The organism is Pseudomonas sp. SLBN-26 (assembly GCF_006715895.1).
Lineage (GTDB): Bacteria > Pseudomonadota > Gammaproteobacteria > Pseudomonadales > Pseudomonadaceae > Metapseudomonas > Metapseudomonas otitidis.
Genome location: NZ_VFOB01000001.1, coordinates 836,327 through 893,997 on the forward strand (window position 1 = coordinate 836,327; position 57,671 = coordinate 893,997).

Below are 57,671 nucleotides of genomic sequence, written 5' to 3' on the forward strand. Positions count from 1 at the left end.
GGCAAGACCGTCACCGCCGGCAACGCCTCGGGCGTCAACGACGGCGCGGTGGCGCTGATCCTGGCCTCCGCCGAGGCGGTGAAGAAGCACGGCCTCACCCCGCGCGCCAAGGTGCTCGGCATGGCCAGCGCCGGCGTTGCGCCACGGGTCATGGGCATCGGCCCGGTGCCGGCGGTGCGCAAGCTGCTGGAGCGCCTCAACCTGGGCATCGACCAGTTCGATGTCATCGAACTCAACGAAGCCTTCGCCGCCCAGGGGCTGGCCGTGATGCGCGAGCTGGGCCTCCCCGACGACAGCGAGAAGGTCAACCCCAACGGCGGCGCCATCGCCCTCGGCCACCCCCTGGGTGCCAGCGGCGCGCGCCTGGTACAGACCGCCTTGCACCAGCTGGAGAGGTCCGGCGGCAAGCGCGGCCTGGCCACCATGTGCGTGGGGGTAGGGCAGGGCCTGGCCCTGGCCATCGAGCGCGTCCAGCAGTCGAAGTGACGCATGGTGGGCTTCAGCCCACCATGCCCCATCTGATGAAGCGGTTAGATCGCTACGCCTGATGTGCCAGGCGTAGCGCGCAAAGGCTGGTCGTGACCGGCTGGCTGCTATACAACGACTCACCTTCCTGATTTCCGGAGCACTGGCTTGAACAGCCCGAGCAACCAACTCTTCGACGCCTACTTCACCGCCCCGGCCATGCGCGCGATCTTCTGCGACCAGGGCCGGGTGCAGGGCATGCTCGACTTCGAGGCCGCCCTGGCCCGTGCCGAGGCCCGCGTGGGGCTGATCCCCCGAGAGGCCGTCGCGCCCATCGAAGCCGCCTGCCGCGCCGATTTCTACGACTTCTCCGCCCTGGCCCAGGCCATCGCCACTGCCGGCAACTCCGCCATCCCCCTGGTCAAGGCCCTGGGCAAGCGCATCGCAGCGGCCAGCCCGGAGGCCGAGCGCTACGTGCACCTGGGCGCCACCAGCCAGGACGCCATGGACAGCGGCCTGGTGCTGCAACTGCGTGCTGCCATCGGCCTGATCGAAGCCGACCTCGCGGCCCTGGGCGACGCCCTTGCCGAGCAGGCCGAGCGCCACGCCGACACCCCGCTGGCCGGCCGCACCTGGCTGCAGCAGGCCACCCCGGTGACCCTCGGCATGAAGTTCGCCGGCCTGCTGGGCGCCGTCACCCGCCATCGCCAGCGCCTGGCGGAACTCAAGCCGCGCCTGCTGTGCCTGCAGTTCGGTGGCGCCTCCGGCAGCCTCGCCGCCCTCGGCGAACAGGCCTGGCCGGTGGCCGAAGCGCTGGCCGTCGAGCTGTCGCTGAACCTGCCGGACCAGCCCTGGCACACCCAGCGTGACCGCCTGGTGGAGTTCGCCAGCCTGCTGGGCCTGGTCGCCGGCACCCTGGGCAAGCTGGGGCGCGACCTCAGTCTGCTGATGCAGACCGAGGCCGGCGAACTCTTCGAGCCCGCCGCACCTGGCAAGGGCGGCTCGTCCACCATGCCCCACAAGCGCAACCCGGTGAGCGCCGCCGTGCTCATCGGCGCCGCCACCCGTGCACCGGGCCTGGTGGCCACCCTGTTCGCCGCCATGCCCCAGGAGCACGAGCGCAGCCTCGGCCTCTGGCACGCCGAATGGGAAAGCCTGCCGGAGCTCTGCTGCCTGGTGTCCGGTGCCCTGCAGCACGCGCTGCTGGTGGTGCCCGGCCTGGAGGTGGACGCCGCGCGCATGCGCCGCAACCTCGACCTGACCCAGGGCCTGGTGCTGGCCGAGGCGGTGAGCATCGCCCTGGCCCAACGCATCGGCCGCGATGCCGCCCACCATCGGGTGGAGCAGTGCTGCCGCCAGGCGGTGAAGGAGGGCGCCCACCTGCGCGCCGTGCTCGGTGCCTGCGCCGAGGTCACCGCCGAGCTGTCCGCCGCCGAGCTGGACCGCCTGCTCGACCCCGCCCATTACCTGGGGCAGGCCCGCCGCTGGGTGGAGCGTGCCCTCGCTGAACACACCACTTTCCCGCGCTAGGAGTTTTCCATGCCTGCCGTACGTCTCGCCGATGGCGACCTGAACTACCTCCTCGAAGGCCCGGCCGGAGCGCCGGTGCTGGTGCTGTCCAACTCCCTGGGCACCGACCTGCACATGTGGGACGCCCAGGTCCCGGCCTTTACCCGGCACTTCCGGGTGCTGCGCTACGACACCCGAGGCCATGGCCAGTCCCTGGTCAGCGAAGGCCCCTATCGCATCGAACAGCTCGGCCGCGACGTGCTGGCCCTGCTGGATGCCCTGGACATTCCCAAGGCGCATTTCTGCGGCCTGTCCATGGGCGGGCTGATCGGCCAGTGGCTGGCCATCAACGCCCCCGAGCGCATCCAGCGCCTGGTGCTGTGCAACACCGCCGCCAAGATCGGTACCCCCGAGGTGTGGAACCCGCGCATCGACGCCGTGCTGGCGGGCGGGGCCCAGGCCATGGCCGACCTGCGCGACGCCTCCATTTCCCGCTGGTTCACCCCGGACTTCGCCGAGGCGCAGCCGGAGAAGGTCGAGGCCATCGTCAGCATGCTGGCGCGCACCTCGCCCCAGGGCTACGCCGCCAACTGCGCCGCTGTGCGCGACGCGGACTTCCGCGAGCAGCTCGCTGTCATTCAGGCCCCGACCCTGGTGGTCTGCGGCAGCGGCGACCCGGTCACCACCCCCGAGCACGGCTGCTTCATGCAGGCGCGCATCGCCGGCGCCGAACTCGTCGAGTTCCCGGCCGCCCACCTGTCCAACGTGCAGGCCGGTGAGGCCTTCAGCCAGCGCGTACTGACCTTCCTCAGCGCCTGATTGCGCGCCGGATCACCCCGGGCTGAAGCCCGGGCTACCGCTTTCCCGACGCGGATGCCGCGTCGCCGTTCCACGACCCTGTTCGAGGCCCTCATCGATGGACGAAAAAGAACGCTACGAAGCCGGCATGCAGGTCCGCCGCGCCGTACTGGGCGACGCCCACGTCGACCGCAGCCTGCAGAACCTCACGCCCTTCAACGAAGAGTTCCAGGAAATGATCACCCGCCACGCCTGGGGCGACATCTGGACCCGCCCGGGCCTGCCGCGCCACACCCGTAGCCTGGTGACCATCGCCATGCTCATCGGCATGAACCGCGAGGGCGAGCTGAAGCTGCACCTGCGCGCCGCGAAGAACAACGGCGTCACCCGCGACGAGATCAAGGAAGTGATCATGCAGAGCGCCATCTACTGCGGCATCCCCGCCGCCAACGCCACCTTCCACCTGGCCGAAGCCGTGTGGGATGAACTGGGGGTCGAGTCGCTGCACCCCTGATCGCCGAGCGACTCCCGGCCCAGGCTCCAGAGCCTGCGGCCGGGCAGGCTCGGGTTCACGCCGCTGTCATGTCCTGCCCGCCAGCCCCCGCCCCGAGCGGTCTCCCATTCGCCCTCCTGCAACACCACCTCGCCGCAGCGCCCTGTCATGTCAGGCAGGTTGCACGCACCCCCGAACATTCCTGTCCTTGAGCGCCTCGTGCTCCCGAGGTTTTTTCCTTTGCCTGTCACCCGTGGCTGCGACTGTCAGTGCCATGGCCGAGCCGCACCGGGCTTCTGGAATGCGCCCGACCGGCCATGACCCGCTCGACAGCGAACCATCCACGTCCAGACACGATGAAAGGAGCTTCCTCATGTTCAAGCGCAACGTTCTCGCTGTTTCCCTGGCCGTCGCCGGCCTGTGTTCCGCCCAGGCCATGGCGGCCGTCGTCGGTGGCGGTGCCACCCTGCCGCAGGGCCTGTACAACACCGCCACAGTGCTGCCGTCCGGCTTCAACGCCTACATCGGCGTGGGCAGCGGCGCCGGCAAGGCTGCCGTGCTGAACAACGACGCCACCAAGCTCAACCTGCCCAGCGGCACCACCGTCGACTACGCCGGCAGTGACTCCGTATTGAGTGCCGCCGAGATTTCGGCCTACAAGAATGCCCACCAGTCCCCGACCGTGCCCGTCACCGATGCCAACAACTGGGGCCCGCTGGTACAGATCCCCTCGGCGGCCACCTCGGTCACCATTCCCTACAAGAAAGCCGGCGTCACCTCGCTGAACCTGACCAGCACCCAGTTGTGCGGCATCTTCTCCGGCAGCATCACTGACTGGAACCAGATCAGCAGCGGCTCCGGCCCGATCACCGTGGTCTACCGTGGCACCAGCAGCGGCACCTCCGAGATCTTCACCCGCCACCTGAACAGCCAGTGTTCAGGCCAGTTCGGCGTCAGCAGCACCTTCACCAGCGCCGCCCTTGGCGGTGTGCCGGTCGGTGCCGTGGCCGTGAGCAGCAGCGCCCAGATGGCCAGCACCGTGGCCGCCACCGATGGCGCCATCGGCTACGTCGGCCCGGAAGACGTGGACGCCACCAATCCCGCCGTGGTCGCCAAGGTCAATGGCAACCTGCCCACCGTGGGCAACGTCACCATCGCCCTGAGCAACGCCCTTCCGCCGTCCACCGCAGCTGACCGCGCCGATCCCGCCAAGTGGGTCCCGGTCCTGGCCAACCCCGCCACCGGCTACAGCATCGTCGGCTACACCAACCTGGTGTTCAGCCAGTGCTACAAGGACAGCGCCGACACCATCGCCATCCGCACCTTCCTCAACCGTCACTACGGTCTGAACGCCAGCAGCAACAACGATGACGAGATCGTCGCCAACAAACTGATCCCGCTCACCGCCGCCTGGAAAGACGCCATCCGCACCACCTTCGCGCTGCCGGGCAGTTCCCTGGCCATCGGCAACACCAGCGCCTGCAACGGCATCGGCCGTCCGCTCTAAGCCCCTCGCGGGTTCGCCCCAGGAACCGGCAATGGCCTCGCGCTATTGCCGGTTTTGCATGTCAGGCGCCGGTAGGCCCCGTGAACTTTGCGTGACAAAAGTTCGGTCGCCCGCTGCGCCGACGGCCTTGGGGGTAACAGCCATGGCGCGCCCTTCGGGGCGCTGCGCCTCCACCCGAACAAGGACCCGTCGTGATGCGTTCCCAGCCCAAGCCGTCCGTCACCTGCACCGCCCGCCGCGAACACCCCCTCCTGCTCAAGCCACTGGCCCAGGCCATCGCCCTGATGCTTCTGGCTGGCGGTGCCCAGGCCGCGCCGGCCTTCAGTGCCGGCTGGTTCGCCGAGAAGGGCGCCGCCCAGGCCGCCGGAGCCGCCCGGCCGGGGACCGTGCAGCCGGGTTCGCCACCGCCGCTGGCGCAGCAGCAGCAGGTGCAGCAGCGCCTGGGCCGCTCCTTCGCCAACCTCAACAACACCGTGGCCGCCATCGCCGCGGCCCAGGCAGCCCAGGCCGCCGGGCGCGCGGCCGCCAGCGGCGCCCCGCAGACCCTGCACAACGGTCTCGGAGGCAACGGCCTCAACGTGGTGGTGGGGCCCGATGGCAAGCCGCTGTTCATCAACGCCGAGGCGCCGGTGCAGACCGACGCCAACGGCAAGGTGCTGGTGTCCATCAAGCAGACCGCCGACAAGGCCATCCTCAACTGGGAGACCTTCAACGTCGGCCGTGACACCACCCTGGCCTTCCAGCAGGAGGCCAGCTGGGCATTGCTGAACAAGGTGGGCAACAGCACCGCGCCCAGCCAGATCCAGGGCCAGATCAAGGCCGACGGCACGGTGATGATCCTCAACAGCAACGGGGTGGTGTTCAGCGGCACCAGCCAGGTCAACGTGCGCAACCTGGTGGCTGCCGCTACCGGCTTCAGCGACGAGCAGTTCCGCAGCGGTGGCCTCTACAACGGCAGCAACCCGAGCTTCACCAACGCCCAGGGCAATATCCGCGTGGAGCAGGGGGCGCAACTGAGCACGGCGGCGCCCAGCACCTCCACCTCTGGGGGCGGCTATGTGCTGCTGCTGGGCAAGGAGGTGGACAACGCCGGCAGCATCAGCACGCCCAAGGGCCAGGTGCTGATGGCGGCTGGTGACAGCTTCGTGATCCGCAAGGGCTATGGCAGCGACGGCAGCCCCACCTCCACCACCCGTGGCAACGAAGTGAGCGCCAGCGGCAACGGCCGGGTGCTCAACCGGGGCGTGCTGCTGGCCGCCAGCGGCGATGTCAGCCTGGTGGGCAACCAGGTGCAGCAGAGCGGCGTGGCCCTGGCCAGCACCTCCGCAGACGCCCGTGGCACCGTGCACCTCACCGCCAGCGGCGCCAATGGCCAGGTGACCCTGGGCGAGGGCAGCACCACCGCGACCCTCCTCGATGCCAGCGCCACTGCCCTCGACAGCCAGCGCGATGCCCTGCTGGCACCGGCCCTCAAGCAGGACGGCGACGTGGTGAACGGCGACGCCTTCCGCCGCGACCTGTCCCTGGTGCAGATCGACAGCAGTGGCAGCGTGGACTTCCAGAAGGGCTCCATCACCCTGGCCACCGGTGGCCAGGTGGCGACCCAGGCTGCCCAGCGCAGCCTGGTGCGCGACGGCGCGGTGATCGACGTCTCCGGCGTCACCGGCGTGCAGGTGGCCATGTCGGCCAACAGCGTCAAGGTCAACCTGCAGGGCAACGAGCAGCGCGACGCCTCGGTCAACCGCGACAAGGGCGCGCTGAACAACAGCGACGTCTGGGTGGATGTGCGCGAGCTGGTACGGGTGCCGGCCGGGACCAACGGCTACGCCACCGACCGCTGGTACACCGCCGGCGGCCTGCTGGAGGTCAGCGGCTACCTCGGCACCCAGGGCCACAGCGTGGCCGAATGGATGGCCCTGGGCGGCACCGTCAGCTTCACCGGCGGCGAGGTGGTGACCCAGTCCGGTTCGCAGATCAACCTTTCCGGCGGCACCCTCGACGTCCAGGGCGGCAGCGTCCGGCAGACCTGGCTGAAGGGCGCCGACGGGCGCCTGTACGAACTCTCCAGCGCCCCGGGCGACATCCTCTACACCGGCATCTACCGGGGCTACGAGGACCACAGCCAGCGCTGGGGCCGCACCGACTACTACTACGACCCGCTGATCGCCCCGCGCGAGCGCCAGGAGGCCGGCTACACCGTGGGCCGCGACGCCGGCAGCCTGGTCATCGGCACCCGCAACGCGGTGCTTGAGGGCACCCTGGTCAGCGACACCTACCAGGGCGCCCGGCAGACCCAGGCGGCCCAGGCCGGCCTCGACGGCTACCGCCAGTCGCAGAAGGCGGCGGCGCGCGGTGGCCAACTGGTGGTGGGCACCTACGCCCCCCTGTACGTGAAGAGCAGCGGCACCCTGGAGCCCGTACTGGGTGCCAGTGCCAACACCCTGAAGCAGGTGGTGTTCGGCCAGGGCGCCGAACGCATCGCCGACGGGCTCGACCTGACCACCGCCCTGCCGGCGGGACGCCAGGGCACCCTGTACCTGGACAGCGCCCAGCTCAACGGCTTCAACCTCGGGGCCATCAAGGTGGCGGCCAGCGAGGGCATCCGGGTCGACAGCGCGCTGCAGGTGGCGCCGGCCGGCAACGTGACCCTCTACGGCCCGCAGGTGGAGGTGAACGCCGACATCACCGCCCGTGGCGGCAGCCTCCAGCTGGGCAACGTGCTCAACCAGATGACCGCCCTGGGGCGCGCCGATACCGTGCTCACCCCCACCAGCGGCAGTGCCTCGGTACGCGTGGGGGCGGGCGTGCGCCTCGATGCCAGCGGGTTGTGGAGCAACCTGCTGCGCGAGCCCGACGACACCCGCGCGCTGCCCTACCTCAATGGCGGCAGTGTGTCCCTGCGCAGCAGCGGCAACACCCTGCTGGAAGCCGGCAGCACGGTGGATGTCAGCTCCGGCGCGGCGCTGCTCGCCAACGGCAGGCTTCAGGGCGGCAAGGGCGGCAACGTCACCCTGGCGGCCAGTGCCGGCAACCGGGGTGACAGTGGCGTGCTGAGCCTGGGCGGCGCCCTGCGGGGCGAAGGCGTCAAGGGGGGTGGCACCCTCAGCCTGCAGGCCGCTCGGGTGCTGATCGCCGACAACGCCCCGTCGGCGCCGGCCGGCACCCTGGTGCTGCGTGGGGATTTCTTCGACAAGGGTTTCTCCGCCTACGAGGTGAGGGGCAACCGGGGCCTGGAGGTGGCCGAGGGCACACGCGTCGAGGTGACCCAGCCGCTCTACCGCCAGGCCAGCGGCGCGGGCAACCTGGCCACCGGCGGTGCCCTGTCCGAGGCCCTGGAGCGCTGGTTGCCACCCCTTTACCAGGAGGATGCTGGCCAGGGTGTGCTGACCCAGCGCCAGGGGGCGAGCCTCTCGCTGCAGGCTGGCAGCCCGGAGACCGCCGCCGCCGACATCGCCAGCACGGCGCTGGTGGTGAAGCAGGGGGCTCTGCTGCATGTCGACCCTGGCCAGGCCATCCGCCTGGCCGGGATCGGCCAGGTCACGGTGGACGGCACCCTGGAGGCCTGGGGCGGGCGCATCAGCGTCCTCGGCCTGGGGAGCAACGGTGAGGTCCAGTCCGCGCGGCCGCTGGAAACCTACCGTTCCCTCTGGATCGGCGATCACGCCCGGTTGGACGCAGCCTCCCGCGCCGTCAGCGCGGTGGACGCCCGAGGCAACCGCTACGGCCAGGTGCGCCAGGGGGGCAGCATCGTCATCGGCGGGGAAATCGACGCCAACCGGGGTGACCTGACGGCCAGCGATGCCTTCGTGGTGGTGCGCCAGGGCGCGCGCCTCGATGCCTCCGGCAGCCAGGCGTGGCTCGACCTGCCCGGCCAGGGCCCGCTGCGGGTGGCCAGCCAGGGCGGCAGCATTGCCCTGGCATCCACCAGCGGTTTGTACCTGGATGGGCAGCTCCGCGCTGCCGCGGGCGGCGAGGGGGTGGCAGGGGGCAGCCTCTCCGTGGCTCTGGGTGCGACCAAATACAGGTTCGAAGACCCCCGGGCCACTGACGCCGTGCGCCAGGCCCGGGAACTGGTGGTGGCCCAGCAGCAGGCGGCACCCCTGGCCGAGGGGGCTGGCCCCGAGCAGGGGGCGTCGTTGCTGCGCTATGGCCAGGGCCGGCTGGCGGTGAGCCAGGTGGAGCAGGGCGGGTTCGACAACCTGGCGCTGCTCAGCACCGGGCTGCTGAGCTTCGATGGCAACGTGCGTCTGAACCTGGCCAATGCCCTCAGCCTGTATGCCGGGGCCTATGGCCTGGCCGAGTCCGCCGCGGCGGATAGCCGGGTCGAGTTGAGCAGCCACTACCTGCGGCTGGCCGGGACCAAGCCGGTTGACGCGAACAGTGGGGAGACCAGCACGGGGATTGACATTGGCACCTCGATACGCCCTGCCACTGGCCAGTGGCGGCTCAGCGCCCGTGGCCTGCTGGACGTGCGCGACAAGGTGAACCTGGGGGCGCGCGGCAGCATCCGCCTGCTGCAGGGGCGCGAGCAGGTGGTGGACCGCCGTGCCTTCGCCCAGGTGCAACTGGACAGCCAGGGTGACCTGCGGCTGTTGGCGAGCCCGAGCAGCATAGCCAACGCCATGAGCCTGACGCTGCCCGGCGACCTGCGCATCACAGCAGCCCAGGTCTACCCCGGTACCGGGGTCAAGGCCTTGGTGCAGGCCACGCGCATCGACATCGGCCGCCCGGTTGGCGCGATCCCGGCGCAGCCCCTGTCGGCCTTTGGCGAGTTGAGGCTGGAGGCCGACGTGATCAACCAGGGGGGCGTCCTGCGGGCGCCATTGGGCAGCCTGGTGATCGGTAACACCAGCAACGGCCCTCGGCCTGCCAGCCGGGTGAACCTGCTGCCCGGTAGCCTGACCTCGGTGAGCGGCGCGGGCCTGGTGATTCCCTATGGCGGCACCGTGGACGGCAAGACCTGGCTCTACGACGGCGTGCCCCTCTCCACCACCCTGCTTAAGGAGGGGCAGAACAACATGCCCGGCAAGGTGGACCTGATCGGGCAGGCCATCGACGTGGCCGAGGGCGCCGTGGTGGATGTGTCCGGCGGCGGGGTGGTGCTCGGTGCCGGGTTCGTCGCCGGTCGCGGCGGCTCCACCGATGCCCGTTTCAACCCGCTGGTGCAATACGGCCCGGACGGCTTCCTGCTGCCGGCCCTGAGCAGCAACCCGGTGTACGCCATCGTGCCCGGCGTCCAGCCGGGTTTCGCCCCCGGCAATGGCGAGGCCGGGGCCGTGGCACCACTGGTGGGCCAGCAGATCACCGTCGGCGCTGGCGTGCCGGGGCTACCGGCGGGCACCTACACCCTGCTGCCATCCACCTACGCCTTGCTGCCGGGGGCCTTCCGCGTGGAGGTCAATGGCCTGGCGGGGCAGGGCGGTGCCCTCGTCACCCAGGCCATGCGCAACGGCTCCTGGTCCACCGCCGGCACCCTGGGCCTGGCCAGCGGCGCCCGCGACAGCCTGGCCAGCCAGGTGATCCTCACCCCGGCCGACGTGCTGCGCCGCTACTCCCAGTACAACGAGACCACCCTCAGCCAGTACCTGCTGGCCGATGCCGCGCGGCTGGGCATCCCCGCCGCGCTGATGCCGCGGGACGCCAAGGCCTTCAATCTGAACTTCTCGCGCAGCGACGGCAGCCAGCCCAGCTTCCGCTTCGCCGGAACCCTGCTGAAGGGCCGTGAGGAGGGAGGACGGGGCAGCATCACCGCCATCGACGCGACATTCGGCAGCCACCTGGAAATCGTCAAGGCCGGCACCGGGGCCAGCGCCGGCTTTACCGGCATTTCCCTGAACGATGCCGACCTCAACGCCATCGGTGCCGGCAGCCTCTTCATCGGTGGTCATGGCCGTACGGTCTACGGCCAGGGTGGCAACTTCATCCAGTTGGGTACCGCCAATGGCGCGGCGGCCAACGTGCACAGCGTGACCCTGCGCAGCGGCGCGACCCTGCGGGCGCCGGAGGTCATGCTGATCAGCTCCGGCCCGACGGGGGGCATCACCGTGGAGCAGGGCGCCAGTATCAACACCCTGGGCCTGGGGGCTGCCCCGCGGGACTCCCGCGACGGTTACCTGTACAAGCCGGGGCGCAACAGCGTGCTGGCGGTTTCTAACGGCTACCTCAGCCTGCTGGCCCCGGATGTGCCCAACCCCCAGTTACCGAATGCGGCGCCTGGGCCCATCCGCATCGGTGTCTGCGACGGCACATGCAGCGGCACCACCGGGCTCTATTCCGACGGCACCATCGCCACGGCCACCGACAACCGCTTCGAGTTGAGCGATGCGGTGCGCTACGGCACCCGCAACCTGACCCTGGCAGTAGGCGGTATCAACGTCGGCAGCGCCGAGGTGCTGGCCGACCTGGCCAGCCGCAACCGCCTGCCCAACGGGCTGACCCTCAACCAGGCGGTGCTGGACCGCCTGCTGCGTGGCGATGCCCAGGTCGGCGCGCCCGCGCTGGAGACCCTGGTGCTGGGCGCGCGGGATTCGCTGAACTTCTTCGGCGACGCCAGCCTGGACACCTACGGTGCCGACGGTCGCTCGCGGCTCAAGGAGCTGGTGCTGACCACCCCGGCCATCTACGGCCAGGGCGAGGCGGGTGCGCGTGCACAGATCCGCACCGCCAACCTGGTGTGGAACGGTGCCCACAACGAGGCCGGTGCCATCATCGCCGGCGGTGCCGGCAGCGGCGTGGGCAGCCTGCTGATCGACGCCGAGCGCATCGAGTTCGGCTACCTGCCGGACAGCCAGCCCAGTGCCAGCCCGATCCGCGACCGGCTGGCCGTGGGCTTCGCCAACGTCGAGCTGAACGCCCGCGAGCGCATCACCGCCAACCACAAGGGCGGCCTGGCGGTGTACCAGCGGCAGGACGGCTACACCCCGGGCCAGGGCTTCCAGTACAGCGGCGGGCAGCTGACCCTGCGCACCCCGGTGCTGACCGGCGGGGCCGGCTCGGTGAACCGCCTCAGCGCGGGTGGCGACATCCGCATCAGCGCCCCGGCCGGTTCCACGGTGCCGACCATCGGGGGCGATGCCCTGGGGGCGGAGCTGTCCCTTCGCGGGCGCAACCTGTACCTGGAGGGTGCGGTGGTGCTGCCCAGCGGCAAGCTGACCCTGGCGGCCGAGGAGCAGCTGAGCCTCGGCGATGGTGCCCGCATCGACCTGGCCGGGCGTAAGGTCACCTTCAACGAGGTGAACAAGTACAGCTGGGGCGGCGACCTGATCCTGGAGAGCCGCCACGGCGACATCCACCAGGCGGCCGGTGCGCTGATCGACCTGTCCGCAGTCAACAACCAGGCCGGCAGCCTCAAGGCCACCGCCCTGGCGGCCGGCGCCGGCACGGTGGCCCTGGAAGGGCGCATCCTCGGTGGCAGCAGCGGGGAATACGACGCTGGCGGCACCTGGATGCCGTACAAGGCCGGCAGCCTGGAGATACACGCCCAGCGGCTCGGCGCGGGCAACCTCAGCGACGATTTCGCCGCGCTCAACCAGCGCCTCAACCAGGGCCAGGTGTTCGGCGCCCGCAGCTTCCAGCTCAAGCAGGGCGACCTGGTGATCGGCGATGGCCTCAAGGCCGGAGAGATCAGCGTGTCGCTGGACGGCGGGCACCTCACGGTGAACGGCACCGTGGACGCCAGCGGCGAGCGGGTGGGGGCCATCCGCCTGGCCGGCAAGCAGGGGCTCACCCTCGGCAGCGGCGCGCGGCTGGACGCCCATGGCAACCGCCTGCGGGTGGACAGCTACGGCGGGATCATTGATGCGCCCAACCGGGCCACGGTGGAACTGAGCGCCGTCGATGGCCAACTGACCCTGGCCAGCGGCGCCCGCATCGACCTGCGCCACGGCACCGCCGCCAGCAGCGGCCGCGATGGCCGAGCACGGGGCACCCTGGAGCTGAATGCTCCCCGGCTCGGCGGTGCCAGCGCTGGTGACATCGCCATCGATGCCAGCGGCCCCCTGGACATCCAGGGCGCCAGCCTGATCGCCGTGAACGGCGTGCAGCGCTACGACGATGCCCGCGACGGCAGCGACCCGGCCGCCAGCGGCCGGCCCTACCAGGTCATCGACCAGGCCTATCTGGACCAGAAGCACGCCGAGAGCCTGGCCTTCATCGACCACGCCCTGGCCAACGGCGCGCTGCTCAACGGCAAGCTGGCCGGCCTGAACAACGCCGCCTATGCCGATGCCTTCCACCTGCGGCCCGGGGTGGAGCTGGTCAGCCGGACGCCCGGTGGCGACCTGGTGGTGCAGGGCGACCTGGACCTGTCCGGCTACCGCTACGCCAGCCTCAATCCGCACACCCCCAGGACCGCTGCTGCGGGCTCGGGGGAGGTGGGGCACCTGGTGATCCGCGCTGGGGGCGACCTGAGCGTGCTGGGCAGCATCAACGACGGCTTCCTCGCACCGCCGGCCACCCAGGACGACGACGGCTGGGTGCTGCTGCCCGGCAAGCAGCCGTTCAACGGGGATGTGGTGGTGCCCCGTGGCGGCATCGAACTGCAGGATGGCACCGCCTTCCCCGCCGGCACGGTGCTCAACTACGACCTGCCGATCAAGGCCATGACCCTGGCTGCCGGTACCCGCCTGCCGGCGGACGCGTGGTTGAACGGCCCGCTGCTACTGGCGGCCGGTACGGTGCTGGCGGCGGAGGTGCGCAACGCCGACGGCAGCCTGGCCTACGCGGCCGGCACCCGCCTGGCCGAGGCCGTCACCCTGGCCCAGGGCATGGTCCTGGGGGCGGGGACCTGGCTGCCGGGAGACACCCCGGTAACGGCCATGACCTGGCCGAAGGGCGTGCCGCTGCCGAGCAACGCGCCCAGCACTATCGTCGGTGCGCCGGACAGGGTGGTACAGGCGGGGAACCTGGTGCTGGCCCTGGGTGCGCTGATCCCGGCGGGCACCGATGTGAAGCTCGCCGCCGGGGTGGAGAAGATCAACCTGCGAGGCGGTGACGGCAAGGGACGCAACTGGGCCGTGGCGCAGATGCTGCCCGAGGGCTCGCAGTCCTGGTCGCTGCGGGCCGTGGCCGGTGCCGACCTGAAGGCCGCCGACAGCCGCCTGGTCGACCCCTATGCCGAGCACGGCGAACTGCGCCTGGCCGACACTCACTATGGCTACCTGGCGACGCTCAAGCCGGTGCCATCGATCCGCCTCCTCACGGCGGAGGGTGCACTGGCGTGGTATGGCGATGAGAGCCTCGCCGGCAAGCCGGTAGCCGAGGTCATGGCTGAGTTCGGCTCGGACGAAGCGAGTGTTTGCTATGAGGCCAGTCTATGTGCTCTACCGCCAGGCCCCAGGGTACTAAGCGATGAAGCTTCGCTGCTTTACTGGGGTGACCTGAGCTTTTCCGGGCGTCCAGTCGCAGAATTGGCATCCCTATGGGGTATGACCGACGACGAGTTCTGCGCGCAAGGGGCAACGCTCTGTATCGTCGAGGGGACACCTGAACCCTTGCCCGAATACAACTACGCCCTGGGTAGCAGCCGCTTCAGCGTGTTGCGCACCGGCACCGGGGACCTGGACCTGGTGAGCGCCGGGGACTTCAATCTGCACTCCCTGTACGGCCTCTATACGGCCGGTACCTCTTCGCTGGGGCTGTCGCAGTCCGCGGCCTACAACCAGGCACGCGGTTTGGCCGTTAATCCAGGCAATGGAGCGCTGGTCGATACCGTGCTTGGCAAAAACGGAGGTGTCTACGAGACCCTGGTGGACGGCGGGGTCAGCAGTCTCTACCGCGCCTGGTACCCGGAGCGGGGCGGCAACCTGTCGCTGACGGTGGGCGGCGACCTGACCGGCGATCTGATCGGACGGCCGGAGAGCGGAGGCGGGGACACTCAGCAGCCGGAAGGCAGCGCAGTCCGCAACTGGCTGTGGCGCCAGGGCGGCGGGCTGGACGCGGCATCCACCGTGCCCAGCGCCTGGTGGATCAACTTCGGCACTTATGTGCCGTTCAACAGTGGTAAGGACGTCGCCCTGGCCGGCTTCACCGGCTTCGGCACCCTGGGCGGCGGCAACCTCGACGTACGCGTGGCCGGGGATGCCGGCCTGCAGGCGCCCCGAGGAACCATGAAGAGCGACCTCGCCAGTCGCAGCCAGGGCCTGGTGCTGGCCGTGGGCTCCACCGGGCGCCTGGTGGACGGCCACCTGGTCACCACCGGCGGTGGCGACCTGAACCTGGTGGTGGGCGGTGCGCTCAACCCCGACCTGGAGGCCCGAGGGTTCCAGGACGATGCCAAGCTGCCCATCAAGCAGCGGCATGATCTCAATGGCAGCCTGGTCAACCTGCGGGGAAGCCTGCGCGCCAGTGCCGCTTCCTATGGCGGCATCGACACGATCACCGGGCCGGCAGCGCTCAACCATGACGCTCGGGAAAGCCGCGCCTACGACCCCTTCACCGCCACCAAGGCCTCCGCTAACGGCGGGCTGGTGCTGGTACCGGGGGACGCCACGGTGAGCCTCAATGCCCGGGGCGACCTGGTGCTGGGGGGGGTGAGCGACGCCGGGCGCAGCCAGGCCCTGGGCGGCCAGGCCGTGGATCTGGCCGGCACCCGCAGCAGCGGCTTCGCCTGGTTCAGCCTGTGGACAGACCATACCGCCATCGACCTGTTCGCCGCCGGTGGCAATCTGACACCCTCGACCCAACTGGGGGAAACGGGCTCCTACACCGGTGGTCTCAGTTTGCGTTCCGGTATGGATTACTCCGCTACTGACGGGCGCTTCGTCTACCCCTCGGTCCTGCGGGCGGTGGCTCCGGCTGGCAGCCTCTACTACGGGCCATCGGCGCAGGGCACGGCTCGCATGGACGCTCAGGTGGTCGTCAACTCCCTGCTACTGGCCCCGGGGCGCCAGGCCCAGTTGGAGTTGCTGGCCGGAAACTCCATCTACGCTGGGGGTTATGCCCTTTCGCCGAGCAACGCTCCCCAGGACCACCTGGCCACGCCCTTCAAACCGGGCTTCTACTACCTCGATGCGTCAGGCGCCAGCCATGGCGACCTGGGCTGGAGCGGCAACCCCGGGCGCAGCCTGTTCGCCTTCGGTGGCACCGGGGTCGAAGGCGCCTACCGTGGTGCCGATCAGCCGACGCGCATCTACGCCCTGCGGGGTGACATCGTCGGGGTGCGCACGGGCGAGATCCTGAGGTTCTCGAGCTATCCCCGGGCCGGTGAAACCTGGTACGAGGGCGCACGCCCGACCCGCCTCATGGCCGGGCGCGACATCGTCAACAGCGGGCAGATGGTCGGTCTGCCAGGCCCGAGCAATATCGAAGGTACTGCGCAGACCACCGGCAACCTGTTCGTCCACGACGCCCCCACCGACGTCTCGGTGGTGTCCGCCGGGCGCGACATCCTCTTCAGCAGCTTCAACGTTGCCGGGCCCGGCACCCTGGAGATCACTGCCGGTCGCCAGCTGCGCCTGGAAGACCAGGCCACGCTGAACAGCCTGGGAGCCATCGTGCCCGGCGACAAGCGCCCGGGCGCCGACATCGCCCTGCAAGCCGGTGCCGGCAGCGGCCCGGACTACCTGGCCTTCGCCCTGCGTTACCTGGACCCGACCAATCGCCTCGCCCCCGGCGCCAGCCTGGGTGCGGGTGGCGTCGCGCAGACCTACGAAGCCGAGCTGGCGGCCTGGCTGGCCGAGCGCTTCGGCTTCAGCGGCAGCCGCGAGCAGGCGCTGGCCTACTTCACCGCACTGGCGCCGGAGCAGCAGCGGATCTTCGCCCGCCAGCTGTACTTCGCCGAGCTGCGCGCAGGCGGGCGCGAATACAACGATGCCGGCAGCCCGCGTTTCGGCAGCTACCTGCGCGGCCGCAATGCCATCGCCGCGCTGTTCCCCAGCCACGACGTGGCCGGCAACCCGATCCGCTACGAGGGCGACATCACCCTCTATGGCGGTGCCGGTGTGCGCACCCTGTTCGGGGGCGGCATCCAGATGCTCACGCCAGGTGGGCAGCAGGTGTTCGGCATCGAGGGCGAGGCGCCGCCGGCCTCGGCCGGTGTCATCACCCAGGGTGCCGGGGACATCCAGCTGTTCGCCGAGGGCAGCGTGCTGCTGGGCCAGAGCCGCATCATGACCACCTTCGGTGGCGACATCCTGGCCTGGTCCGCCCGGGGCGACATCAACGCCGGACGCGGCTCCAAGACCACCCTGGTGTACACGCCACCCCGTCGCGTCTACGACGCCTGGGGCAACGTCACCCTGTCGCCCAGCGTGCCCAGCACCGGTGCCGGCATCGCCACCCTGGCGCCCATCCCCGAGGTACCGCCGGGCGACATGGACCTGCTGGCGCCGCTGGGCACCATCGACGCGGGGGAGGCCGGCATTCGCGTCTCCGGCAACGTCAACATCGCCGCGCTGCAGGTGATCAACGCCGCCAACATCCAGGTGCAGGGCAAATCCAGCGGGATACCGCTGGTGGCCTCGGTCAACACCGGAGCCCTGGCCTCGGCCAGCTCGGCGGCCAGCTCCGCCAGCGGTGCCGCCGAAGAGGCCGCGCGGGGCCAGCAGCGCGCCGCCCGCGAACGCCAGCCGTCCATCGTCACGGTGCAGGTGCTGGGCTTCGGCAACGAACGCCTGCAAGGCGGCGAAGAAGCCCGCGCCCCGGCCCCGACCGGCTACGACGCCAACCGCAGCGTGCAGGTGCTCGGCGCCGGCCCGCTGGACGAACAGGCCCGCAGCCGCCTGACCGAGGAGGAACAGCGCAACCTCACGCTTTGACCCCATCCCCGGCCGCCCTTCGGGGCGGCACTTCTTTCCCGAGGGCGGCAGGTGACTGCCGCTCTTTATTTCTGCGTTTCGGAAATTTCCCTACGTTCAGGGAACATCAGCGCTGCTTTTCTGGTTTGCCTCTTTGACTAGAATCCGCCGCTCTTACCGGACCTACCAAACTGACGAGTGATTCGCATTTGGTCGGGAAAGGGCTTGAGCAAAGTCGCTGGCGCCATAAAAATATCGCCCCGATGTCGAGATGCCACTATCCAAGGAAGGTCGTCATGCGCATGCAGCCGTTTGCAGTCGGCTTTTGCCTGCTGTTGTTTCCTGTTTTCCAAGTCTTTGCCGCCGATCCCGTGGTGCCGTCCCCTGGCGACCGCGACCTGATCCGCGACCGCCAGGAGCGGCTGCTGGAAGAGCAGCGCAAGCGCCTGCAGGAACTGCAGCAACTGCCCGGCCGTGCCGAGCCGGTTGCCCCCAGCCAGCCCCAGGCACAGGGCCCGTGCTTCGACATCCAGCGCATCCGCCTGCAGGGCGTGCACCTGATCAGCGAGGTGCGCCAGCGCGAACTGCTCAAGCCCTTCGAGCACCAGTGCCTGGACAGCGGGCGCCTCAACGACCTGCTCAAGGCCATCACCCAGCACTACATCGACCGCGGCTACGTCACCTCCCGCGCCTACCTGCCGCAGCAGGACCTGGCCGACGGCGAACTGGACGTCATCGTCGTCGAAGGCCGCCTGGAGGGCGTGGAAGGCTCGGCGATCGCCAGCGACCGCGAACTGGCCCTGGCCTCCCCGGCGCAGACCGGCGAGCCGCTGAACCTGCGGGAGCTGGAGCAACTGGTGGAACAGATCAACCGCCTGCCCTCGCGCCCCGCCGAACTGGAACTGGTGCCCGGCAGCGAAGTGGGCGGCAGCCGCGTCCAGCTCAAGGGCGAGCCCGGCAAGCCCTGGCGGGTCGGCTTCAACCGCCACAACGACGGCCAGCGCAGCACCGGCGAACAGCAGTGGGGCGCCAGCCTGGAATGGGACAGCCCCCTGGGCCTGGCCGACCAGCTCAGCCTGCGCGCCGGCGGCGACGCCGTCAGCGACCGCTGGCGCCACTCCGCCAACCAGAGCTTCTCCTACAGCCTGCCGTACGGCTGGTGGAGCTTCAGCTACGCCTACAGCCAGAGCTACTACCGCATGCGCACCCAAGGGCAGGGCTTCCCCTTCGTCTCCGACGGCGAAAGCAAGACCCACCAACTGCGCGCCGACCGCGTCCTGCACCGCGACAGCGTCAGCAAGACCGGCCTCAGCCTCGGCCTCGCCCACCTGGAAACCCGCAACTACATCGAGAACGCCCTGCTGGACAGCTCCAGCCCGCGCATCACCGAAACCCAGCTGGGCTTCAACCACGGCCGCCGGCTCGGCAGCGCCTTCGTCAACTTCGACCTCGGCTGGCAACAGGGCATCGGCGCCCTGGACGCCAAGAACAGCCGCATCGACGGCAAGAGCGGCACCAACGCCCGCTACGACAAATACAGCCTCACCGCCAGCTACCTGCAGCCCTTCCAGCTGCTCGGGGAAAACCTCAGCTTCGACAGCCTCATCAACTACCAGCGCAGCGAAGACGAACTCAACAGCCCCCAGCGCATCAGCATCGGCGGCCTCAGCTCGGTGCGCGGCTTCAAGGACCAATCGCTGTCCGGCAACAGCGGCGGCTACTGGCGCAACCAACTGCGCTGGACCCGCCCCGTGGGCTGGGCCCCCTTGCAGCCCTTCGTGCGCCAGTACGGCCTCGCCTTCGCCTACGACCTGGGCCAGATCCAGGGCGACCGCAACAACGCCCGCAGCCATGGCCGCCTGAGCGGCAACGCCCTCGAATTCAGCGCCCGCGGCCCGAACCTGGCCGTCTCGCTCACCTTCGCGCGGTCCCTGGAGCGCCCTGACGTCATCGAACGCCAGGAGCACCCGATCTACGCCCGCATCGACCTGTTCTACTGATTTCGCGTCACCCGGAGCCCCACCTCATGGACGTTCGCAGCCCCTTCTTCCAGAACATCGCCACCGTGCTCATCGGCGTCATGTTCCTCAACCCCATCGTCAGCACCGCCGCCGACCTCGCCGTGGACGCCGCCGCCGGCGGCAACACCAGCCTCGGCGCCGCCGCCAACGGCGTACCCGTGGTCAACATCGCCACGCCCAACGGCAACGGCCTGTCGCACAACAAATTCAGCGACTACAACGTCGGCGAACAGGGGCTCATCCTCAACAACGCCACCAACAAACTGCAAAGCACCCAGCTGGGCGGCTACATCCTCGGCAACCCAAACCTCAACGGGCGCGCCGCTGGCGTCATCCTCAACGAAGTCACCGGCACCAACCCCAGCCAGCTCAAGGGCTACACCGAAGTGGCCGGGCAGGGCGCCCACGTCATCGTCGCCAACCCCCACGGCATCACCTGCGACGGCTGCGGCTTCATCAACACCCCCCGCGCCACCCTCAGCACCGGCGCCCCCGTGGTCGAGAACGGCGCCCTCAAGCGCTACGACGTCGACGGCGGACAGATCCGCATCGAAGGGCAGGGGCTCAACGCCAGCAACGTCGACCAGTTCGAACTGATCACCCGCAGCGCCCAGATCAACGCCGAACTGCATGCCCGGCAACTGGCAATGGTCACCGGCCGCAACGACGTCGACGCCACCACCCTCGCCGCCACCGCCAAGGCCGACGACGGCACCGACAAACCCCAACTGGCCATCGACAGCAGCGCCCTGGGCGGCATGTACGCCGGCGCCATCCGCCTCGTCGGCACCGAACAGGGCGTCGGCGTCAAACTGGCCGGCGACATGGCCGCCAGCGGCGGCGACATCCAGATCGACGCCAATGGCAAACTCACCCTCTCCCAGGCCGCCGCCAGCCGGGATATCGCCCTCAAGGCGCAATCGATCGAACTGGGCAACAAGACCTACGCCGGCCGTAACGTCAAAGCCGAAGCGGCCCAGAGCCTGACGCTGGAAAAAGACCGGAGCCTGGCGGCCGGTGCGCAGATCGACCTGAAGGCCGAGCAGCTCGGCAACCAGGGCGTGATCGAGGCGGGGGTCAATCGCGACAACAGCCGCAACACCACGGGTGATGTGAAGCTCAGTGGCGGCTCCCTGCGTAACCAGGGCACCGTTGTGGCCAGCCGAGACCTCGAGGCCGCGCTCACCGACACGCTGGATAACCGCGCAGGTGCCATCAGCGGCAAGGCCAACACCCGGGTGGCGGCCAAGGCGCTGGACAACCGCGACGACGGCCTGCTGCTGTCCAAGGGCAGCGTCACGGTGGATGCCGAATCACTGGACAACCGCAAGGGCGCGATTGCCGCCGACCAGTCCCTGAACATCAAGGTCGCCCAGCGCCTGGACAACCAGGAAGGTGAGCTCTCCAGCCGAGCAGCGGTCACCATTGACGCCGGACAGCTGGACAACCGGGGTGGCCAGCTCAGCGCAGACCGCACCCTGACCGTCAGCGCCGACGCGCTGGACAACAGTGCAAAAGGCACCTTGAGCAGCCGCGGCAGCCTGGTGGTGCAGAAGGCGGCCCTGAATAACCAGGGCGGTACCGTCGTTGCCGATCAGCGCGTGGACATTACCGGCCAGCGCCTCGACAACCGGGGTGGCGTGGTCAGCAGCAAGGGCGATGCGAGCATTGCGGTAGAGGGCGTTCTGGACAACGCCGGGCCGGGCCGTGTCGTGGCCGAGGGTGCGCTTCAGGTCACTGCCCGCGAGCTGCGCAACAGCGCCGCCGGCCAGGTGGGGGCAAAGGGTGACGTCGAGATCAAGGTCGACACCCTTGCCCAGCAGGGCGGCGAGTTGCTCAGTCAGGGCCATTTGAGCCTCGAAGCACGGCAGCTGGACAACCTCAGCGGTGGCCTGATCGCGGCTCGCCAAGGCATCGATGTGCGCGTCAGCGAGCGCTTGCGCAACAGCGGCGGAGAAATCTCCACCCAAGGCCAGGCCGACATCCGCGCCCAGGCCATAGCCGGACAAGCCCCCGCGGTACTGGACAACAGCCAGGCCGGCCTTATCTCGGCCGACCAGGGTCTGACCTTGACCGTCCAGCGCCTGCTCAACCACACCAAGGGCGTCCTGACCGCACGTGATCGGCTGGTGGTCCGGGGTGAAAGCCTGGACAACAGCGCCGGCGGCGTGATCAACAGCCAGGGCAGCCTGGATCTCAGTCTCCAGGGCGGGCTGGTCAACCAGCAAGGCCTGATCACCAGCACCGCCGGCCTGCACCTCGAGGCAGCCAGCCTGGACTCCAGCCAGGGAGGCGAAGTGTCCTCCAAGGGCGACCTGCGCCTGAGCGTGGCTCGCCTGATCCAGCAGCAGGGGCGCCTGATCGGCGAAGCCGCTGTACACCTGGACCTGCAAGACGGCGACCTGGACAACCGTGGCGGCCTGCTCAGTGCCAAGGGGCCGCTCACCCTCGAACGCCTTGCCAAACTGGACAACCGGGGAGGCGAGCTATCCAGCCGCCAGGGTTACAACCTGACGGCGCAGGCCATCGACAACGGCGACCAGGGCAAGCTGATCAGCACGGGCCAGCTCGACATCGACCTGGGGCAAGGCGCGCTGCGCAATGCCGGAACCGGGCTGGTCTCCGGCTGGAAGGGGCTGACGGTCAAGGCCGGCAGCCTCGACAACCGCGGCCAGGGCACCCTGTCCAGCCGTGATGGCGACCTGCAGATCACCCTGAGCGACGCGCTGGACAACCGCGATGGCGGTGCCCTGGTCGGCAAGGGCACGGTCTCGGTCGACGCACAGAGCCTGGACAACCGCACAGGGGGCGTCGTCTCCAGCGTGGGCGACCTGAACCTCACGCTCGCCGATACCCTCGACAACCGCACCGGCCAGATCAGCAGCCAACAGTCGGCCAGCATCCACGCCAACCGCCTGGACAACAGCGTGGGTGAGCTGACCAGCAAGGCCGCGATGACCCTCACCCTGACCGGGCAGTTGCTCAACGCGCAAAAGGCCCGCCTGGCTAGTGGCGGCCCGCTGGTGCTCCAGGCTGCCGCCCTCGATAACCGCGGGGGCAGCCTGATCAGCCAGCAGCTGATGAAGCTGACCACCGGCGATCTGAACAACGCCGGTGGCACCCTGGCAGCTCGCAATGGCCTGGAACTGCTGCTGAGCGGCGTGCTGGACAACAGCGCCGATGGCCTGGTGCACAGCCAGGAAGGTCTCATCGACCTGCAGGCGCAACGCCTCGACAACCAGGGCGGCAGCCTCAGTGGCCAGCAGGGTGTCGTCGCCAGGCTGGAGGGTGCGCTCAACAACCGCAGTGGCCGCATCGAAACCGCACAAGGCGACCTGGACCTTCGCAGCGCGGGCGACCTGGTCAACCACGGTGGCGTTCTCAACAGCCTGCAGGGCGGGCTGACCGTCACCAGTGGCGGAGCGTTCGACAACGCCTCGGGCACGGCCCAGGCGCAAGCCGTGACCGTCACCGCCAAGGCCCTGGACAACCAGGGTGGGCATCTCTCCGCACTCAGCGGCGAAACCCGCATCGCCCTGGGCACTGGCACCCTCCAGAACCAGGGGGGCGGCCTCTACGCCCACCAACTGCTGAGCGTGATCGCCGGCGATTTCGACAACCGGGCCGACAGCCGAGGCCTGGGCGGCAAGGTGGCCGCCGAGCGCATCGACTTCACCCTGTCCGGTGCCCTGCGCAACGGCAATGGCCTGCTCGAAAGCAGCAGCACCCTGCGCCTGGCCGCCGCTCGCATCGACAACCAGCACGGCCGCCTGCGGGCACTGGGCCAGGCAGGGAGCACCCGGATCCTCGGCAGCGCGCTGGACAACCGCAACGGCACCCTGGAAACCGCCAACGCCGAACTGGCGCTGGACGTCGATGACCTCTACGGCACCGGCGGCAGCATCGTCCACACCGGTGCCGGGCGTTTCGGCCTCAGCACCGCCCAGGTCATGGGCGGCGGGGGCAACCTCAGCACCCAGGGCAGGCTGAACCTCAGCGCCAGCAACTGGACCAACAGCGGCGTGCTGGAAGCGGACCAACTGGTCCTCGACATCGGCACCTTCACCCAGACCGCCAGCGGCAAGCTGGTTGCACGACAGTCCTTCAGCGGCAGCGGGGAGAACTGGATCAACCACGGCGTGCTCGCCAGTGACGGCAGCTTCACGCTCAACCTGAGCGGCGCCTACACCGGCCAGGGACAGCTCTCCAGCCTGGGCGAACTGACCCTGAACACGGGCAGCCTCGATATCGCCAGCAGCGCCCGGATCGCAGGGGGCGCGGCCAGCACCCTCACCGTCAGCGGACTGCTGGCCAACCAGGGACGTATCACCTCTGCCGGCAGCCTGACGGCCCGCGCCGGCACCCTCGACAACTACGGCACCCTCGGCAGCGCCGGCCTGTTGCGCCTCGAGACGCCATCGCTGCTCAACGAAAAAGGCCTGATCTTCAGCGGCGACGACATGGCGTTGCGGGTCAAGCGCTTCACCAACCGCTATGCCGACGTGTACAGCCTGGGGACCTTGAGCATCGCCAGCAATGACCAATTGGCACGCAGCGACTTGCTCGAGAACCTGTCCGCTACGCTGGAAAGCGCCAAGGATATGCGCCTGGCTGCAACCACACTGCTGAACGCCAAGGACGAGTTCGCCATGGAGGGCAAGCTGCTTTCGGCCCAGGCGTACCTGATCTGCGTTCAGCACTGCAAGAAGAGCTGGGGCGACAAGCGTGGCCAACTGACCCTCAATGAAGAGTGGGGAGCTGTCATCTCCAAGGACTCGCCTGCGGGCCAGATCCTGGCAGGCGCCAACCTGCAGATCGAAGGTGACCAGGTCACCAATCGCTACAGCACCCTGTCCGCCCGCAACGACATTGCCATCAAGGCCGGTGACTTGAAGAGCATCGGCGCCCAGGCCATGTCCGGGAGCGTGCAGAAAGTCATCACCGCCAACCCCAAGGAATCCAACGGGGTGTATTACGGCCATCAGGCGCGTGTACAGAACTTCATGGCCCAGCACGGCACGGCTGCCACCTTCAGCGAGGCCGCCTACCTGGCCATGAAGGCGGGCTTCAGCCCGGCGTACTACCTGGGGATCGATGCGCCCGTTTCCGTATCCGGAAGCGGGCAGATACTCGCACCCGCAGTGATCCAGGCTGGCGGCAACGTCACCCTCCAGGCCAGCAATAACCTGGACAACCTGCAAACCTACCCGAACACCGCCATCAACCATGGCCAGGCTCGCGGGGCGGATGTCTCGCTGAACCGAGCCGCCCAGCCCGTGGTCGTGCTGAACGCCCAATTGCCGCCCGACCTGCAGCAACGGCAGGTCAACCCGCTCACCCTGCCTGGCTTCGTCCTGCCGCAAGGTGATAACGGGTTGTTCCGCCTGAACACCCAGGCAGCCAATGACGACGGTGCCAGCCAGGCGCAAAGCCTGGCCAACAGCGGCGGCTGGCAGGTGCAGGGCAGTCAGGCTGCAGGCAGCAACCCGGTGGATACCGGCACACGAGTCCCCTCGGGGGTTGGCCAGGTCTCCCTGGGCGAGGTGCCCGTCAAGGGCCACAAGTATCTGATCGAAACCAACCCGGCTTTCGCCGATCTGGCGCGCTTCCTCAGCTCCGACTACATGCTGGGCAAGCTGGGCTATGACCCGGACCAGGCCCAGAGGCGCCTGGGCGATGGCCTGTTCGAGCAGCGGTTGATCCGCGAAGCGGTGGTGGCTCGCACCGGCCAGCGTTACCTCGCTGGCCTGACCAGCGACGAAGCCATGTTCCGCTACCTGATGGACAACGCCATCGCCAGCAAGCAGGCCCTCAACCTCGCCCTGGGCGTGAGCCTGAGTGCCGAGCAGGTCGCGGCCCTGACCCACGACATCGTGTGGATGGAAGAGCACGAAGTACAGGGCGAGAAGGTCCTCGTGCCGGTGCTCTACCTGGCCCAGGCACAAGGCCGCGTGGCTCCTAACGGGGCCCTTATCCAGGGCCGTGATGTCACCCTCATCAGCGGCGGCAGCCTGAACAACCAGGGCACCCTGAAGGCCAGCCAGAACCTCAGCGCCAGTGCCGTCAACCTTACCAACAGCGGATCTATGCAGGCCGGCGAGCGCCTGAGCCTGTTGGCCACCGAGAGCATCCGCAATGCCCAGGGCGGGATCATTGCCGGGCGGGATGTTTCGGTGAAAGCCCTCAGCGGCGACATCATCAACGAGCGCAGCGTCACCACCTTCGAGTCCGGTGGAAGCAACTACACCTACCGCAAGGACTACGTCGACGGTGCCGCGCGTATCGAAGCCCTCAACGACCTGGACTTGGGGGCAGGACGCGACGTGCAGAACGTCGGTGGCGGCCTCAGCGCGGGGCGAGACCTGCGGATCGATGCCGGGCGGGACCTGCTCATCGTCTCGGCCGAGCAGCACGATCTGAGCAGCCAGAAGGACCGCAAGGGCAACAGCCGCCGCGAGCAGATCACGCAATACGGCTCCGATGTCAGCGCTGGGCGTGACCTGACACTCTCCAGCGATCGCGACCTGGCCGTGGTAGCCAGCCGCGTGAAAGCCGGCGATGACCTGACCGTAAAAGCCGACGGCAACGTCCTGATCGGTTCAGCCGCCAATGAGAGCCACTACGAATCCCACCGCAAGAGCCGCGGCAAGAAGGAGGACATCGAGCAGAGCCGGGTGACCAAGCAGGGCGCTGAACTCATCGCTGGCGGTGACCTGTCTGTGAAGGCCGGCGAAGACCTGAACGTCGTCGCCAGCCAGCTCAAGGCTGGTGACGAGGCCTATCTCTACGCCGGTAAAGATATCCAGCTGCTGGCCGCACAGGACAGTGAATACAGCCTCTACGACAAGAAGAAGAAAGGCAGCTTCGGCGCCAAGGAAACCCGCCGCGACGAAGTAACCGACGTACGTAACGTCGGCACCCAGATCACCAGCGGGGGCGACCTGACCCTTGCCAGCGAAGGCGACCAGCTCTACCAGCGCGCCCGCCTCGAGAGCGGCGGTAACCTGACCCTGGACAGCGGCGGCGAAATCGCCTTTGAAGCGGTGAAGGACCTGCACCAGGAGAGTCACGAGAAGAGCAAGAGCGACCTTGCCTGGAACTCCATGAAGGGGAAGGGCAGCACGGACGAAACGTTGTTGCAAAGCCAACTCATTGCCCAAGGTGAAATCGTCATCAAAGCCGCTGATGGCTTGAAGATCGACATCAAGCAGATCGATCAGAAGACCGTTAGCCAGACCATTGACGCCATGGTGGCTGCTGACCCACAGCTCGCATGGATAAAAGCCGCTGAACAGCGTGGTGATGTCGACTGGCGGCAGGTCAAGGAAATCCACGACGCGTTCAAGTACAGCAACTCAGGTCTTGGGGCTGGGGCTCAGCTAGTTATCGCGATTGTCATGGCTGCGGTGGTTGGGCCTGCTGCGGCTGGCGCGCTCGGCACAGTTGGAGGTGCCGCGGCTACAAGCTTAGCTACTACCGGTACAATCAGTACTATTAATAACAAGGGCAATCTTGGCGCCGCTCTTAAAGAAACTTTTAGCAAGGACAGTCTCAAGAGTGCAGCTGTCGCTGGGGTTACTGCCGGGCTGACAAGCAGTTATTTGGATGATGCTTTCGGCGTAAAGCCTGAGAACGTTAACCACGTTACTAAAGGCTTTGATATTGGAACTCTGAATGGATTTGGTAACTACGGCGGTTATCTCGCTGCTCAAGGTGGCGTCCAGGCGGTTACAAAAACTGCCATTCAAGGTGGGAGTTTCGAAGAGAACCTGAAAGTGGCTTTGACTTCCCAAGGGCAACAGCTGCTTCAGGCTGGGGTTTTCAATTGGGTTGGCGGCGTCTCTAAAGAAATGAAGTGGAGTGACGGCTCCCCACAGAAGGTTGCTTTCCATGCTTTGATGGGGGGCCTGTTAAGCAAGGCGACAGGAGGTGATTTCGCTACGGGAGCTGCTGCGGCCGGAGCTAGCGAAGCCTTGATAGAAAGACTTTCCGGCTTGACTCAAGGGAATCAGAATCTTGAGCAGATGTCGGCTCAGATCATTGGTGTGCTGGCTGCTGCAGCAGTAAATGGAGATATAAACAAAGGGGCAGAGATCGCAAAAAGCTCCACTACGTATAATCGCCAGTTGCATCCGGATGAAATTAAATTTGCTACCGATGATGAGCGCGTCAAGCGCTATGCTAAACAAGTTGGAATATCTGAAGATGATGCTCGCCGTGAGTTGCTGCGCACAGCAGCCGCTATGGTGGATAGGGGGTGGAGTGATTCGCTCGGCGAGTTAGATGGAAATACCCAGCAGGCGGCGGGCTTCCTGAGGACAGAGTTGTCAAAAAGTCAGTCAGGACTCTTTCGGGTTACTTTGGCAGAATATAATAATGAACGACTGGGGCTGAAGGAGCTGTTTAATAACAGAGATGCCCTAAATGTTTTCGTAAAGGAAGTTGCTCTGGTTGATCCGTTAGCTTACAGAACGGATCCAAAGTACTTCCAGGAAGTCCTAAATGCCAAAGGGATTGGCAGTCAAGAAGGATTTGGTAATGCAGTTGAAGGGAGCGTATCAGGCCCTTCCAAAGCTGCGATCTGGTTGATGGGGGCTGCTAATTGCCCTTCGTGTGCTTGGTCGGACCTCCAGAGCTCTTGGGATGCCGTGAGTAAACTCCCGGAAGAACTGAGCTATAAAGCCTATCTAGATAACCTGTATATCATGCAGGGCAAGGGGGCTGGGGTTCTTCAGCAGAATGCTGCATCTTCGACTCAACTTGGTGTTGAGGTTGGTCTTGCGGTTTCAGCTGGGGCGGGTGGTGTTGCTGCTAAAGTCCCGACGGGCGGAACGATACTTAGTTCAAATAAGCTGGGTCTTTCAGACTTAGGGCCCCTGTTGGGGCGGGGTGGAAATAAAGATGTGTTCGCCTATGGGGATTTGCAGGCTGTTGGAGTTTTGCGTGTTGGCAAAAAAACTTCGATTCTTGATGAAGAACTTAGGTTGTTGCGACAGCTTGATGAGGTAGGCATACCTACCGTAAACGCCCGTGGTCCTGTTCTTGTTGGCGATCGGCCCGCATTGATATTTGATAGATATGCTCAGGGGTCGAAAGACGTAGTTAAACTAACAGACGGCAAGGTTCGAATTGTTGGCGAGTCAGAGCTTTTGAATCAGAGGAGTGTTGAAGATTTGCAGGAAATTCGTCGGATTATGGTTGAGAATAATGTTCGCGTCAAAGATTTGCAGTTCCTAATTGGAAAGGACGGTCGTGTAGTCGTTTCGGATCCGCTTGATGTCGATGTAGATAAGGGGCCACCTTCCCGAAATAATTTGCGAATGATTGATCTTTTGATCCAGCAGGCCCAGAAGGGTAGGCGGTAATTATGGTTAATGAAGCTGTCTTTGATGGTGGCGGTGTTATTCCTTCAGATCTCTTGGTGCCTCTGCGTTTGCTCGTTGGGTGCAGGATTGTAGATGTAATAAGATTTAGTTGGTGGGCGCCAGAGGAGGCGCAGCAAGAGTGCGGTCTTACTAGCGAGGAAGTTTTTTCATTAACGGCTGGTCCGGTTGCTATCACTTTCGATTCTGGAGTCGTAATGGGCGTTTCAAGCAACCCTTCAACGAATTCAGTGTCTGTATGGATGGAGCGAGACAAGTCTGGAAGCTTGGTGCGAAGTGACTCACTCATGTCTGATGAAGAGTTACATCCTATATCTGCAAAAGATCAAAAATTTTCCTGCCAATTCTGGTATCAAGTAGTCGGGGCTAGAGTAGATGCTGTTTCTATTCTTGTTCGAAGGCCAGCAACTGCGCGATTAGAGGAATTGCCGAACGAAGTTGGTTTGTGCTTCTTGCTGGATTCAGGTGAGAAATTTGTTGCGGCTCATGGGCTTCATGACGACTCTGATGATTTCGTGATAATTCCAGAGGGGCTTATTTGGGATGTGCTGCATACTGAGTTGGAGGAGATCCGTGTGTGAGTGGGTTTAGTTAGGTTGGGGTGCACTATTTTATAAAAATATAGCGCCATCTAATGAGGGGCGACTGCAAAAAGCTGAGTGCAGCACATGACCATTTCCGTACGGTGTTGCTCCCATGTCTTATTTCGAAATAAAATTCATCTGGTCTGTGATGCCAACGAGATATCTCTTCGCTTCCTACTCTCACCGGGACAAGCCAGCGACATTACCCATGCACAGCCCCTTCTGAATCAGGTTCGTATCCCCGGAAAGTCTGGGCGGCCTCGCTGCTGCCGCTGGTTATTGGCAGACAAAGATTACGATGCCGATCATCTGCTCCAGTGTTGCGGCCGCTACCGTATGAAGCCGGTGACTCCGCTGCGCACCATGAAGCGCAGCCTCAAACTGGGGGCTACCTCGACTTTTTGATCGACCGAGATATCGCCAGCACAACATCATCGAGCGGATGTTCGGCTGGCTAAAAGAGATCCGAAGAATCGGTACTCGTTACGACAAGCTCGCCAAGAGTTTTACCGCAATGGTCACGCTGGCTTGCACCCTGTGATACTTACGCCGGGACGGGGCATCTCCTAATAAAGTTCCAGTGGAGCAGTAAATGATTGCCAAAGATATTGTTTTGATGAATGAGATTTTTTCGATTTTAGATTCCGGAATAATTGATGGCTATGATTTTTTTTGTTTTGAAGTGGAGGTGGGTGATGGCTATATTGATACAAAACTTACAGTTGAAAGAGATGGGTCCGTAGTCGCTGATGTCGGTACAGATATCAATGATGCAGAGCTTTATGGCTTGGTGAAGAATCTAAAGCTAAATGCTAGTCAACGTGGGGATTCTTGGAAATCATTTGCTATGTGTTATAGACGTGGTGGGCAAGTTAAAACGAATTTTAAATACGACTAGGCGAACTCCGAAAAAATCAGCGACGGGCATTTTATTGGCGGCCGAATCGCTTTTCAGTCCGGTCTTCGGGATGGTCCGAAGTAGTTCGGTATTTTGCCGAATTCAGCGCCTGCTTTTTTGAAAGCAGGGGGGCGATCAAAAAGCGACCAGGTTATCCGCTTACTTCTGTGTTTTTAGCCGCCGTGGACACCTCCCGGCGGCCATGCCCTGCATTACGGGCAGACTTCTCCCGTGTTCGTCAGCGTTGGCCGCTGTGCCTACCACGCTATGTACCAAACCGGATGTCGCGCTTGCCGTCCTTGTTCTTCGTCGGACTGGGAGCATGGATCAGCGTGGCGTCGACGCTGGTGCCCTGGCGCAGCAACACCAGATTCGGGAAGTCTTCTTCAGGATTTTCCTAAAACCCCCGCTCACTTCTGTGTTTTTAGCCGCCGCGGGTACCTCTCGGCGGCCATGCCCTGGAGGGTGTGCAGAAAATTTGTGTAACCTGGGTTGGGGTTGCTGCTTACATCCGGGAGTTCGTAGCGCCTTGCCATGTGGGCCTCCAGCCAATCATGGTGGCGATTCTACCTGTACCGACTTTTCGTACAGAACCTAAGTAATGAATTGGCCTGGGTTGAGGCTCAGCATAGTAAAGGGCTTTTTGATTATTCTGCTTGTGATGGCACGAAGGATTTCATGAATACAGATGGAATTCCTCTCGGCAAGTACACTACCCAAATAGTAGGGGGTGTGAGCGTTTATGGTGGCGCTACTTTGTGTACTGGAACAGTAGGTTTGGGGTGTGCGCTTGGTGGTGGTTCTCTGGTGGTCTTCGGTGCAGGTAATGTTACAGAGGGATCAACGGGATTTTATACGAATTTTTCTGGCGAAGGCAGTGCGTTTAATCCAGTAAAGACGGCTTTCAATAACATTCCGGGAGGGTATGGGCCAGTTCTATATAGTGGGGTGGATTTAGCAACATCGGTAGGGATGGGCTTTGTAAAAGTTCCCTTGGCTATGGGTAAGGAAGACGGGTTGAATCGGCCAAATTCAATATTTGGAGTTATGGTTTCTCGTATGGATAATAATTACTTTTTGCCTTTGACATATAAATCTACTCCGTATGGTACTGCTGGTGCTATTTATTTGCTTGGTGTTGGCGGTAAAGGGTACGATTTTGGGGGTAAAATTATTAATGGTCAAGAGAATGAAAATTAATTTAAATCTAACGAGAGCTGTTTTGTGGTTTACCACAGTAGTGGTGGTGCTTTTTGTTTGGTTGTTTATTGTGTTTTGTGTTTGTGGGATTTTAATGTCGATTTTTCAGGTGAAAGATAGTTTGGTTGTAATGGTTCATGCTTTTTTTTCTGCTCCTATTTCTGTTGTGTGTGCTGTGTTTTTTGTTGTTAAAAAGCGTGAAATGTTTTCGGCTATAATAGATGCTAATGTTGGTCGGTAATGTGTTTTTTGTAAAGGAAAGGAGGCAGACTCCGAGGGGGTTTCGTAAATTTACTTTAGTGCCTGAGCTTGTCTATGAGTATCGTCATGTCACAATAGTTTCTTCTTTGCAAGTGCCGACTATTAAAGCTCCTGAAGAACGCCATCGGTCGGCAAAAAAGCCTGCGTAGCCCAGCGCACAAAAGAAACAACGTAAAAAATATAAGGGTGGTCTGAAGTAGCCCCGTATTTCCGGTCGACTTCAGTCATCGGTTTTTGAAATGAGCAAACTATTCAAAATAAGCTGCCGGACGGAATAATTAGAGTTCAGTCGCCTTCGACAAAATTAGCACCAAAAATAGCCAGGGTGGACGGAGTTCCATGATGAAAATTAATGCGCTTAATGAGTTTTTTGGTTTGTCCCGCTACGAGTTATGGAAGTCTGGTTGGGATAATAAGAGTCAGGTTGATGAATATTCATATATAAGTGATAAATGTAATCCAGAGGATGTGTTGCTGTCTTGTAGGATTTTTTTCCCCGATTTCGTTGTTGTGGAGAATGGTGTTTTTCTAGAGAGGAATTATAACAGCGATGCGTTTTTATCTTGGCTTGAGATATTTGGTGGCGACCTGCATGCCGTTGAAAGGATGATCAATCATACTCATTTATATGATTTGTTCGATGGATGCGTGGAGGAGGTGGATGATAGAGTTTTTGAACAGCTAGCTGAGGTTCTTGTGTTTTCGTGGAAATTAATTTTGGAAAATAAATTTCCTGATAGAAGGTTTGATGTGAAAATATCAAATTCGGAACAGGAGTATGGGCCGGTGGTTACATTTTGTCAGGCGAATTTCTAGTTTGCTTCATCCTTCATCAGCACAAGCAAGCGACATTACCCATGCACAGCCCTTCTGTTGGATGTTATATGAAGGATATGGCGGAAATTAATAAGAAAGTTCGTGAGGGTCTGGGAAGTGGTGATGCTGTGCTTCTGCTTCACGGGCTAGGCTTTACAATCACTGAAAGCATAAAATTCTTGGTTGAAGAATATGGTTGCACTCTTGCTGATGCAAAGCGATTTGTATCGGAGAGCCCTGTTTGGAAGCCGGTTGTGGATGCATCAATACCTTTGCACAGAGAAATAGTTGAGCGCCTCGGCAAGGGGAAAGTTTAGAAAGCTCTGGGTCAAGTCAGTGCAGCCAGCTGATTGGATACTGAGCTTCTTCTTTAGTCCGACCTTTGCTGCAGAAATGTGGCTTTTGACCGGGTCTCTGCGTTTAAGGCACATCTCTCCTGTTAGCGAGCAACTCTCCATAGGCTATCCCAAGATTTGGCAGGGATGGTGCATGATAAGTGGTATGGGTAATGGTGCAATTTTTTTGATCTGGCTCAATATTTTGTAGTGGCTATTGATTTTGTGCTGTTTTGGGTTTTGTGGCTTCTGTTTTTGAGTAGTGCTCGGCTTTTGAGACTCCTTGTCCGGTGAGTCGGGGGGCGATTTCTGTGATTAAGACTTTTGATTAGAATTCACCTGGTGGTTCGGTGAGTGATGGGAGTGGTTGAGTTGTGTCTGGATGCTCTTGAAATAAGAAATTGGATTTCTGAGAAGCTTATGCTTATTTGTTCGGATATCAGTAAAGAGGCTTTTTCCGATATTTCACATTATATGACGCATGGCGAGTATGAGATGGCCTTTGATTATTTGTTGTTGGAGATCATGGATTCGAAGTTGTATGAGAAATTTATTGGTGGTGAGGTCATGGAGGTAGCGGTTTGTTTGGGGTTGGATCGCGACTACCACTATGATGAAAATTTCTGGCAGCGGCTGAACTCAATTTAGAGGCGGACTCTGTATAAGGTTGCAGGGTCCTGATGAAGTGTTCTGATGTTGTCGGCTTTTATGAAGTAAAGCGCCCGATATCGTGAGGTGTGAAATTTAAAAGATTATAGAGATTCGGATTGTTATGGAAGTGCGTCAATTTGTGGGGGTTAGATTTTTTAGTTTGGTATGTGTTGGGGCTGTGACAAATATGGGAAGTAATGTGATCTGTGATTTATATCTTAAGCAGCCTGTGCATTCCGAATACCTTGGGTTTTTGAGTGTGTTCGATAAAGGTTTTTCCAGTGAGGCCAGGATTTATGGCTCTGGCTATCTGGGTGTGAATGTGGAACGCATCAGGCTGGTTACCTTTGTGGTCGAGTTGAGGCGTAACGGGTTTGAGGCTATGAACGTCCCTGTCGCTTATAGAGATAATCCGAATATCAGCAGGGAAGAGGCCTTCTGTTTAGCCAAGGATTACGCCGCTCTAATGGGGCGGAGTGTGGCGTTTGAAGGGGGGCGAGTTGTCGATGATTCGCCGTTGTTCTGGGCCTTCTCAATGGTGGGAGGTTCAGAGGAAAGGGCGGGGGGAGTTGTTTATATAGATAAGTTGGATGGTCATGTCTGGGGTGTCACTGAGTGTGATGAATATATGCATGACTATTGCGGCTTGCTTGTCTGAGTTCTGATTGGGGCTGGCGCTCATCGGGTTTTTATTATGTTGTCGGTGGTTCTGGGTAGGAGTTGATCCATCTTGGCTGAAATGGGAAGAGTGATGGCGGCCTGATTGGGGGTCGATGATTCAGCTATATCGGCCCTCATGATCGATTGGTAATTTGTTGGAGATTTAAAGGTTCGAGGTTGGGTATTTTGCTTGGCTTTTTAAATATGGGTTGCTGTTAGATTCGGGGGGCGCCTATGGTGCTGTCGAGAGTCTTTGCTGGAGGTTTTAAAGCGTGGAAATTGTTTTGGATGAAGACTTTGGTGAGCTGAGGTTTGATGGGGTCTGGACGGGTTCATGTGAGGTGGTGATCTTCCAAGAGCGCTCCGAGGTGGAGTTGGTTGTTCAGACGTTTGATGATAATCCGATTTCCGAGACTCAGCGGCTTTCGTACAGGGAGTTTCTTCTTGATTCGGCCTTCATCTGCTCCTCTGTTGAAGAGGCCGTTTTCAATTACTACAACGACAGGTTGAGCGAGTTCAGGGAGTGCCTTGATGCGTGTGAGGTAAATGAGAAAGCACCTCAAGTGAGTTCGGTTGGGGATATGGGGAAGCTGGTTACCCTGATAGGCATCAAGGTCATGTATCCCTTTGATCCCGGCGTGCGTCAGATCGGCTTCATATTTGATGCAGTTTTTGACTCTCAACTGGGCGTAGGGGTATTGGTGACCAACGGCTCTGTAGAGGCCGTAGAAGTGCAAGATTTTTTGTTGAGTTAATGGCGGCTGTGAGCGGGATACCTCCGGGTGTGTCGGGTCCCGGAAGTCCCGGTCGGCCAACCTGCGTACAGCCGTCACCTATGTCTCTTGTTTGGCCGCTAAGGCATTCCTGATGAAGTTTTCTTGTGTTGTTGAGTACGTTTGAAAGATATTTTTCAGGTGAGTTTTTTGTTCTTCGGAGTGCTTTGGAATGAAATTAAATATTAGTTTTCCCGAAAATATGTATACTGAACAGTTGCTCAAGCAGGAGCGAATTCCTTGTTTGTGCAAAATATCTAAAGAGTTTGAGGTTTTTATCTCGGATGCTGTTCTTGAGGTGTCAGGGTTTGTGTCGGAATGGGACCGTGATGAGCTGGAGTTAAGAGCAGTGGCGGGAGGGGGGAGGTATACTCATTATGCGAATAGCCTGATTACCTTAAAGAGGATTGAGGCTAATGTTTACAAGGTGGTTGGGCTTGAGATGTTTTATGCAAATTTTGGATGGTGTGTTGTCTTGAAAGATGGTGAATATGCACCGCCAATGAGCTTTTGGGATGAAGAGTGATTGATTTTTATGGGGTTGGCTGGTGGGCTGGTTTAAAAGTAACCAGAATTTTCGGGGTTAGATCCAAGAAATTGTATTTGTGTTCAAGAAGCAATAAGGCATGGGAGAAAATTAATGGAGGTGGGCCGCATTTATTGATCTAGGTTCTGTACGAAAAGTACTGCCGCAGGCATCGCAGCGTGCAAGCCAGCGTGACCATTGCGGCAAAACTCCTGGCGAGCTTGTCGTAACGGGTGCCAATTCTCCGGTTCTCTTTTAGCCAGCCAAACATCTGCTCGATGATGTTCCGCTGCCGGTATTTCGGACGATCAAACAGTCGGGGTAGTCCTGGCTTGGGTTTGCGCTTCATGGTGCGCTGCGGAATCACCGGCTTCATGTGGTAGCGGTCGCAGTGCTGGCGCAGATGTTCGACATCGTAACCTTTGTCTGCCAGTAACCAACGGTAGCGCTTACGAGGCCGCCACTTTCCGGGGATACGAACCTGATCCAGAAGTGGTTGTGCATGGGTAAAGTCGCTGGCTTGCCCCGGTGAAAGCAGGAAGCGAAGAGTTATCCCGTTGGCATCACAGACCAGATGAATTTTGGTGGTCAGGCCACCTCGACTGCTCCCCAGTGCATGGTCAATCGGTTCTTCTGTCCCCCCTTTTTTCCGGCGCCAGAAGAGGCTCGGGTTGCGCGCACCGCGGTGGAGTTGATCATCCACGTATCCAGGTCGATCAGGCCTTCCTGATTCAACCGGACGTGCAATCGCTCAAGTACTCGGTTAAACGTGCCGTCGTCTCGCCAGTCACGGAACCGTTGATAAACCGTCGACCACGGGCCGAAACTTTCCGGCAGATCACGCCGGGCGGCTCCGGAGCAGAGGATCCAAAAGATGCCGTTGAGCACCAGCCGATCATCACTTCGAGGTCGGCCCATCTTGTGTTCCGGGGCAACCAGATCCTTGATCAACTCCCAGCCCGCATCTGGGAGTTCGTAGCGCCTTGCCATGTGGACCTCCAGCCAATCATGGTGGCGATTCTACCTGTACCGACTTTTCGTACAGAACCTAGGACGCTGCCTGAATTTCAGCGCGATAAGATTATTATTATGAGGTGAGTTATGGGGGCTACGGTTTTTATAGGCTATTCAAAAGATAAAAGTTTACATGTTACCTTGAATCGAAAAGCTTCGGATGCAGTGGAAATGCTTTTTGATGATGTGTTGCGGGAGAAAAAAACCAAAATTCATGAAGAGGTAATGGAAATGCTTGTGCTTGATCAGATTAGCTTTGTTGATCTGAGTAAGGATGATTTTAATATGGTTATAGAGGCTGTTCGCTGCTATTTTTTCAGGCTCGATAGTTTGACGGAGTGGCAGTCGTTTCAAAAATATATATGGGAAGAAATCTTGGCTCCATTGTTTGAGCAGGATGAGCGTTACCAGTTAACCTGAAAGATGTGGTTTGGGGTAATCCTATAGGTCAGAAATATATTTCTTGTCTTGTTTATGTCGAGTAGAAGCGAGGAACTGCTTGATTGGTGCGTATAAAGAATAGAGGGGCCAAGAATGGCTATCTGGCATTTCAGAATCTATCTGGTGCCCACATCCGGGTTTCTGGAAGTACACGGATGTATCCCTTTGTATCTCGATGAGTACAAGCTTCACTCTGTCGACTCTGAGTTCGACGAAAATGTTCTCCGAGCAGGAGATGAAATGGGTTGATGAGGGCAGAGTTTGGCTTACGCTTCAAGCTTTTCTGCAAAAGCATGAAGGGCATGCTTTGATATTTGATAGTGATGTTCAGTTTCCAGACATGCAGTTCTATGAGCGGCAAATTTTTGATGAGCTTTGAGGCTGGGTTGTAACAGCCCCTGGGGGCGGCACCCCTTTCCCGAGGGCGGGCAGGCGACTGCCGCCGTTAGCGGTACTCACATGTAAAACTGCCCTTGCGAGCTTTCCTGCTGCCTCCTATAGTCCGCCCGCTGCGGTCAATCCCGTAGTCGACCTTGGCCGGTCGAAAACTCTAGGCGTACCGGCGCCTACCATTCGAGTGCAGGCGCTTTTTTCTCACGCTAGGAGCATCGCGTTATGACTCGCGCCCCTCTCGATACCCTTGTCTTCTCTTCATTCGCGTCCAACCACCTTTGCAGCCGCGGAGGTCTTCGCCATGACTGACCTGCGCCCGCTCTCCGCCAACCCCTCCGGTTCTTCCGTTCTCTTGCTCGATGGCAGCCGGTCCTATCTGGATCTCCAGGAAACAGCCGAGTACCGCCTCATGGCCGCGCGCGATTTGCTGGCCAGCTTCGCGTACATGGAGGGTTCCTGTGCTGATGGGCGTTACCTGGCCAACGTAGCCGAGGCGGCCAACCTATTGCTGTCGGATGCCTATGACCTGCTCCGCGCGGCTCGTGAGGCAGTGAAGCGTGACCGCCTGAGCACCGTCGACTGAACCCTTCACGTCTCCCCGAAGAGGCCCGGCACCAGCCGGGCCTTTTCATTTCCGCAGGGCCGTTTCAGTGCTCTGTCCGCTCCCGCATCTGCCAGGCGAAGGCGATCCCCACCGCCCCGTAATACCCGTTCCAGACGCTCTCCGCCCTCGCAAGTCCCGTCCTTCCGACGCCGTTCATGAAGATTCGATGACAAAAGTTCGGTGCCTTCGCCGGGCGCCGGTCAAGGGGATGTGGAACGACGACGGCAAGGACAACGCCGCGCCACATCGGCCGCTACGGAAGGCGGCCACTTCGGCCCGCGGGTTTGCGGGCCCCGGCCAGGCAGTGGAGCAACGGCGATGGGGAAGATGGACGGATTCGCGAAGGTGGGGATGCAGGAGCTGGACCAGCGCCTGTCGAAGATCGTCGAGGCGGCGCGCAAGAAGCCCGTCTCGGTCTACCGCTACGGCGCGCCCTGGGTGTGGATCGTGTCCCAGGAGGACTGGCAGAGCGCGCTCAAGGAGGTGTCCAGCTACATCCCCCCGGGTCACTCGCTGGTGGTGCTCAAGCCGCAACTGGACGCGCTGCTGGAGCCGGCCCTGGAGGCGTTGCAGGGCTGGGCCCGTACACGCCAGCTGCAGGTGCCGTTGCGGGCGCTGCTGCAGGCGCTGGTGCTGCAGGTGCTGTATTCGCTGCCCAGCGAGAAGCAGCTCTACGAGCAGCTCAACTACAACCTGCTGTTCCGCTGGTTCGTCGGTCTGCAACTGAACCAGCGGGTCTGGGGCTTCAGCGCCTTCGTCCGTGACCTCGGCGAGGTGCTGGACAACGCCCAGGCCGTCCGCCTGCTGGAACGGGCCATCAGCGAGGTGTTCGCGCCGTCGCTGATGAGCACACCGGAATTCACCCCGAACTTTGCCCAGCTGCACACCTGGATCGCCCGTCACGCGGCGCAGGCTCGCGCTCGCTAGGCCCGATACACCAACGACAACCATGGGTGGCCCGGCCCCAGGCACGGCCCGCCCACAGGACGGCGCACGCCAGCGTGGCGCCATTTCACGAGGGGGCTGTGTGGTTCTTCAGTCATTCAACCGGCACCTGCGCCTCGGCCGCGTGCCGTTCGCACCTTCACTCCTGGCCCTGGCGCTGCTGGCCGGTACGGCCCGGGGCGCGGAGGAGGGCGAGGGTGAGGCGCGCCGGGTAGACGTCAACGAATACGTGGTGCGTGGCAACAGCGTGCTGCAGGCGCGGGACATCGAAGCGGCGGTCTACCCGTTCCTCGGCCCGCAACGCACCCTGGCCGACATCGAGGGCGCCCGCGACGCGCTGCAGCAGCGCTATCAGGCCCTGGGCTACCAGTCGGTCTTCGTCGAGCTGCCGGAGCAGCAGGTGGAGGGCGGCGTGGTCTACCTGCAGGTGAGCGAGACCCGCGTCGGCCGGGTGCGGGTGATGGGCGCCCAGCACTACTCGCCGCTGGCGGTGCTCGACGAGGTGCCGGCCCTGCAGGAAGGCCAGGTGCCGGACTTCGGCCGGGTCCAGGCCGAGCTGGCCGCTGCCAACCGCAACCCCGGGCGCCAGGTGGTGCCGGTGGTGCGCGAGGGGCGTCGGCCGGGGACCATGGACGTGGACCTGCAGGTGGAGGACAAGAACCCCTGGCAGGCCAGCATCGGCCTGAACAACGACTACAGCGCCGACACCGAGAAGCTGCGCTCGGTGGTCAGCCTCGGCTACACCAACCTCTGGCAGCTGGGCCACGCGGCCTCGCTGACCTACTTCACCGCGCCGGAGGACCGCGACAACGCCGAGGTCTGGTCCGGCAGCTACAGCGCGCCGCTGGATACCCGCTGGACGCTGCAGCTCTCCGGCTACCAGTCCGACAGCAACGTGGCCACCCTGGGCGGCAGCAACGTGCTGGGCAAGGGCCATGCCTACGGGGTGTCCCTGGTCTACGCAGTGCCGCCGGCCGGGCCCTGGGCGCACTCGCTGTCGGCGGGGGTGGAGTTCAAGGACTTCGAGGAGTCCCTGCAGTTCGGCGGCAGCCAGGACCAGGTGCCGATCCGCTACGCGCCGATCACCCTCGGCTACACCGGCTACCGCTACACCGAGCGCTCGCAGTTCAGCCTCGGCCTGTCCCTGGTGGCCGGCACCCACAGCCTGCTGGGCTACGGCAGCGACGACGAGGCGTTCGACTACAAGCGCTACCGGGCCAAGCCGGGCTTTGCCCTGTTCAAGGGCGATGCCACCTACACCCTGACCTTCGGCGACGACTGGCAGAGCCACAGCCGCCTGGGGTTCCAGCTGGCCTCCGGGCCGCTGGTATCCAACGAGCAGTTCTCTGCCGGCGGTGCCAGCAGCGTGCGCGGCTACCTGGCCGCCGAGCGCACCGGCGACGACGGCTGGTTGCTTGGCCAGGAGTTGCGCACGCCGTCCCTGGCGCCGCTGCTGGGCAAGGGCGTGGCCCGCCACCTGGACGAGTGGCGCTTCTACCTGTTCGCCGAAGGCGCGCAGCTGTCCCTGCAGGACGCGCTGCCGGAGCAGGACGACAGCTACAGCCTGGCCAGCGTCGGCCTCGGCACCCGCGCCACGCTGCCCCACGGGCTGTCCGGCAGCCTCGACTGGGCCTACCCGCTGAAGGACGGCCCGAACACCCGCAAACGAGACCCCCGCGTGCACTTCAGCGTGCAGGCGAGCTTCTGACCCCTTGGAGTTGACCCCATGCGCCGCTTGATACTCACCACGCTCGTCAGCCTCGGGCTCCTGGCCCCGGCGATCGCCCATGCCTGGTGGCAGGACGATTGGCTCTACCGCAAGCAGATCACCGTCGACACCACGCCCCAGGGCGCGGCCATCGACCAGCCCGCCGGGCGCACGCCACTGCTGGTGCGCCTGCACACCGGCAACTTCACCTTCGACGGGGTCAACGAGAACGGTTCGGACATCCGCTTCGTCGCCGCCGACGACAAGACCGTGCTCAATCACCAGGTGGAAAGCTTCGACCCGCTGATGGGCATGGCACTGATCTGGGTGGACGTGCCCCAGGTGGAAGGCGGCCAGCGCCAGGACATCTGGATGTACTACGGCAACCCGAAGGCCCCGGCCACCGGCAACGGCCAACTGACCTTCGACCCGGACTACAGCCTGGTCTACCACTTCGACGGCGCCGTCGGTGCGCCGCCCCGCGACACCACCGCCTATGGCAACCACGCCCAGACCGCACCCGCCAGCAGCATCGACGGGGTGATCGGCCGCGCCGCCCAGCTCAACGGCCAGCCGCTGCTGCTGCCGGCCAGCCCGTCCCTGGCCCTGCCGGCCGGGGGCGCCTTCACCTTCAGCGCCTGGGTGCGCGCCGACCAGGCCGCCGGCGAGCAACTGCTGCTGGCACGCCGCGACGGCGGCAACGCACTGCTGCTGGGCCTGGCCCAGGGGGTGCCCTTCGTCGAGGTCAACGGCCAGCGCGCCCAGGCCGGCCAGGCCCTGGCCAGCGGTCAGTGGCAGCACCTGGCGCTGAGCGCCGACGGCAGCATCCTGCGGCTGTACGTGAACGGCCGTGAATCCGGCAGCCTGGCGCTGTCGCTGCCGGCCTTCGCCTCGGTGATCGCCATCGGCGCGGACCTGCCGGGCAGCCAGGCCGCCGCTCCCGAGGGCGCCCCGGCCGAGGCACCGGCTCCGACCACCTTCGGGGCCTTCGCCGGCGCCGTCGACGAGCTGCGCCTGTCCAAGGTGGCGCGCCCGGCGGCGCTGATCCTCGCCGATGCCACCGCCCAGGGCGCCGAGTCGCGCCTGGTGGTCTACGGCGTGGACGAGGAACAGTCCGGCTTCGGCTTCGGTAGCCTCGGCTTCCTGCTCAAGGCGGTACCGCTGGACGCCTGGGTGATCATCGCCGTGCTGGTGCTGATGATGATCCAGTCGTGGGTGATCATGATCCGCAAGAGCCGCACCCTGGGCCGCGTACTGCGCGCCAACGCGGCGTTCCGCGAGCAGTTCGTCCGGGTTGGCACGCGCCTGGAGCTGCTGGCCGACGACCGCCAGCTGCACGAGCGCCTGGGGGATTCGCCGCTCTGGCACCTGTACCAGGTGGCGGTGCGCGAGATCCGCACCCGGCGTGACCAGGGCGCCGACACCGGCTCCATTTCCGCCGCCACCATCGAGGCCATCCGCGCCTCCATGGACGGGGTGCGCACCCGCGAGGGGCAGGCGCTGGTCTCGCGCCTGTCGACCCTGTCCAACGCCATCGCCGGCGGCCCCTACATCGGCCTGCTGGGCACGGTACTGGGGATCATGGTGGTGTTCCTCGGCACCGCCATGGCCGGTGACGTGAACATCAACGCAATCGCCCCCGGTATGGCCGCCGCGCTGCTGGCCACCGCCATGGGCCTGTTCGTCGCCATCCCCGCGTTGTTCGGCTACAACCGCCTGACCACGCGCAACCGCGAGGTCAATGCGGACATGCGGGTATTCGTCGACGAGTTCGTCACCCGCCTGGCGGAGGTGCACGGCGAGAGCACCTTCAGCGAGGCGGCCCACCGCCGTGGCCACACCGTCGGCGCTGCGCCCCTGAGCGCCTGAGGAGAGCAGCATGGCCAACCTCAGCAGCGCCCATGACGACGATGAAGACGGCGCCGTCGACAGCATCAACATCACGCCCCTGGTGGACGTGCTCATGGTGGTGCTGGTGATGTTCATCCTCACCGCCACCGCCCAGGTCTCCGGCATCCAGATCAACCTGCCGAAGGCCAGCGCGTCCATCTCCCTGTCGCAGCCCAAGACCAAGGCCATCTCGGTGAACGACGGCGGCCAGGTGTTCCTCGATGCCTACCCGGTGACCCTGCCGGAGCTGGAGGACCGGCTGCGCACGGAGAAGGCGATGAACCCCGACTTTCCGGTGATCGTCCGTGGCGATGCCACGGTGCAGTACCAGAAGGTCATCGAAGTGCTGGACCTGCTGCGCCGCCTGGAGCTGTCCCAGGTGGGCCTGGTCACCGGCAAGCCGCAGGGTTGAGCCATGACCACCTTTCCCAGCAAGGGCCCGGAGAGCGGGCTCGCCGAAGTCCGCAGCAGCGCGCCGGGATGGCGCCGGCCGCTGGTCTGGAGTGTGGGGGCGCTGGTCGCTGCCGGCCTCGCCTGGCTGCTCTGGCTGTGGGCCAACGACATGAGCGGGGTACGCCGGGAGGCGCCGAAGATCCCCGCCATCATCCCGCTGCCGCCACCCCCACCACCGCCGCCGGTGCCGGAGAAACCCCCGGAGCCGGAAACCCCGGTGGAGGAGAAGCTGCCCGAGCCCGAACCGACCCCGGAGCCGGAGGAGGTCAAGCCCCAGGAGGAGGCGCCGACCCCCGCCGATGACCTGGCCAACCCGATGCAGATGGACGGCGACGCCCAGGCCGGCTCCGACGCCTTCAACATCGGCGCCGGCAAGGGCGGCGGCATGGCCGGCAGCGGCGGCGGGCGCCTGGGCAACGGCACCTACAGCCAGTTCCTCGCGTACGCCTTCCAGAAGCTGCTGCGCGAAGACCCGGACCTGCGCACCCAGGCCTACCGGTTGCAGGCCGAGGTGTGGATCGACACCAGCGGGCGCATCACCCGCGCCGAACTGACCCGCTCCAGCGGCGACCCCGCGCTCGACCAGCAGGTGCTGGCGGTGCTGCGTGGCGCGCCACCCCTGGAGCGCCCGCCGGCCTCGCTGACGCTGCCGGTACGCATCGCATTGCAAGGACGCCGGCCCGGCTGATCGGGCCCGCGAGACGAATACGCCATCAGGAGTAGAACCATGATCCGCAGAATGAGCCGACTGGCCCTGGGCATCGGCGCCGTGATCGCCAGCCTGGCCGCCGCCACCTCGGCGCAGGCCACGCCCTCGGAGAACGCCACCGTCAACCTGATCCGCCTGCTGGTGCAGCAGGGCGTGCTCAAGCAGGACCAGGCCGACGCGCTGATCCGCCAGGCTGAAGCCGAGGCCGTGCAGGCCCGCCAGGCCGCTGCCCAGGCCGCACCGCCCGCGCCCGGCGCCCCGGGGGAGGTGCGCGTGCAGTACGTGCCGGCCATCGTCCGTGACCAGATCCGCGACGAGGTGAAGGCCGAGGTGATGGCCCAGGCGAAGAAGGAGAACTGGGCCGCGCCCAACACCTTCCCCGACTGGGCCTCGCGCATCAGCCTGGAGGGCGACATGCGCCTGCGCAGCGAGTCGCGCTATTTCTCCAGCAACAACAGCGACCGCCTGATCGACTACGCGCGCCTCAACGAGAAGGGCCCCTACGACGTCAACCCGCGCAGCAACACCCAGCTGCCGCCGCTGCTCAACAGCCGCGAGGACCGCGAGAACCTGCTGCGCCTGCGCGCCCGGCTGGGGCTGCGGGCCACGCTGTCGCCGTCCTGGAGCGCCGCCTTGCGCATCGCCACCGGCTCCGACAGCGGGCCGGTGTCCACCACCCAGACCTTGGGTGGCGGCTTCGCCAAGAAGGACGTGTGGCTGGACCAGGGCTACCTCACCTACAAGCCCGACGAGCGCCTGACCCTCACCGGCGGGCGCATGCCCAACCCCTTCATGACCACCGACCTGCTGTACTCCGGCGACCTCAACCTCGACGGCCTGGCGGCGAACTTCCAGCAGCCCCTGGACAGCGAAATGGGGCTGTTTGGCACCGTTGGCGCCTTCCCGGTGGAGTACACCTCCGACACCGCCACGACCAGCAGCGGCTTCGACAAGGTGGAGAGCGACACCAACTGGCTCTACGGCGCGCAGATCGGCGCCCGCTGGCAGCCCGACGCGGACAACAGCCTGAAGGCGGCGCTGGCCTACTACCGCTTCGACGACATCGAGGGCAAGCGTTCCAGCCCCTGCACCCCGTGGAACGGCGCCCCGGCCTGCGACACCGACGAGTCGCGCCCGGCCTTCATGCAGAAGGGCAACACCCTGATGCTGCTGCGCAACATCACCCCCGACCCCACCCGGCCCACCACCACGCCCGAGCCGCAGTTCGTCGGCCTGGCCTCCGAGTTCAACCTGGTAGACCTGAACCTGGTCTGGGACACCGCGCTGTTCGACGGCTTCAAGCTGCGCAGCCAGGCCCACTACGTGCGCAACCTGGCCTACGACGAAGGCGAGATGAACAAGCGCTCGGCGGGCAGGCTGGCCAACAACGTCGACGAGAACGGCAACATCCAGAGCGGCGACACCGCGTGGATGCTGCAGTTCGTGCTGGGCAACGCGCTGGACCTGAAGAAGCACGGCGACTGGAACCTCTACGCCGGCTACAAGCGCATCGAGCCGGACGCGCTGCCCGACGGCTTCAACGACTCGTCCTTCCACCTGGGCGGCACCAACGCCAAGGGCTGGTTCGTCGGCGCCAACTACGGTTTCGCCGAGAACGTCCACGGCAGCGCCCGCTGGCTGAGCGCGGAAGAGGTCTACGGCGCGCCCTTCGAGATCGACGTCCTGCAATTCGAGGTCAACACGCGCTTCTAGTGCGCGTCGGAAAGGAGAGCGCCATGAACACCCGATCCCGATCCCGATCCGCCCTGGCCCTAGGCCTGGCCCTGCTGGCCAGCAGCGGGGCCCACGCCGAAGGCATGGAAGAGCGCCTGCGCACCCAGCTGCGCAGCACCACCCAGCAACTGCAGGCGCTGCAGAGCGAGCAGGCCCAGGCGGCTGCCGCCCGCAGCGCGGCGGAAAGCCAGCTGAGCACCGCCCAGGCGCAGATCAAGCGCCTGGAGGCGGAGCTGGCCAAGGCCCGCCAGCAGAACGAGCAACTGGCCGGGCAGCAGGCGGCCCTGCACGAGGCGGCCCAGGCCCAGGTGGCCGCCAGCAATGAGCAGGTGGGCAAGTTCAAGCAGGCCTACGAGGAACTGCTGACGCGGGCCCGTGGCGTGGAGGCCGCCCGCGTGCAGCTGACCGGCGATCTGGCCGCCCGCGACGAACAGCTGCAGCAGTGCACCACCCGCAACCACGAGATGTACCAGGTGGCCCGCGAGGTCCTCGACGCCTACGAGCGCATCGACGTGGCCGACGTGGTGAAGCTGCGCCAGCCCTTCGCCAGCCGCGCGCGGGTGAAGTTCGAGGAGCTGGCGCAGTCCTACGGCGACCGCCTCTACGACACCCAGTTCGACGCCGCCCTGGCCCCCAAACCCTGAACCCCAAAGCGTCGGCACGGGCCGGCGCCCCCGTACACAGGAGTCACAGCATGAACACCCAGGACCTGATCCAGAGCATCACCCCCGACCAGCTCGGCGACTGCCTGCGCGAAGCCGGCTACCGCGTCAACCGCACCGAACAGGGCGGCATCGTGCAACTGCTCAGCGCCACCCAGGGCATCGGCTTCGCCGTGCGCTTCGGCAACCGGGCGCGGGAGGAGGGTGCCTACCTGGACTACTGCTTCAGCTGCGCGCTGCGCATCCAGGGCGAACTGCCCGCCGGCCTCGCCGAGGTGTGGAACGCCACCCGGCGCTTCGCCCGCCTGTCGCGCCAGGGTGACTTCCTTGTGCTGGAGATGGACGCCCTGGTGGCCGCCGGCATCAGCCCCCAGCACCTGCGTGGCCAGCTGGAGCTGTGGGACCACCTGCTGCAGGAGTTCATCGTCTACCTGCGTGACTTCAGCCGCGACAGCGCCACGCGCCATCCCGAACCGGCCGCCGAGGCCGAGCCCGCTGCCGAAGCGGTCGAGGCCTGACCCATGGCCTGGCGTGGAGCCCTGTGGGGCCTGGGCGGCGTGGCCCTGACCGCGAGCGTGGCCGGGGTGGTGCTGGGGCTGCGCCCCGGTTCACCGCCGGAAGCCGCTGTGCAGCCGGCGGTGCAGGTGGCACCGGCGCCCGTGGCACCGCCCACGGCCGTCGCGCGCCTCGGCGCGCTGGCGCTGGAGGCGGATGAACTGGAGGCACTGCTGGCGACCCTGCCGGCGGACAGCCGCGAGCAACTTCGAGAGGACCGCCCCGCGCTGGAGGCCTGGATACGCGGTCGCCTGGCCGAGAAGGCGCTGCTGCAGCAGGCCGAGGCCCAGGGTTGGGAAGACCGCCCGGAAATACGCCGCATGACCCGCGCCGCCACCGAGCAGGTGCTGCTGCGCACTTACCTGGAGGCGGTCAGCCAGGTGCCGGAGGGCTACCCCAGCGACGCCGAGCTGCAGGCCGCCTATGACGCCGGCAAGGCCAACTGGACCACTCCGCCGATGCTGCGGGTGGCGCAGATCTTCCTGGCGGTGGGGCCGGAGCGCAGCGAGGAGCAGGTGCGCAAGCAGGCCCAGGACCTGGCCCGCCGTGCGCGGGCCGAGGGTGCCGACTTTGCCGCCCTGGCGCGGCAGTACTCCGAGGACCGGGGTTCGGCGGAGCAGGGCGGCGACAGCGGCCTCCAGCCGCTGCAGCAGTACCTGCCGGCCATGCGCCAGGTGCTGCTGGGGCTGAAACCGGGGGCCGTGTCCGACCCGGTGCGCAGCCAGGACGGCTACCACGTGCTGCGGGTGCTGGAGACCCAGCCGTCACGCACGGCCACCCTCGACGAGGTGCGTGGGCGCCTGCGCGATGCGCTGCGTGCGCAACGCCAGCAGCAGGTGGCCCGGGCCTACCTGGATGGGTTGGTCAACGCCGGCACCCTGAGCATCGACGGGGCACAGATCAGCCAGGCGCTGGAGACTGCGCACTGAGCGGGACGGGTCGGACAGGGAGGTACCGGCCACGACCGGCGCGCGAGCCATCGGCTCAGCGCGCCGAGGATTCCTTAGGGAGGAGGTGCCATGACATTGCAGGAAGGTGCCGGGCCGGTACACGCTCCCGGCCTGGACGAAACACCGTTGGACCCGGCGCTGCTGGGGCTCGACTACGAGGCGGCGCGCTGCTTTCTCGCCGCCGCCCGCTGCGGGTGCTTCATGCAGGCGGCCCGCAGCCTGAGCATCAAGCCCACGCTGCTGCGCAAGAAGCTGGCGCAACTGGCCGCCTGGAGCGGCCAGCCGCTGTTCGTGCACCAGGGCAACACCGTGGTGCTCAGCCCGGAGGGGCGGCGCCTGCGCCAGCTGTTCAGCGCACGCCTGGGGCTGCTCGACCTGCCCCGCGCGCAGCACGAGGAGCAGCCCCGGGTGCGCATCGCCGTGGCCGAGACCCTGCTGCACGACATCCTCGGGCGCGACCTGCTGGCCTACCTGCGCCAGCACGCGCGGGTGCGCCTGGACCTGCTGCGCCTGGACAGCACCAGCGCCCCAGCGGCCGAGGTGGACGTGCAGGTCTGGCTGGCCCCCGAAGGGCCTCCCCCCGATCCCGGGTTCCCCTGTGACACGCTCGCCTGCCTGGCCCCGCTGGACTACCTGCCCCACGTGGCCAAGCGCTACTCGCGGGAAAGCAGCCGGCCGCGCAGCCTGCTGGAGCTGGAGGACTACATGCTGGTGGACCTCAATGGCCAGTCGGGCCTGGAAGCCCTGGCGCCGTGGAACCGCGCCATCGCCGCGCGCCGCTCGGGGGTGACGCGGGTGAACGCCTACGAGGTGCAGCGGCAGATGATCCAGTGGAGCGCCTGCATCGGGCTGCTGCCGCACTACGTCCCGCTGATCGACAAGAACCTGCTGGCGCTGCCGGCGCTGTTCCCCCAGCCCATGACCCTCAACGCCTGGCTCGCCGTGCGCAGCGAGGCCAGCGAGCGCGACGAGGTGCAGCGCATCGTCACCCTGGTGCGTGCCGCCTTCGAAGAGCGACGGGACTGGTTCTGACGCGCTGGTTCAACATCGTCCCGGCCGGAACGAACAAGGCCCCCATGCGGGGGCCCTGGATGGAGCGGTGGAGGGTCAGCCGGCGGTGCGCAGGCTGCCCTGGCGGGTGGCTTCGTACTGGTGCTTGTCCATCGGCTGGGCGTCGGGCTTGCCGAGGTCGTCCATGGCCAGGCGGTGGGTTTCCGGCGCCAGGTAGGCGGCCAGGGCGCAGACGCAGGTGATGAGGAAGGCGAGGCTGCCGATCACCACCGGGATGTTGTCCGAGCCGGGCGGGGCGACGGCGGCGAACAGGGCCGGCAGCATGGCGGTGAGCATGGTGCCGATGTTCTGTGCGATGGCCATGGCGGAGACGCGGTAGCGGGTCTGGAACAGCTCCGGGTAGAAGCTCGGGAACACCGCGTTGTAGCCCTGGTAGACCATGCCCCACATGAGGATCGACAGGGCGAAGGCGAGCGGCACGTTCTGGATGCTGATGGCGTAGAGGTAGCCGAAGGCGAGCAGGCCGGAGCCCAGGCAGCCGGTGATCATGGTCGGGCGACGGCCGATCTTGTCGGAGAGGTTGCCGACGAAGGGGATGACCAGCACGGCGACGATGTTGCCCACCACCGGGATCCACAGGTAGACGCTCTTGTCGAAGCCGATGCCATAGGCCGGCTGCACGGCATAGGCGGCGCCGAAGATGGTGGCGACCACCGGGATCACGTTCATCAGGGCCATGAACATCACCAGCACCATGTGTTTCCAGCTGTGGCGGAAGGCTTCGGAGACCGGCGACTTGGCGACTTTCTGCTGGTTCTCTTCCTGGACGAAGGCCGGGGTCTCGTGGACTTCGCGGCGGATGATGAAGCCGGCCACCAGCACGAACGCACTCATCAGGAAGGGAATGCGCCAGCCCCATTCGTTGAAGGCATCACTGGGCATGAAGTAGGCCAGCGGCAGGAACACGGCGGCGGCCATCACCTGGCCGGCCTGCACGCCCTGCAGGGTGAAGCTGGCGTAGTAGCCGCGCCGGCCGAAGGGGGCGTGCTCCATGATCATCGAGCTGGCGCCGGAGATCTCGCCGGCCACTGCGAAGCCCTGCACCAGGCGCAGGATCACCAGGGCGATGGGCGCGAGGATGCCGATGTCGTGGTAGGTCGGCAGCAGGCCCACCGCCATGGTGGAGATGCCCATCAGGAACATGCACAGCAGCAGGACGTTCTTGCGGCCCCGGGTGTCGCCCCAGTGGCCCAGCACGAAGGCACCGATGGGGCGGGCCAGGTAGCCGACGCCGTAGGTGGCCAGGGAGGCGATGATCGCCATCTTGGGATCGCTGTTGGGGAAGAAGATCTGCGGGAAGATCAGGGCCGCAGCCTGGGCGTAGATGAAGAAGTCGTAGTACTCCAGGGCGGAGCCGATCCAGCCGCTGGCCGTCGCTTTCTTGGCCTGGTTCGAGGAGGAAGTCGCCATCGTTGTCTCCGTTTTTATTGTGCTGTCGCCCCTGCGCTTCGCCCTTGGACAGGTCCGGGGCGGCACGCGCGCAGTGGGGCGGAGTCGGGTCGTGGCCGGCGCGTCGGGTGACGTCCGGTCGGGGCCATTCTCGGTGTCGGGGATGCGGGGTCAGACGGGCTCGGCAGGTCGCGCTGGGCGGGGCAGGGCCGGGGTGCAAGGGATGCGGATGGGGTGCAGGGCGGAGGTGAGCATGAGCAGGTACCCGTTCTTGAAATTGTTATGTCGTAACGCGTGTATGCCATCGCAGGGCCAGCCGGGCGGCGGGTTCGGCAGAGGCGCCGACCGGCGGGGAGACCTGCAACATGGGAGGCATGTTGAGCAGTGATCGAAAAAGCGTCAATTCGATTACCGGCCTTCTGTTCGATGATCGAACACAAAACTAACCAGTTCGTACATTTTGATTGAGGCGCTGACTTTACGCGCGAATAATCCATCCGGCCACAAGAACGAAAGGGTTTTGCGTGTGCTCACGCAGCGACCCGGGTCCGCCGCTGGCCACTGTGCCGGCCCTCTACCAGGAGCTGAACATGCAGCGTTCCATTGCCACCGTCTCCCTGAGCGGTACCCTGCCGGAAAAACTCGAAGCCATCGCCGCCGCCGGTTTCGATGGCGTCGAGATCTTCGAGAACGACCTGCTGTACTACGCCGGCAGCCCCCGGGAAATCCGCCAGATGTGCGCGGACCTGGGGCTGGCCATCACCCTGTTCCAGCCGTTCCGTGACTTCGAGGGCTGCCGCCGCGAGCGCCTGCAGAGGAACCTCGACCGCGCCGAGCGCAAGTTCGACCTGATGCAGGAGCTGGGCACCGACCTGGTGCTGGTGTGCAGCAACGTCCAGGCCGATGCCCTGGCGGACGAACGCATCCTGGTGGACGACCTGCGCCTGCTGGCCGAGCGGGCCGGCGCGCGAGACCTGCGCATCGGCTACGAGGCCCTGGCCTGGGGCCGCCACGTGAACAGCTGGCAGCAGGTGTGGGACATCGTCCGCCAGGCCGATCACCCGGCTCTCGGGGTGTTGCTGGACAGCTTCCACACCCTGTCGATCAAGGGGGACCCGAGCGGCATCGCCAACATTCCGGGGGACAAGATCTTCTTCGTGCAGATGGCCGATGCGCCGCTGCTGAACATGGACGTGCTGGAGTGGAGCCGGCACTTCCGCTGCTTCCCGGGGCAGGGCGAATTCGACCTGCCGGGCTTCCTGGCGTCGATCCTGCGCAGCGGCTACACCGGCCCGCTGTCCCTGGAGATCTTCAACGATGGTTTCCGCGCTGCGCCGCCCCGTGCCAATGCGGCGGACGGCCTGCGCTCGCTGCTCTACCTGGAGGAGAAGACCCGCGCGCTGCTGCAGAAGGACCCGGTGCCGCCGGCCAACCTCGACATCCTCTTCGCACCGCCGCCGGCCAGCCATTATGCCGGGGTGGAGTTCCTCGAATTCGCCGTGGACGAGGCCCAAGGCGCGAAGCTGGCCGGCTGGCTGGAACGCCTGGGCTTCGCCCGCGCCGGGCGGCATCGCTCCAAGGACGTGAGCCTGCTGCGCCAGGGAGACATCAACATCGTGCTCAATGCCGAGCCCTATTCCTTCGCCCATGGCTACTTCGAGGCCCACGGCCCTTCGCTGTGTGCCACCGCGCTGCGGGTGGACGACAGCAGCCACGCCCTGGAGCGTGCCCGGGAGTACCGGGGCCAGCCGTTCCGTGGGCTGGTGGGGCCCAACGAGCGGGAAATCCCCGCCGTACGCGCCCCCGACGGCAGCCTGCTGTACCTGGTGGAGCAGGCCCCGGCCGGGCAGACCATCTACGACAGCGACTTCGTGCTTGATGCCCAGGCCACCCAGAGCGGCGCCTTGCAGCGCATCGACCACATGGCCCTGGCGCTGCCGGCGGACGGCCTGGACAGCTGGGTGCTGTTCTACAAGAGCGTGCTGGACTTCGAGGCCGACGACGAGGTGGTGCTGCCGGACCCGTACGGCCTGGTGAAGAGCCGGGCGCTGCGCAGCCGCTGCAGCAGCATCCGCCTGCCGCTGAACATCTCGGAGAACCGCAACACCGCCATCTCCCACGCGCTTTCCAGCTACCGGGGCTCGGGCGCCCACCACATCGCCTTCGCCTGCGAGGACATCTTCGCCGAGGTGAGCCGGGCCAAGGAGGCGGGGGTGCCGCTGCTGGACATTCCGCTGAACTACTACGACGACCTGGCCGCGCGCTTCGATTTCGATGACGAATTCCTCAGCGAACTGGCCTATTACAACGTGCTCTACGACCGCGACGCCCAGGGCGGCGAGCTGTTTCACGTGTACACCGAGCCGTTCGAGGGGCGCTTCTTCTTCGAGGTCCTGCAGCGCCGCAACGGCTACGCCGGCTACGGGGCGGCCAACGTGGCGGTGCGCCTGGCGGCCATGGCCAAGGCCCGCAGCGGGGCACCGGCTAAGGCCAGGCTCTGACCCGGGCAGCCTGGCGCCGCGTGCGCCAGGCTTCCCCCTCCGGGTTGAGCCGCCCATAATCGGCCGGTTTCCGCAGGCCGTGAGCCCACCATGACAATAACGACAGAACTGCCAGACACCCCCGCCGACGCCCCCCGCAAAGGACGCAAGAACAACCCCGAGAAGACCCGCGAGGACATCCTCAAGGCGGCCATCGTCGAGTTCGTCCAGCAAGGGCTTTCGGGTGCCCGGGTCGATGCCATCGCCGAACGCATGCAGACCTCCAAGCGGATGATCTACTACTACTTCGGCAGCAAGGAGCAGCTCTACCTGGAGGTGCTGGAGAAGCTCTACGGCGATATCCGTGGCACCGAGGCGCAGCTGCACCTGGCCGAACTGCCGCCCCGCGAGGCGATCCAGCGACTGGTGGAGTTCACCTTCGACCACCACGACCGCAACGTGGATTTCGTGCGCATCGTCTGCATCGAGAACATTCACTACGGGGAGTACGTGAGGCAGTCCAGGACCATCCGCACCATGAGCAGCACCATCCTCGAGGCCATGGGCGAGATCATCCAGCGCGGCCAGGCCGAGGGGGCGTTCCGGCCGGGCATCCAGGCGCTGGACCTGCACCTGCTGATCAGTTCGTTCTGCTTCTACCGGGTGTCCAACCGCAACACCTTCGGGCAGATCTTCGAGATCGACCTCACCGACGAGCAGGTGAAGGCGCGGCACAAGGCGATGATCTGCGAGTCGGTGCTGCGCTTCCTCGCCCAGCCCTGATGCATCCCACCGACATGAACGGGGCGGCATTGGCCGCCCCGTTTCGTTTCAGCCGTTCAGGCTGGCGAAGTGCGCCATCATGCGGTCGGCGTCGGCCGTGCGGCCGCTGAACAGCTCGAAGGCCTTCACCGCCTGGAACACCGCCATGGTGCTGCCATCCAGCGTCTGGCAGCCGATGGCGCGGGCGTCGCGCAGCAGCTCGGTCTCCAGCGGGAAATAGACGATCTCCGCCACCCACAGGGCGGCGCGCAGCAGTTCGGCCGGCACCGGTGTACCCGGCAGCTTGGCCATGCCGATGGGAGTGGTGTTGACCAGGCCGTCGGCCTCCGCCATGGCGCTGGGCAGATGGCCGCCCAGGGCGGCGCGGCCGGGGCCGAAATGCTGGTTGAGGCTGTCCACCAGGGCCTGGCCACGGGCAGCGTCTACCTCGAACAGGGTCAGGCGCTCGACGCCTTCGGCCAGCAGGGCGTGGGCCACGGCAGAGCCGGCACCGCCTGCGCCCATCTGCACCACCTGGCGGCGCTGCACGCCGGGCAAACCACGGCGGAAGCCTTCGGCAAAGCCGAGGCAGTCGGTGTTGTGGCCGACGCGCTTGCCGTCCTTCAGCACCACGGTGTTCACCGCGCCGATGCCGGCGGCTTCGGGGGACAGCTCATCCAGCAGCGGGAGGATGGCCTGCTTGCAGGGGAAGGTGATGTTCAGCCCGGTGAAGCCCATCTGCTCGGCGCTGCGCAGCAGGTCGGGGAGGGCGCCGCTGTCCAGCCTGAGGGCATCGAGGTCGATCAGTCGGTAGAGGTAGCGCAGACCTTGGGCGTCGCCCTCGTGCTCGTGCAGGGCAGGGGTGCGGGAAGCCTGGATGCCGGCGCCGATCAGGCCGGCGAGTACGGAGTTGGACAGGTTGGACATGGCATTCACTTGTTGTTGAGCAGTTGGCCGAAATGCTGGAGTGCCAGGCTGTAGCCCTGGCTGCCGAGGCCGCAGATGACGCCCACGGCAATGGCGGAAACGAAGGAGTGGTGACGAAAGGCTTCGCGCTTGTGCACGTTAGACAGGTGCACCTCGATGACCGGCAGCTCGACCGCCGCCAGGGCATCGCGGATGGCCACCGAGGTGTGGGTCCAGGCTGCCGGGTTGATCAGGATGCCGGCGCAGCGGCCACGGGCTTCGTGGATCCACTCGATCAACTGGCCTTCGTGGTTGGTCTGCCGGAAGTCCACCGTCAGGCCCAGCCCGGCAGCGGTGCGGGTGCACTGGTCGGCGATGTCGGCCAGGGTCTCGTGGCCGTAGGTGGCGGGCTCTCGGGTTCCCAGCAGGTTGAGGTTGGGGCCGTTGAGCACCAGGACGATCGGGGGCATCTCATTCTCCAGGTCATTCACGGCGGGGTGGTCTCCACCGTGTGCGAGGAAAATGTACTAACCGGTTAATTCGGTCAATCTGCACCGCACCGGTGCAGGGATGCACCGGGATTTAGTGTTCGATTATCGGCTGTCAGCAGCCCAGCAACTGACGCTGCCGCAGGGCAGGGGCGCTGGTGGGGAAGACGGGGCGGGTCGGTACGAAGCGCGCCAGGGCGTTGGCGGCTGCCACGCGCTGGCGCTGGTAGCCACTCTGCAGCACGGCCAGGCAGCGTGCTTCGCTGAGAGGTTCGCCCAGCAGGTAGGCCGTGCCGTTGGCGAAGCGTGGGCGGTTGGCCTGCCACCAGGCCTCGACGCGCGCGGGGTCGGGCCAGGGGAGGTCAGTGTCCGGGTCCATGTCCACGTTCGGGTCTTCAGGATCATCGGTGGGGCCGGCGTCATAGTCGGGGACCTGGCGCCGCTCCAGGTCCAGGTCGGCGAGGTCCGCCCCGGTGATCAGGGTAAAGGCTTCGCCGGCCGCCCGGGCAAGGGGCAGTTCGTGCATGCGCTGAATCAGCCAGGGCACCGCCACCGGGTCACCGAAGGGCCCGGTGGCCTGGATCACCAGGCGGTGGTGTCGGGGGTCGCCCATCAATGCGCGCAACCACTGGATGCTGGCCTCCCGGGGCTGCCAGCACAGCAGCACGCCCAACGCCCGCAGGCGGAACGGGCCGGGGTGCTCGGCCAGCAGGCGCAGCGGGCCGAGGGCTTCCTCGTCGCCCATCTGCACCGTGGCCCAATTCGCCCAGAAACGCACCGCCATGTCGTCGTGCAGGCGGTGGGCACGGATGGCGGGCATCAGGTCCCGCCGCCGCAGTTCACCGGCCGTACGCGCCGCGCGCGCCAGCACGCCCGGGTCGCTGTGGGCGAGGCCGGCCAGCAAGGCCGGGCCGGGATCGCGCCGGTGCATGCCGCAGGCTGCCAGGCCCATGCGCCGGAACAGCGGCTCGGGCGAGGCCAGGAGGCGCTCGATCCAGGGTTCGACGGTCGCCCACTCCAGCCAGCCCAGCGCGGAGGTGAAGCCACGCTCGCCGTCCGGCGCCTTGCGCAGGTGCTCGGCGAGGGTGGACAGCGCCGGACCATTGCCGGCCATGAAGGCCAGTGCCGTTGCGGCGAATACCTCGCCGGTGGCCAGCGGATGGAGCTCCTTGAGCAACAGGTCCAGGCCCTTGAGCCCGGCGATCAGCAACCCGTCCAGGTGCGCTTCGATACGGCTGTCGAGAGTGCGCAGGTGCTTGAGGTCGTAGTGCGGTGCGCGCACGGCGTAGTCGCGCAGGCCAGCGAGGAAGCCGGCTTCTTCGGCGTGTTGGTCGAGGACGATGGGCAGGGTGTTCATCGTCCTTCGATCCTTTTGCCTTGGGCATAAGCCATAGCGCTATCAGCCAACTTGCAGGATCCGCTTCCAGGTGGAGCCGTTGAATTCCATGACGTCTTTCGGGCCGATGGACCACATGATTCCGTCCGCTGCGCTCAGGTGGTAGCAGCTGCTCGGAACGTCATCGCCGAAATCGACAGCCTTCAGCTTGCCGTCCACCAGGCGGTAGACGAAGTGGGTGGACGACACGTAGACCTCGCCGTTGAAGACTTCCATGCCCCAGAGGTCTTCGGTGGTGCTGTCGTGCTCGATCACTTCCCACTGGTCGCCTCGGCCGCGCAGTAGGGTGCCGAGCTGGCCGCAGGCGTAGACGAAGCCGTCCGGCGCGCAGCGCACCTTGTACAGCGCCAGGTTGGTGGGGCTGGTCAGCTGGGTGAAGGTGGCGCCGTCGTATGTCCAGATCTCGCCTTCCCAGCCGACGGTATAGATTTCCTGTTCGTCGAAGCCGTCGATGGATTCGAAACTGGTGTCGGTGATGTCCACGTCGCCGCCCTGGGCGGACTGGTCGATGCACTTCCACTGGCTTTCATCGGTGCGGACATAGGCCTGTCGGCAGGTACCGACCGCGTAGGCGCGGCCTTTAGCGAAGGCGCGGATCTCCCGCAGTGGGCCGCGCTTCTTCGGGTCTACGCCGCAACTGGCGATGGGCGACTCTTCCTTTACCGAACCGCCTCCGCTGGCACGGACCGAACCATCTGTACCCAGAACCAGGTAACGCTCGGCGGGGGTGTGGCAGACCGTTCCGGAGCAGGCCAGCCAGTCGACGGCACCTGCGCCCCAGGTTCCACGGTCCAGGGTGAACAGCAGGGAGCCGGTATGCCCTTCGCTGATGGCCTCGTCATTGGTGGTGACTAGATAGCTGAGGTCTGAATAGCGGACGGTTCCGGTGCCGATGCTGTAACCGCTGAATCGTGGATCTCGGGTTTCCATGGTGTTCTCCTGGGGACTTTGAATTAACGGGCGGATTCGCTCCCGAACATTTCCGCCGTCGCCTTGTTTCGTTCTGCCGGGTCGCTGGTCATGGTTGCATTGGCCTTGATCGGCTTTTCCGGACCATCGTCCTTGGCCTTGTCGTGGTACTTGTTCAACTGGGCTTCCAGGCATTCCTGTGAGCAGTTGGAGTCGGGGAATGTCTTTTTGGCAGCCTTGGCACCGGTCTCGGTGGCTTTCGACCTGGGCCACTCGCCATTGGCATCCGCCTCGTGCAATGCCACCACACCTCGGCGGGTGTGCATCTGGCCGTGGGTGGCAGTGGTCTGGTTCGGGCCCTCGGCGCACATGACCGGTGCCTTGTCGGTGTTGTACTTGCTCCAGCCGCCGATCTTGGCGCCATCCCGAGGGCCGAACGAGGCGGCGTCCACCAGGTGGTCGCCGGTCTGGCCTGGACAGCAACGGTTGGGCTTGTAAGGCGCCAGGAAGCAACGCATGGCCTTCTGGCAGGGGTCGTCGTTCATGGTCTTGGCCAGCGCCCCGTAGTGGCCCTGCACCTCGGCATGCTTTTTCAGGT

Annotated in this window: 40 protein-coding genes and 2 pseudogenes (2 of these 42 running past the window's edge); 34 read left to right on the top strand and 8 right to left on the bottom strand. The window is 64.8% G+C overall.

Annotated elements, in window-relative coordinates; translation table 11 throughout:
* The 11 genes and pseudogenes from pcaF to FBY21_RS03955 all read left to right on the top strand — a co-directional run.
* Positions 1–486, top strand: partial view of a 3-oxoadipyl-CoA thiolase gene (gene pcaF, locus FBY21_RS03905; protein WP_142008762.1) — the 3' portion only. The gene continues 732 nt to the left of window position 1, outside the view; the window shows 486 of its 1,218 coding nt (coding positions 733–1,218); its start codon lies beyond the left edge, outside the window; its stop codon occupies positions 484–486.
* A gap of 147 nt (positions 487–633) precedes the next feature.
* Positions 634–1,995 (top strand): 3-carboxy-cis,cis-muconate cycloisomerase, encoded by a 1,362-nt coding sequence (locus FBY21_RS03910; RefSeq protein ID WP_142008764.1) that lies wholly within the window; start codon positions 634–636, stop codon positions 1,993–1,995.
* Positions 1,996–2,004: 9 nt separating this feature from the next.
* A complete protein-coding gene (gene pcaD, locus FBY21_RS03915; RefSeq protein ID WP_142008766.1) occupies positions 2,005–2,793 on the top strand; it encodes a 3-oxoadipate enol-lactonase in 789 nt (262 codons plus the stop codon).
* Between the two features lie 97 nt (positions 2,794–2,890).
* Entirely contained in the window at positions 2,891–3,286 is a 396-nt protein-coding gene (gene pcaC / locus FBY21_RS03920) for a 4-carboxymuconolactone decarboxylase (RefSeq protein ID WP_044399336.1), read from the top strand.
* 352 nt (positions 3,287–3,638) lie between these two features.
* Complete coding sequence (locus tag FBY21_RS03925) at positions 3,639–4,772, top strand: substrate-binding domain-containing protein (protein WP_142008768.1); 1,134 nt, start codon at positions 3,639–3,641, stop codon at positions 4,770–4,772.
* Between the two features lie 194 nt (positions 4,773–4,966).
* Positions 4,967–17,527, top strand: a complete 12,561-nt coding sequence (locus FBY21_RS03930) for a filamentous haemagglutinin family protein (RefSeq protein ID WP_142008769.1) — start codon at positions 4,967–4,969, stop codon at positions 17,525–17,527.
* A 275-nt stretch (positions 17,528–17,802) separates the two neighbouring features.
* Complete coding sequence (locus FBY21_RS03935; protein WP_409563787.1) at positions 17,803–19,506, top strand: ShlB/FhaC/HecB family hemolysin secretion/activation protein; 1,704 nt, start codon at positions 17,803–17,805, stop codon at positions 19,504–19,506.
* Between the two features lie 26 nt (positions 19,507–19,532).
* Positions 19,533–28,892: a DUF637 domain-containing protein gene (locus FBY21_RS03940; protein WP_142008771.1), complete on the top strand. Its 9,360-nt coding sequence runs from the start codon at positions 19,533–19,535 to the stop codon at positions 28,890–28,892.
* Positions 28,893–28,894: 2 nt separating this feature from the next.
* Entirely contained in the window at positions 28,895–29,491 is a 597-nt protein-coding gene (locus FBY21_RS03945) for a hypothetical protein (protein WP_142008772.1), read from the top strand.
* A 132-nt stretch (positions 29,492–29,623) separates the two neighbouring features.
* A pseudogene (locus FBY21_RS03950) lies at positions 29,624–30,035 on the top strand (IS5 family transposase); the annotation flags it as partial.
* 51 nt (positions 30,036–30,086) lie between these two features.
* A complete protein-coding gene (locus FBY21_RS03955) occupies positions 30,087–30,392 on the top strand; it encodes a hypothetical protein (protein ID WP_142008774.1) in 306 nt (101 codons plus the stop codon).
* Between the two features lie 243 nt (positions 30,393–30,635).
* Here FBY21_RS03955 and FBY21_RS30155 read toward each other — a convergent pair.
* Positions 30,636–30,753, bottom strand: a pseudogene (locus FBY21_RS30155) (IS5/IS1182 family transposase); the annotation flags it as partial.
* A 317-nt stretch (positions 30,754–31,070) separates the two neighbouring features.
* Between FBY21_RS30155 and FBY21_RS03965 the strand changes: the two are divergent.
* The 8 genes from FBY21_RS03965 to FBY21_RS04000 all read left to right on the top strand — a co-directional run bounded on the left by FBY21_RS03965 (position 31,071) and on the right by FBY21_RS04000 (position 35,614).
* Positions 31,071–31,592, top strand: coding sequence for a hypothetical protein (locus FBY21_RS03965; protein WP_142008776.1), 522 nt, complete (start codon positions 31,071–31,073; stop codon positions 31,590–31,592).
* The gene (locus tag FBY21_RS03970; protein ID WP_142008778.1) at positions 31,582–31,833 is read left to right on the top strand and encodes a hypothetical protein; all 252 of its coding nucleotides are present in this window, start codon (positions 31,582–31,584) and stop codon (positions 31,831–31,833) included. Before FBY21_RS03965 ends, FBY21_RS03970 begins: the two co-directional genes overlap by 11 nt.
* A gap of 362 nt (positions 31,834–32,195) precedes the next feature.
* Positions 32,196–32,669: a hypothetical protein gene (locus FBY21_RS03975; protein WP_142008780.1), complete on the top strand. Its 474-nt coding sequence runs from the start codon at positions 32,196–32,198 to the stop codon at positions 32,667–32,669.
* Between the two features lie 41 nt (positions 32,670–32,710).
* Positions 32,711–32,986: a hypothetical protein gene (locus FBY21_RS03980; RefSeq protein WP_142008782.1), complete on the top strand. Its 276-nt coding sequence runs from the start codon at positions 32,711–32,713 to the stop codon at positions 32,984–32,986.
* A 375-nt stretch (positions 32,987–33,361) separates the two neighbouring features.
* Positions 33,362–33,652 carry a hypothetical protein gene (locus tag FBY21_RS03985; protein ID WP_160158559.1) on the top strand — a complete coding sequence of 97 codons (291 nt, stop codon included), beginning with the start codon at positions 33,362–33,364 and terminating at the stop codon, positions 33,650–33,652.
* Positions 33,653–33,776: 124 nt separating this feature from the next.
* Positions 33,777–34,313, top strand: coding sequence for a hypothetical protein (locus tag FBY21_RS03990; RefSeq protein WP_142008786.1), 537 nt, complete (start codon positions 33,777–33,779; stop codon positions 34,311–34,313).
* A 274-nt stretch (positions 34,314–34,587) separates the two neighbouring features.
* Entirely contained in the window at positions 34,588–35,070 is a 483-nt protein-coding gene (locus FBY21_RS03995) for a DUF6985 domain-containing protein (protein ID WP_142008788.1), read from the top strand.
* A gap of 190 nt (positions 35,071–35,260) precedes the next feature.
* Positions 35,261–35,614 carry a hypothetical protein gene (locus tag FBY21_RS04000; RefSeq protein WP_142008790.1) on the top strand — a complete coding sequence of 118 codons (354 nt, stop codon included), beginning with the start codon at positions 35,261–35,263 and terminating at the stop codon, positions 35,612–35,614.
* A gap of 139 nt (positions 35,615–35,753) precedes the next feature.
* Here FBY21_RS04000 and FBY21_RS04005 read toward each other — a convergent pair.
* Positions 35,754–36,604, bottom strand: a protein-coding gene (locus tag FBY21_RS04005; protein WP_142008792.1) for an IS5 family transposase whose coding sequence is annotated in 2 segments (ribosomal slippage) — positions 35,754–36,250 and positions 36,250–36,604 — 852 coding nt in all. Because the reading frame shifts where the segments join, the coding sequence is not laid out codon by codon here.
* Positions 36,605–36,715: 111 nt separating this feature from the next.
* On the opposite strand from FBY21_RS04005, the gene FBY21_RS04010 reads away from it, so the two are divergent.
* The 13 genes from FBY21_RS04010 (at position 36,716) to FBY21_RS04065 (ending at position 48,704) form a co-directional block, all read left to right on the top strand.
* On the top strand, positions 36,716–37,048 hold the full coding sequence (locus tag FBY21_RS04010; RefSeq protein WP_142008795.1) for a hypothetical protein: 333 nt from the start codon (positions 36,716–36,718) through the stop codon (positions 37,046–37,048).
* Positions 37,049–37,304: 256 nt separating this feature from the next.
* Entirely contained in the window at positions 37,305–37,448 is a 144-nt protein-coding gene (locus tag FBY21_RS29320; protein WP_160158560.1) for a hypothetical protein, read from the top strand.
* Positions 37,449–37,763: 315 nt separating this feature from the next.
* Entirely contained in the window at positions 37,764–38,045 is a 282-nt protein-coding gene (locus FBY21_RS04015) for a hypothetical protein (RefSeq protein ID WP_074971811.1), read from the top strand.
* Positions 38,046–38,393: 348 nt separating this feature from the next.
* A complete protein-coding gene (locus tag FBY21_RS04020) occupies positions 38,394–38,993 on the top strand; it encodes a transposase (RefSeq protein WP_044407810.1) in 600 nt (199 codons plus the stop codon).
* 127 nt (positions 38,994–39,120) lie between these two features.
* Positions 39,121–40,719, top strand: coding sequence for a ShlB/FhaC/HecB family hemolysin secretion/activation protein (locus tag FBY21_RS04025; protein ID WP_409563809.1), 1,599 nt, complete (start codon positions 39,121–39,123; stop codon positions 40,717–40,719).
* Between the two features lie 18 nt (positions 40,720–40,737).
* A complete protein-coding gene (locus FBY21_RS04030) occupies positions 40,738–42,588 on the top strand; it encodes a DUF2341 domain-containing protein (RefSeq protein ID WP_142008799.1) in 1,851 nt (616 codons plus the stop codon).
* Between the two features lie 10 nt (positions 42,589–42,598).
* Positions 42,599–43,021: an ExbD/TolR family protein gene (locus tag FBY21_RS04035; protein ID WP_044407744.1), complete on the top strand. Its 423-nt coding sequence runs from the start codon at positions 42,599–42,601 to the stop codon at positions 43,019–43,021.
* A gap of 3 nt (positions 43,022–43,024) precedes the next feature.
* Positions 43,025–43,750: an energy transducer TonB gene (locus FBY21_RS04040; protein WP_142008801.1), complete on the top strand. Its 726-nt coding sequence runs from the start codon at positions 43,025–43,027 to the stop codon at positions 43,748–43,750.
* A gap of 39 nt (positions 43,751–43,789) precedes the next feature.
* Entirely contained in the window at positions 43,790–45,484 is a 1,695-nt protein-coding gene (locus tag FBY21_RS04045) for a putative porin (RefSeq protein WP_142008803.1), read from the top strand.
* Between the two features lie 23 nt (positions 45,485–45,507).
* On the top strand, positions 45,508–46,149 hold the full coding sequence (locus tag FBY21_RS04050; protein ID WP_142008805.1) for a DNA repair protein: 642 nt from the start codon (positions 45,508–45,510) through the stop codon (positions 46,147–46,149).
* Positions 46,150–46,199: 50 nt separating this feature from the next.
* Entirely contained in the window at positions 46,200–46,685 is a 486-nt protein-coding gene (locus tag FBY21_RS04055; protein WP_142008807.1) for a YbjN domain-containing protein, read from the top strand.
* A gap of 3 nt (positions 46,686–46,688) precedes the next feature.
* Positions 46,689–47,651: a peptidylprolyl isomerase gene (locus FBY21_RS04060; RefSeq protein WP_142008809.1), complete on the top strand. Its 963-nt coding sequence runs from the start codon at positions 46,689–46,691 to the stop codon at positions 47,649–47,651.
* Positions 47,652–47,741: 90 nt separating this feature from the next.
* On the top strand, positions 47,742–48,704 hold the full coding sequence (locus FBY21_RS04065; RefSeq protein ID WP_142008811.1) for a LysR family transcriptional regulator: 963 nt from the start codon (positions 47,742–47,744) through the stop codon (positions 48,702–48,704).
* 75 nt (positions 48,705–48,779) lie between these two features.
* On the opposite strand, the gene FBY21_RS04070 is transcribed toward FBY21_RS04065, so the two are convergent.
* Complete coding sequence (locus FBY21_RS04070; RefSeq protein WP_074971489.1) at positions 48,780–50,153, bottom strand: MFS transporter; 1,374 nt, start codon at positions 50,151–50,153, stop codon at positions 48,780–48,782.
* A gap of 569 nt (positions 50,154–50,722) precedes the next feature.
* On the opposite strand from FBY21_RS04070, the gene quiC reads away from it, so the two are divergent.
* Both quiC and FBY21_RS04080 read left to right on the top strand, forming a co-directional pair.
* Positions 50,723–52,633: a 3-dehydroshikimate dehydratase QuiC gene (quiC, locus tag FBY21_RS04075; protein ID WP_142008813.1), complete on the top strand. Its 1,911-nt coding sequence runs from the start codon at positions 50,723–50,725 to the stop codon at positions 52,631–52,633.
* Positions 52,634–52,723: 90 nt separating this feature from the next.
* Complete coding sequence (locus FBY21_RS04080; protein WP_142008815.1) at positions 52,724–53,395, top strand: TetR/AcrR family transcriptional regulator; 672 nt, start codon at positions 52,724–52,726, stop codon at positions 53,393–53,395.
* Positions 53,396–53,443: 48 nt separating this feature from the next.
* On the opposite strand, the gene FBY21_RS04085 is transcribed toward FBY21_RS04080, so the two are convergent.
* The 5 genes from FBY21_RS04085 to FBY21_RS04105 all read right to left on the bottom strand — a co-directional run.
* Positions 53,444–54,301 carry a shikimate dehydrogenase gene (locus tag FBY21_RS04085; RefSeq protein ID WP_142008817.1) on the bottom strand — a complete coding sequence of 286 codons (858 nt, stop codon included), beginning with the start codon at positions 54,299–54,301 and terminating at the stop codon, positions 53,444–53,446.
* 5 nt (positions 54,302–54,306) lie between these two features.
* The gene (aroQ, locus tag FBY21_RS04090) at positions 54,307–54,750 is read right to left on the bottom strand and encodes a type II 3-dehydroquinate dehydratase (protein ID WP_142008819.1); all 444 of its coding nucleotides are present in this window, start codon (positions 54,748–54,750) and stop codon (positions 54,307–54,309) included.
* Positions 54,751–54,883: 133 nt separating this feature from the next.
* On the bottom strand, positions 54,884–56,125 hold the full coding sequence (locus FBY21_RS04095) for a TIGR02270 family protein (RefSeq protein WP_142008821.1): 1,242 nt from the start codon (positions 56,123–56,125) through the stop codon (positions 54,884–54,886).
* Between the two features lie 42 nt (positions 56,126–56,167).
* Complete coding sequence (locus FBY21_RS04100) at positions 56,168–57,094, bottom strand: hypothetical protein (protein ID WP_142008823.1); 927 nt, start codon at positions 57,092–57,094, stop codon at positions 56,168–56,170.
* A 23-nt stretch (positions 57,095–57,117) separates the two neighbouring features.
* Positions 57,118–57,671 carry the 3' end of a PAAR-like domain-containing protein gene (locus tag FBY21_RS04105; protein ID WP_142008826.1) on the bottom strand. The gene runs 610 nt beyond the window's last position, so only the last 554 of its 1,164 coding nucleotides appear in the window; the start codon falls outside the window, past its right edge; it ends in the stop codon at positions 57,118–57,120.

Coding starts and splice junctions, on each gene's coding strand:
- pcaD (WP_142008766.1), top strand. CDS start 2,005: ATGCCTGCCGTACGTCTCGCCGATGGCGACCTGAACTACCTCCTCGAA.
- pcaC (WP_044399336.1), top strand. CDS start 2,891: ATGGACGAAAAAGAACGCTACGAAGCCGGCATGCAGGTCCGCCGCGCC.
- FBY21_RS03925 (WP_142008768.1), top strand. CDS start 3,639: ATGTTCAAGCGCAACGTTCTCGCTGTTTCCCTGGCCGTCGCCGGCCTG.
- FBY21_RS03930 (WP_142008769.1), top strand. CDS start 4,967: ATGCGTTCCCAGCCCAAGCCGTCCGTCACCTGCACCGCCCGCCGCGAA.
- FBY21_RS03935 (WP_409563787.1), top strand. CDS start 17,803: ATGCGCATGCAGCCGTTTGCAGTCGGCTTTTGCCTGCTGTTGTTTCCT.
- FBY21_RS03940 (WP_142008771.1), top strand. CDS start 19,533: ATGGACGTTCGCAGCCCCTTCTTCCAGAACATCGCCACCGTGCTCATC.
- FBY21_RS03945 (WP_142008772.1), top strand. CDS start 28,895: ATGGTTAATGAAGCTGTCTTTGATGGTGGCGGTGTTATTCCTTCAGAT.
- FBY21_RS03955 (WP_142008774.1), top strand. CDS start 30,087: ATGATTGCCAAAGATATTGTTTTGATGAATGAGATTTTTTCGATTTTA.
- FBY21_RS03965 (WP_142008776.1), top strand. CDS start 31,071: ATGAATACAGATGGAATTCCTCTCGGCAAGTACACTACCCAAATAGTA.
- FBY21_RS03970 (WP_142008778.1), top strand. CDS start 31,582: ATGAAAATTAATTTAAATCTAACGAGAGCTGTTTTGTGGTTTACCACA.
- FBY21_RS03975 (WP_142008780.1), top strand. CDS start 32,196: ATGAAAATTAATGCGCTTAATGAGTTTTTTGGTTTGTCCCGCTACGAG.
- FBY21_RS03980 (WP_142008782.1), top strand. CDS start 32,711: ATGCACAGCCCTTCTGTTGGATGTTATATGAAGGATATGGCGGAAATT.
- FBY21_RS03985 (WP_160158559.1), top strand. CDS start 33,362: ATGGGAGTGGTTGAGTTGTGTCTGGATGCTCTTGAAATAAGAAATTGG.
- FBY21_RS03990 (WP_142008786.1), top strand. CDS start 33,777: ATGGAAGTGCGTCAATTTGTGGGGGTTAGATTTTTTAGTTTGGTATGT.
- FBY21_RS04000 (WP_142008790.1), top strand. CDS start 35,261: ATGAAATTAAATATTAGTTTTCCCGAAAATATGTATACTGAACAGTTG.
- FBY21_RS04010 (WP_142008795.1), top strand. CDS start 36,716: ATGGGGGCTACGGTTTTTATAGGCTATTCAAAAGATAAAAGTTTACAT.
- FBY21_RS29320 (WP_160158560.1), top strand. CDS start 37,305: ATGAAATGGGTTGATGAGGGCAGAGTTTGGCTTACGCTTCAAGCTTTT.
- FBY21_RS04015 (WP_074971811.1), top strand. CDS start 37,764: ATGACTGACCTGCGCCCGCTCTCCGCCAACCCCTCCGGTTCTTCCGTT.
- FBY21_RS04020 (WP_044407810.1), top strand. CDS start 38,394: ATGGACGGATTCGCGAAGGTGGGGATGCAGGAGCTGGACCAGCGCCTG.
- FBY21_RS04030 (WP_142008799.1), top strand. CDS start 40,738: ATGCGCCGCTTGATACTCACCACGCTCGTCAGCCTCGGGCTCCTGGCC.
- FBY21_RS04035 (WP_044407744.1), top strand. CDS start 42,599: ATGGCCAACCTCAGCAGCGCCCATGACGACGATGAAGACGGCGCCGTC.
- FBY21_RS04040 (WP_142008801.1), top strand. CDS start 43,025: ATGACCACCTTTCCCAGCAAGGGCCCGGAGAGCGGGCTCGCCGAAGTC.
- FBY21_RS04045 (WP_142008803.1), top strand. CDS start 43,790: ATGATCCGCAGAATGAGCCGACTGGCCCTGGGCATCGGCGCCGTGATC.
- FBY21_RS04050 (WP_142008805.1), top strand. CDS start 45,508: ATGAACACCCGATCCCGATCCCGATCCGCCCTGGCCCTAGGCCTGGCC.
- FBY21_RS04055 (WP_142008807.1), top strand. CDS start 46,200: ATGAACACCCAGGACCTGATCCAGAGCATCACCCCCGACCAGCTCGGC.
- FBY21_RS04060 (WP_142008809.1), top strand. CDS start 46,689: ATGGCCTGGCGTGGAGCCCTGTGGGGCCTGGGCGGCGTGGCCCTGACC.
- FBY21_RS04065 (WP_142008811.1), top strand. CDS start 47,742: ATGACATTGCAGGAAGGTGCCGGGCCGGTACACGCTCCCGGCCTGGAC.
- FBY21_RS04070 (WP_074971489.1), bottom strand. CDS start 50,153: ATGGCGACTTCCTCCTCGAACCAGGCCAAGAAAGCGACGGCCAGCGGC.
- quiC (WP_142008813.1), top strand. CDS start 50,723: ATGCAGCGTTCCATTGCCACCGTCTCCCTGAGCGGTACCCTGCCGGAA.
- FBY21_RS04080 (WP_142008815.1), top strand. CDS start 52,724: ATGACAATAACGACAGAACTGCCAGACACCCCCGCCGACGCCCCCCGC.
- FBY21_RS04085 (WP_142008817.1), bottom strand. CDS start 54,301: ATGTCCAACCTGTCCAACTCCGTACTCGCCGGCCTGATCGGCGCCGGC.
- aroQ (WP_142008819.1), bottom strand. CDS start 54,750: ATGCCCCCGATCGTCCTGGTGCTCAACGGCCCCAACCTCAACCTGCTG.
- FBY21_RS04095 (WP_142008821.1), bottom strand. CDS start 56,125: ATGAACACCCTGCCCATCGTCCTCGACCAACACGCCGAAGAAGCCGGC.
- FBY21_RS04100 (WP_142008823.1), bottom strand. CDS start 57,094: ATGGAAACCCGAGATCCACGATTCAGCGGTTACAGCATCGGCACCGGA.